Origin of the sequence: Dysgonomonas sp. 25, assembly GCF_010501075.1 — a bacterium.
Taxonomy (GTDB): domain Bacteria; phylum Bacteroidota; class Bacteroidia; order Bacteroidales; family Dysgonomonadaceae; genus Dysgonomonas.
In genome coordinates this window covers 57,672-115,342 of the sequence record NZ_QVMN01000009.1, presented here as the reverse complement: position 1 = coordinate 115,342, position 57,671 = coordinate 57,672, and the positions used below count along the sequence as shown (strand labels likewise).

Genomic DNA, 57,671 nt, shown 5'->3' with positions numbered 1-57,671 from the left:
AATACGTAAGTTTTGGGTGGTTGCCGACATGCTAAACAGTGGGGTGAATCTTTCTGCTAATATGACCAGTTTGGATGATAATCCTGATGTGAAACCATTCCTCGATTTCTATAACATGGCTACGGCTGCGTCCACTGTGACGCGGATAGTTACGTCTACCAAGGCTGCAAATGCCCTGGATATAAAAGGTGTGAAACTGGATGATGTAGACATCGATTTCGCTAAAAAATTGAATACATTCAACTCGAATGATTATGCGATAGATGGATTTACAGATGGGCAATTGTCTGTATTCAGACGTCATTTTGACAAACTGAATAAAGAAGCTGCGGCAAGAGGTACTCATACCAACATTGAAACTGCATCTAAGAAGGCATTGGAGAAGATTGATGCCCGATTGATGAGGAATGTAGACAAAGTTGCTTCAATTCCCTCTACTTTGAAGATTGAGAAAAACATTATACGAGGTTCTTCTACTGAATATTCTCTTGCAAAAAAGAAATTGAAGGAATATATTGATGGAGAAACATATAAAATCCAACAAATGAATTTACCGAAGGGAGAGCAAGATATAGCATTAAAAGAATTGCAACGTCGTAACAAAGCTTATATGGAAGGCAAGATTGGAAATATAAATTTGAGCAATTCAAAGATAAGAGTAAGTGGGGAAGATTTTACTGAGAAAAATATTTTCACTGCATATAAAGTAGATAAAGTTGGAGGAATCAATACCGTAGATTCTTGGTTAAGAAATGCCGATACCGAATATGTCATGCTATCAGAAATAGCCGATCAATTGGGTGCTGTAAAAGGAAAAGTATACCCTCATATTACAGGCGAGATAAAAATAGTGTCCGAATTACCTTATTGTGTATCTTGCCAAGGTGTAATTCAAGATTTCAGTGAGATGTTTCCAAATGTAAAAATTGTATTAATTGATAATTTAAAATATTAGAATATGAAAGTTAAACAAATTATGTATGCTCCATCAGCAACTAAACAATTTATCTATAAATTTAATAATGAAAATAATACTAATATAAGTAGTAGTTCTGAAATATTAGACGGAATTCCTTTTGTTACGGTTGATCTTAAGGAAACCCCCCCTGATTTAATATTTAAGTTTGCGTATACATTGGGTAGCTGGCAGAAAGCATTAGCTCAGAAAGGTGAGTTCTTTCTTCCACTGGAAGATTTCCCTTTTCCTCCAGAGGAGGTGTGAGTTTTAAAGTCAGAGCTGGAGTTGTAGGCATGCAAACAGAAGGTCTTTCTACACTGCAGGACTTTAACAAAGCAGGAACAATACTCGAAGGTGGCGGTTATCAATATCAATCAATAGAGTATTTAGGAGAGAATTATAATAAATACTTAGAACCAATAAAAGAAATACAAATAGAATTGAAGTAACATTATGATATCAGAATTTAAATTGATAACAGAGGAAGGGGATAATGCTTATATGGAAACTAATTTAGATAAATATGGGTCCAGAGAAAATATAAGAGCACTATACACAAGAGAACAATCGGAAGATGAAGTCTATAGAGTACTTGGAAATCAACATACAGGTTTAGCATGGCAATATCAAGGGGAAGAGATTATTTTACTAAATAATACATTTAGTCGTGTAGATGGTTTTCCTTCATTAGATATGCAATATGTAGTCGCTCTCTTTAATGGCAACAAAAAATACCCCAAGCCAACCAATCTTGTTGTTTACAATGGTGATGGCAGTATTCATTTAGATAATATTGCTCCTCCGGTACTTCTTAATTATCCAAAAGGTTCGCTGGCTGATTTCCTTCAAATTTTTTGGAAGTTTGATAAAGAAGATAATAAGTGGAAAAATGCTATAAGAATAGCAGTCAATAGAATGTGGATGGAGACCAGAGAATTCAATCCAGAAACAGGTGAATTCGGCAAAGCATTGAAAGATTCCACTAGACTTTAATAAGGCAGTAATAATATTCGAAGGTGGCGGTTATCAATATCAATCAATAGAGTATTTAGGAGAGAATTTAGTAGGTACTCATGCAGAAGTTCTAGCAACTAATGAGGTGATTCGGCAACTAAAGTTAGCAAACAAGTTTAATGGAATCCAAGATTTAAATAAAATACATGTATTAGTAAAAGGTAAAGTAAATAGTAGTCGTGGATTTGAAAACATGTGTCGTTGTCCACATTGTTTTCAACTATTAGGAGGAGTCAAAATGATTGGAAATAAATAGAAACTTAAAAAATGAATAAAGAAATCATAATCGAAGAACAGATTTTTAAGTTTGAATACATTAAGGAGCATAAAATATGGTATTTAGGGTACAATGAATTTGATTTTTTAAAAATTGGGCATGATGTTGATATTACAATCGAAGAAGCCGAACCAAATTGGATTAGAATTGAGCTCTTTTTAAATTTTATATTGAATGATATTATTCGTTTTAAGAAATTGATAGAATATTCTAATCTAAAATTGGAAGAATTGTTTAATGATATATTTGGAGGTATTGAAACAGGTGTAAATAATATTTTTTTTACTTTAAGTAATATTACTTATATAAAACAGCCCCAAAACACCGAATGTTTTGAGTATATTTTAGACTTCAATATTGGGTCTGAAACCAATCGTGATTTCTTTATGTATGAAACTTGGAATGCTCTTGTGAAAGATTACGAACTGGAGAATGTTTCAAAATCATAGTAAAACAGAATTTGAATAAAGATTTTTTACATATGTGTACTTGTCCACATCGTTTCTTTATAACTCAAGGTGCTGAATTTATAAATTTTAAATAGAATCATGAATATAAAATATTATCCATTAAAAATAAATAGGTCCTTTAAATGCTATAAAAACGAAAGATTAGAACTTTATCAAGAAAGTCCATTTACTGGCATAAAAGTAACTATTGATAATAACAGTATTCAAAAAGAAAAATACGTAGATGGTATCCTTAATGGAGAATCAATATATCATACTGATAATTATTGGAGTATATATTCATATATGTGTGGTATAAATATATTTAGCTATATAAATAAATATAATAAAGATGGAGAAAACATTTTTTCTTTTTCATACCATTATGATGAAATTGACATTGAAAGTTTATACTTGCAAAATGGGAAAAGAATAGATGGTGGAAAATATTCTATAGATTTGAAGTATTCTGACATTAATTATCCACAAATATTACAGAATAATATTGATGTCGTTAAATTTTATGAAGAAAATAGAGAATTTTATGAGTCAAAAGACATTATTATCTCTCATGCTAATGATATAATATCACCTTTAAAATCAAATGTTCTATCTAATAGGCGAAATGAAGAGAGAGTAGCAAAGACATTATTAGCTTATCTTATTGAAAATTCTAAAAAAGAAGGGCGCTATAATATGGAAGATGATTTAATTTTATTATATGTTGAACAAGAAAGACTTCGGGAAAAGGTAATAACAGAAAATAAACTTTCCAAAGATATAAAATATATTGCAGGAGTTGATGTTGCGTATCATGATCTTAGTCAGAAAATGGTAGGAGCAGCAGTTGTATTAGATGCTGAGACATTAAATGTTGTTGATTCTGCAGTTCATATGATGGAAGTGACTTTTCCTTATGTACCTGGGCTATTTTCATTTCGTGAAATTCCTCCAATTAAAGAAGCATATAAGAAATTAAAAATATTTCCCGATTTGATTGTTTGCGATGGGCAAGGAATAGCCCATCCTAAGAATATAGGCATGGCATCACATCTAGGTATTGAACTAGATATACCGACAATTGGATGTGCAAAAAAACATTTAGTTGGCTATTATGAAAAAGAAAAGTTGGGTAAAGAACGCGGTGATTGTGAAGACTTAATTTGGGATGATCGTATCGTAGGAAAAGCTTTGCGAACACAGAAGAATATCAATCCTCTTTTTATTTCAATTGGTCATAAAATTGATTTAGATACAGCTATACAATGGATATTAAAGCTTACCCCGCAGTACCGTCTTCCTGAGACAACTCGCCAGGCAGACCACTTAGTAAACCAATATCTAAAAGAATATGTAGATTATGATTTCTTTGGTGATGAAGATAGAATATTGTAACGACATTAATAAAAAGGTTAAAGAAGAAAACGGATAGAATTGAAGTAACATTATGATTGATGGGAAAGTAAACTTTTTAATTTACAAAGAAGATGACCTTAAAATTGGGTTTGAATTACTTGATAATGAAAATTATTTAGTAATGTTAGGGTCAAGGTATATAGAAGTGGAAAAAAAGATTCTTTATACATGTCTTTATTACCTCTTTTACAACTGAATATTTCATTGTTTAAATCTGTAATAGAAAGGAAAGGGTACGATTTTTTTCAAATTGTACCTGTTGAAAAAATATTATTAACGGCATTTAGTGATGGAGGTTCTTTCTTTTGGAAAGAAAAGGGATTGTTCTGGATTGAAAAATTAAAATATGCTTCACCTACAATTATTTCGATGCTAATAGAAAAATCTTCGACAGAATCGGAATTACCAAAAGATTTTAAATTTAAGATAAAAAAAGTGTTGAAAAATTTGACTTCAAAATAGAAAAGCAAAATAAAATTTGATGCTTAATCATTTTATAAAACAATTAATATAATAATGGAAAGTGAAGAATTAATTTTAGTTGAATTTACAAAATGACAGTAACAAATTTATTAGAAGAATTACTAGTTACAACGGATAATTCTTTCTTTTTGAATAAAATTACAACGAAAGCTATGAATTATGAAATAATAGACAATCCGGCTTATACAGATTGCGTAAAAATAGGAATATATTTAAATCCAGACTGTGAATGCCTTAGATTATTCTTTTCCAGCCTTGAAATTAATTATTTCACTAAATATATATATAGTGTAATTAATAGAGAATCTTTTGGAGGCAATGAATTTACTTTTTTACAATTTTATGATAAAATGTATTCAGAAGATAGGGAAGAACTGAATATGAGTAATGATGATATATATAATACAGCTTTATCCTGTGAATGTATTCTTAAAGAAAAGGATTTTGTTGAAATTTTTATAGATTATACTAAGAGGCTTCTGGAAGTGTATTCTGACTCTATGAATTTGAATAAAAATTGGGTAACCGATCTTAGGGATGGAATTAATAAACTAAAAGACAATTGAAAATATAAAAAATAGACACGGATAAAGTGATAAATATGGAACGATTAAGATATAATTTTTTTAATGGAGTACAATTATACAAAAATTTAGTAGATAAACTCTTTCAACCGGTAGATGGGAAGTTTGATATTTTCTCCAAAGCTTATATAGAAGTTAACGAAGTACGTCATACTCTATGGAAAGGAGGCAGTAAAGCACTAAGCACCTTCAGGGATTTTACAAAAGAACAATTAGAAGAAATTGCTGAGAAGTATGATCTAAAAGTAACACTAAGTGACTACAAAAATCCTTCAGATAATGATTACTATATATACTTAAACGGAAGTGCAACTATTCCATATATAATACAAACAGACGCATACGATATTCTTTATAGTATAGGTGGGAGTAGAGGCCCTGAGGACATATACATATATGGGGTATTTAAGAAATAAAACGATAATAAACGAACCGACGTGAGGCAAAGACGAACAATAAAATTACTACTTGTACTTCTATTAACGATAATAGGAGTCAATACTTACGCCCAAGATACGATTAGCGTTTCTGTCAAGGCAAACGTATCGAAAGACAAGATACAATTAAGGTGGGCAACGAATAGCCCCTCCGCGTGGTATTACACCAATAAACACGGTGTCATGATAGAACGCTATACCCTTATGCGTGGCGAAGGCATCTTGGACACCCCCGAAAAGGTAATATTAACCCCCTCCCCTTTAAAACCGCACCCGTTGGATGACTGGCAACACATCGCCCAAAAGGACAACTATGCCGCGATTATTGCCCAAGCATTATACGGCGACGACTTCGAAGTCTCCGGAGGCGAGAAAGACATCAGCCAGATAATAGCATTGTCGCAAGAACAAGAACAACGCTACGCCATGTCTCTGTTTGCCGCCGAGATGTCCTACGAAGCAGCCCTTTTTGCCGGCTGGGGATTCGAAGACAAAACAGCCATTCAAGGCGAGCGCTATCTTTACCGCGTTATCCCCGTCAGTCCCGATACCAAAAAGACAGTCGAGATGGGAAGCGCCTATGTAGGGCTTGACGATTACCGTGAACTGCCCCGCCCGTTAGAGCTCGATGCTATCTGGGGTAATGGGAGCGTAATGGTCACCTGGAACAGCCGCCTGTTGGAGCAATACTATACCGCTTATCACCTGGAGAAATCGGAAGACGGCAAAACCTACCGCCGTATCTCCAATACCCCGCTGACCAATATGATGGACGGCGACAGGATTTTCTATACCGATTCCATTACAAACGGAAAAACCTACTATTACCGGGTTCTCGGATTAACCTCTTTCGGCGAAGAAGGGCCTCTGTCCGATACTATTCAGGGCAAAGGCACGTCCAAACTTATCTATAACCCGAGCATACTGAAAGCTATTCCTGACGAAAACGGAAAAGTCCATGTCACTTGGGATTTCAACGAGCAGGGAAATAGCCATCTAACCTCTTTCGAGTTAAGGCGAGGCAATACCGACAAAGGGCCGTTTCAGCCCGTTGTATCCGGCATATCCCCCGAATCCCGGACGGCAGTCTATGAAAAGCCGATGCCCGAAAACTACCTTGTGATAGCTGCCATCCCCAAAGAAGGCGACGAAGTCGTCTCTTTCCCCTATATGCTAATCATGGAAGATACCATTCCGCCTGCTATCCCTGTGGGGCTGGAAGGCATTGTCGATACCGCAGGAGTAGTACACCTGAAATGGATAGCCAACACAGATGCCGATATCCTTGGTTACCGCATCTTCCGGGGACAAACCGAAGGTGAGGAACTGATACCACTGACCGATGTAGCCGTTATAACTAACGAATATAGCGATACGATTGATATCTATAACCTGAACGCCAAGGTCTACTATGCCGTAACAGCCTTGGATAAACGCTATAACCAGTCCGAGCTGTCTGAAATAGCCGTATTAGAGAAACCCGATATGATAAAACCGTCCGCTCCGTTTATTTCTAAGTTCGAATCCAGGGAAAGAGGCGTCCGCCTCGAATGGATACCCGGCAGAGAAGAACGTCTGCAAGGTTTTTATATTTACCGTGCAGAAAAGCTCGATAAAGAAAGCGTAACCATCCACGACATAAGAAACCCTTTGGCAACCACTTTTCTCGATTCCACTGTTGTGGGAGGGACTGATTACCTGTACACAATCGTATCGGTGAATAAAACAGGAATAACTTCCGACCTGTCGCCGGAGATAGCTATAAAATCTAAAGAAGCCGCTTCGGGAAATAAGATAGATAAATTCTCTGCCCGCAGGACTAATAACGGAATCTCCCTGAAATGGCAACATAAGATAACCGGCATCCGCTCGGTAAGTATCTACCGCAAAGAAGGAGAATCACCTTATATGCTTTGGAAAGAAGCCGAAAGCTGGGAACGTGAAATTACCGATACCACAGCCCGGCGGAATACCCCATACGAATATATGCTTGTTATCAAAACACGGACAGGTATACCAATAAAGGCAGAAACCAAAATAGATAAATAAACAGAATCCAACAATAAATAATACATATATACACCAGACCAACAAAAACTTAAACGACAATATGAGAAAACTATACTTGTTACTTATTACCTTAACAACCCTTTTGTTGCTACATGCCTGCTATAAAGAATCACGGTTGCTGGTCAATGCCGATTTTCAGGCGACCATTACAGAAGAAAATTATACCGCTCCGGTAAAAGTTACCTTCGAAAACAATACCACAGGCGCCGATTTCTATAAGTGGACATTCGAAGGCGGTTCACCCACCGAATCCACGGAGAAAACACCCACTTCGGTTACTTACAACCAAGCCGGGACTTATACCATTAAGCTTGAAGCGTGGAATAACCACGAGCGCGGCGAAAAAGAATTTACCTTCAGTGTCGATTCAGCCGTAAATATCGTATTCGATGCCGAGATTCTGGTAAATGACTTTGCTCCGGCTACCGTAAAGATTATTAATAATACCGAAGGGGCATCCACATTCAGCTGGACCTTTGAAGGAGGTAACCCGGCAACAAGTGACGAGCAATATCCGGGCAATATCCTTTTCAGTGAAGCAGGAGAACATACAATAAAACTACAGGTCGGCAACGGGCGTGAAACATTTGAACTGACAAAGACTATCACATTGGACAACCCCATAGCCGTGGACTTCGATATAGAACCCTCATTCGATGACTTCGACTACGAAGCGCCTTTTATAGCTAACCTGAAAAACAGGACTACAAGCGGGCTGACCTACCAATGGACAGCAAGTGGCGGAACGATTGCAGATGCGGTAGCCGAGAATACCACCATTACGATTCAGAATCCCGGCACCTATACCATTACCCTGCAAGGAAATAATGAAAAGGAGGCCAAAACGGCCAGTAAGGATATAACCATCAAAGCCAATACGAACCTCTACACAATGAAGGACGTGAAATTCGGCATCAAATCGGCCGCTTCCACTATTGGCTCATTCTACTCGCTGAAAAGCAGGGAAATTATCAGGCAATCGGATGTAACCGCAGAAAACGGCGCTGGTATCAATATCCTGTTTTATGGTATTAACCAAAGTTTTGAGAAATGTTATTTTACATCTCCGGATTTGGCGACAAATGCAGGCTTCTATGCTATCCCGAATGCCACGAGAACCTACTTTATTAATACCCTTGAATCGACAGCTGTAACCTTCTCGCCCAATACATTCGATACCATGACAAACGATATGCCGTTACGGAGCATCGATATCAAGGCTGCTGCCGGCACAACAACCTGGTTTATTGCCAACCCTGTTCCGCGTATCGTTCTCTTTGAGACGGCAGACGGACGGAAGGGAGCTATCAAGATAAAAGCCTTTGTCTCCGAACAGGGAGAATCCTATATATTAACCGATATTAAATTCCAGAAACAAAAAGTAAATTAAGAATCGGCTGACCCAGACTTACAATGATTAGAAAAATTACATTACTATTTATACTTACCCTGTTCACCGGACACCTTGCTGCACAGCAAGTCGATTTGGGAAAAATAGGCGATATAACCAAAAACAAGCCTATCACTATCCATGGCGGCTTATCGCTGGGGAATGTCTTTTACAGCGGCAACCAGTCGTCAGGAAGGCAGGACTGGACATATTACCTGAACGGAACAGTCAACCTGAATATCTACCAACAAATCAATATCCCGCTATCAGTCAACCTGACGAACTTGGGAAAAGACCTGTCTTACCCCTCCTTGCCCAACCGGCTGAGTATCCATCCCACTTACAAGTGGATAACAGGACACATCGGAGATGTGGCGATGAACTTCTCGAATTACACCCTGAGCGGGCATCAGTTTACCGGCGCAGGAGTAGACCTCACGCCCGAAGGTAAATTCAAAATAAGCGCTATGGGAGGGCGCCTATTGAAGAAGGTGAACTATGATTACGAGAACCCGTCCATCATGCCCAACTACCGGAGGATGGGTATGGGAGCAAAAGTGCAGTACGACGACCAGCGATTCTCGGTGGGGATGATATACTTTACCGCCAAAGATAAAGAAGAAGCAGGCATGTTCCATACGATGGACAGTTTAGGGATTACTCCTATGCAAAACAATGTGTTCAGTTGGAATGCCACGCTAAACCTTGTCAAGAATATGAGCTTCAGTGTGGAATATGCTATCAGCTTACTGACGCGTGATACCCGTTCACCGAGAGAAAGCTCCTGGTTCTTGGACGATATAACCTCCCGCAGAGCCTCTACCTCGGCCTATCATGCCGTCAATGCCCGCTTCAACTACCAGCTCAAAAAGAACACTATCGGTATCGGTTATGAACGTATAGACCCCAATTACAAAACCTTGGGGGCTTACTATTTCAACCACGATTATGAAAATATCACCTTGAACTTCGCCCGTCCGTTCCTCAAAGACGACAAGGCCAATGTTGCCGCCAGCCTTGGTATACAACGCGACGACCTGGACAATACCAAGGAAGAATCTTCCGACCGCTATGTGGCATCGCTTAACCTGAACTATAACCCGACGGAGGACTTGCAGACATCGCTAAACTTCTCGACTTTCCAAAGCTACCGCAATATCAAGTCGCAGTTTGACTATATCAACCAAACATCGCCGTATGACAATATGGATACGCTTCGCTTTACCCAGCTATCACAAAATATAGATGCTTCGGTGATGTACACTTTTAAGAGGACGGAGAAGCAGATGCAACGGGTCAATATGCTGGTTAGTTTTCAGGAATCGGCGGACAGGCAGGGAGGCATATCGCTGCCCGGCAATGTATCCCGCTTTTTGAATTCGGCTTTGGGTTACGGGATACAATTTATACCGCAAGGCATCAGCCTGACATCCTCGCTGAATGCTTCTTATAACTATAGCGGGACGATGGAATCCTATACTGTCGGCCCGATGGTGGGAGCTACGGCTTCTTTCCTGCAAAAGACCCTGACAACGGGCATGTCGGCATCCTACAATGTGAACATCGATTCGGGGGATATCCGGGCAAGGATATTTAATTACCGGGCAAATGCAGCATACAGGGTAAAGAAGCGTCATAGTTTTAATGCCAGCCTTGTGTGGCAGAACAGGGATATTGTAGATAAGAAGCATACGGATGCGATTACGACAACGATTGCTTATTCGTACAATTTTTAATATAACAGAGACAATGACTAAACAAAAGATACGCAGACTTAATTATACAACGGTTATGAAAAAGATAGGGTTATTAGTATTACTGGCAATATTGTTTGTTGGTAATGTGAAGGGGCAAACAAATGATGCATATTATGAGTTAACGATAGGTGGATATGTTGGAGATGGAGGTAAAAACTGTGGCTCTCAAAGGGGGTTGCAATGGATAGAATTGACATATCAAAACAATAGCACACCCCAAAGATTTTTTGATCCTGCAGTCTATGAAAACCGAAATCTAGTAACAACTCCTCAAAAATTTAGAGAGAATAACAAAATAACACATATTCGTTTTCATACAGTAAAGAGGCATGGGGAAGGGTTTAATCCTTGTTCAAGTACTCGAAAAAATGGAGATGTCCCTGTCAATAAATATTGTTTTTATAAAAACTATAATTTTTCGGAATTTGGTTCAAACGTTCCTGGTAATGCGACAATAACCATTAAACCTCATGTAATATTAGCACCCCCAGAAGAAACAGAGTTTAGCGATAAGGAGCCAATAGTAATTAACCCTATCTCCGGTATTAATTCTAATTTTTATAAATGGCAGTATTCTTATAACAATATCACATGGATAGATCTACCGCCAAAGTTTCAGAAAAAAAATTATTTAAATATAAAAGGCTCAGAATTTTTATCAGATTCTGATTATGGAAAAGCTATTCACATTCGGGTGTCGATGGATGCCTGTTCTGATACAACATCAGAATCGAACTCAATAGTATATAAATATATCCCATCCGCCCCTCATATCTTATCAGTCGATACTCTATTAGAAATTTGCCATGGAGACGATAATGCCCAATTAATATTGAACTTTGACCGAGCATTATACACAGGAGAAAAAGTCTATTTTGGAGAAGTAGAAACAGGATCAGATACATTAGTCCTTAAAGGTATAGAGTTAAATATTGACCCGGTAACCTTTAAATCAAATCCTATTATTAACCTTCCATCCGGAGCACATATAGTTGGTGTATATGGTACATATCAATATGGCGTGGGTGTTGGTGATACTACAAATACTTACAATCAGGGAGCTAACCACCGCTACACCATTACCATCCCCCAGCGGCCGAAAGTTTCTTATAAAGTATTCCAGGATTCTGTTCATTGTCATGGCGGAATAGACGGGCGCATAAAAATTAAAGCATCTGGCGGAACAGGCACCTATTATGCCGAATTATATGAACTAGGGCAGCGAGGAACCCTCTTCCGGACACCTGTGACATTTACCGATTCCGTTTATTATTTTACCGATTTGGCAAAAGGTGATTATGAAATCTACCTGAAAGACAGCAATGGCTGTGAACCCGACACCGCTTTTCTACCTGTTTCTGTATCAGAACCAGCCCGTGCGTTGCGTATTTTTGATGATGACTATCATGAACCCAAAGCTTTCGGTTATTCTGATGGAGAAGCATGGGCTTTTATCGATGGAGGTTCGGGCGCTTATTCCATTGTCTGGAAAGATTCTGTAAGTGGAACAGTACTGAAAACGGAAACATTGATTCGCCTGGATTCAATTTCCAGTGTGAAGTCTACTCTATTTAATATTCCTAAAGGTAAATATACGATTGAAGTGTATGACCAGAATTGGAATCCGGCATACTTGCTCAATCCGTCCAATAATCAAAATTATTGTGGTTGTCAGGCTTCAAAAACAATCGATGTCGATCAACCGCCTAAATTGTTAGTGGAAATCAAAGAACATCATTATGTCACCTGTAATGGCGATAACGATGGCGAACTTATAGCCAAGGTAACAGGCGGCCGCCCTCACCTTTTGCCCAAGAAACCATACGATTATGAATGGCGTAGGATAACGCCTGATAGTACAACTATTCTGGAAACATATACATCGGTAAACGATAGTATCCTGACTAATCTTTATTCAGGGCATTATATGATTTGCGTGACTGATAGCAATCATATACAGGCAACCTCGCGTATTTTCCACCTCGTACAACCCGAACCATTGGTTGTATCGACTAATGTAAGACAACATCTGCTTTGCGACGGATATAAGATAGGCGAGATAGAAGCCGTAGTAACCGGAGGAACTCCTCCCTATGAATATTTTTGGGAAACAGGTGACACTACCCACGTCGTTACAGGGTTAGGAAAAGGGATTTACTCTGTCTTTGTCCGTGATGCCCGCTACAAGGATAACCCGAGACACTATTGCAGCATGGAAGCATTCGGAGAAGTAACCTCTCCGAACGGAATGAATATCACTTCAACTATCAAAGAGCCTACATGCAGTGCATATGCCGATGGGGAAATCACATTAACCATTACTGGAGGCGTGACGCCATATACTTTCCTTTGGTCGGATGGAGCAACAACGCAAAACCGTACGGGGATTCCGGCGGGCGATTATACTATCACCATAACCGATGCCAACGGATGCAGTTTAACAGATTCTTATTCGCTTTATGAACCCGAACCGCTTGCAGTCGATTTAGGGAATGATATTACCCTTTGCAAAGACCGCAGTGTGACGCTCAATAGCTCGATAGGGCAGGATTCGATTACCTATCTCTGGACAAAAGATGGAAGCATTCTCTCTACCGATTCGGTATATACTATATCCGAGGCAGGGAACTACCGGATTACGATAACCAATCAGGATGGATGCTCCGCCTATGATGAGATTACCGTACGGCAATCGAATGACGAACTGACAGCAGACTTTGTGGTGGCGACAGAAATACCGAATAACAAAGAGGTATATGCTGTGAACATAACCAATATGGCTTACGACCGTATCGAATGGATAATGCCGGACGAAGCTACAATATCAGAGCAAACAGAGCATCAGATATATTTCTCTATTCCATATAACGGGCATTATACCATCGGGATGATAGGTTACAGGGGAGCTTGTCAGGACATACTCTACAAGACCATTGAAGTAAAAGATGCAAAAGATATTGACGATTACAAGGAAGTAGAACCATTTATCAAGAAGTTTATCGTTTATCCGAACCCGAATGACGGAAACTTCTCGGCAGAGATAGAGCTTTGTGAGCAGATGAATTATACCCTTTACTTGTATGATGGAAATGGTAATCTGATTGAGACGAAGAATGTGAGAAATACTAAGGGTACAACTACTCAATTCAATGCCTCGGGTAAAGGGGCAGGGGTATATCTGTTACGCTTTGCTTCGCAGAAAATGAACTCTACGTTTAAAGTGGTTATTAAGTAAGTTGAAATTTTAAGAAATATAAATATTGAACCTCCGTGTCCAATATTGGATCATTATTAAATTGGGCACATAGGACTGTCTCTCTGGTTTTCTATAAGAGAGGACAGTAGAAAAATGCCGGATCGTGAGATTCGGCATTTTTATCTCGTCCGAATTTTCTGCCGTCCACCGTCCTATCGATTATACAACGAAATATTATAACCATAGGTTATTATACGATCCATTTATCTTTCATTTCCCGAACAATGTCTTCGTCGTGCAGGTGGGTGTAGATGTCTTTGATATCATTTCCTTCGGCATGTCCCATTATGCGTTCGGCTATTCCGTCATGGATGCCTCTTCTTGCGGCTATGGTGCGGAAGGTGTGGCGGGCACGATGGAAAGTCATCGTCTTGTTGATATGCTGGTCTTTCATGATTTCTTTGAGGTAGCGGTTAGTTGGTTGATTGGTTAGCGGTGAGAATATCTTTTGGAAAGATTCTTTATCTTTATGTTCTTCTCCTTTTTTCGTTTTTATTGTGACTTCTCTTTCTAACAGTTGTTCTACTGTTTTGGATATTATAGGTATTTTATACATAACGTTTGTCTTTTTGCGTTCGTTGCATAGGAGGTAGTGGGTTGTAATGGTTGTTTCTTCTTTTTGATTTTCGTCTGATTTTGATTTTATCGTGACAGGTTTTAAGTCGCCGTAGGTTACATTGTCGAATTCAGCATAGGAAAGGGAGGTGTAGCAACTGAAGAGGAATTCTCTTAATACTTCTTTCTTGCCTCCTGTGTATGTGTTGTTATCATAGGCGTGTTGGAGTTTTTGGAGTTCTTCTTCGGTCAGGATATCGTTATTTTGGGCTTTGGTGATTTTCTTGATTTCAAATTTATCATAGGGGTTTTTCGCTATTTTTTCTTTGTCCACAGCTAGGCCTATCAAAAATTTAAAGTTGGCGTGTTTTTTATAGATGGTGGAGAGTTGGTTGCCTGTTTTGATTTCATGGTCATGGAAGCGTTGGATATAGTCGAGGGTTATTTCATCAAAGGTCAGGGCAGGTTTCCATTCTTTCATTTTGTTGATCAGGCTCTTATAGTTGTCTATGGTGCCTTTGGTGCGTGCGGATTGGATGAGTTCTATTTCGTTTTGGATAAAGGTGTAGAAGTCGGTATTGCCGTAGTGTTTGTCTTTCATTTGATGAATGAATTCGGCTACGGGGAGTGGTTTGAGGTAGTTGTCCAGGATAATGGTTTCGGCTTTGTGGGTTTGTTGTTTGATGAGTTGGTTGTAGTGCAGGTGATAGGGTTCGCTTGCTTTGATTTGTTTTTTGGTGTCGTTCCAGTGTTTGGGGTGTATGGATATGTTTAAACCTATAAACGTGGTACGTCTATAGGAGGTATAGCGAAGGCATAGTTGTTGTTTTCCTTCTTTTGTTTGATAGTTAGTACGTAATAGGATTTTTAGTGTTGCTTTCATTGTCAATTGCCTTTCTTTTAGTCTAACAATTATACAACAAAAACCTGTAATTTATGAAAGTTGCTTTTTTAGTCTTTCCACCACAGAAGACTTAATCGGCTGGTATTGTAGTGTTTCTTGAATTTATGGAATCTTATCTTCGATTCCTTTTTCTTCATCTGTAGTCCCAGGCAGTCCTGAAACCAATATTGTATCACATTAAATATGAGACAATTACATTACGTAATTATTTTGCACCCATACTTTTTCCTGTGAACTCGTTTTCTTCAATTCGCTTATTGAATAGTAGCATTCGCTTAACGGGATGCAAAGATAGAGATATTCTAATACAAAACAATACTTTGATTGATATTTTTTTTATTTTTGTTTGTAATATCTATTAAGTCCTAGTAGTTAATGTTTGTAAATTAGGACTTTAAGCCATGAATACAAAATTACTTTTTTTTTATTCGGAATTAATTAATAGTATTACAACCGACCCAATAAATAACAATGCTCATGAAAAATTAGAAAATTTCGTAAAAGATTTAATCGAATATTGCTCTAAGGAAGAGAATATTTTTGCAAGTTTTCGTTTCTTAAGAGAAATCAAATCGGATATTACTCTTAAGAAGAAGTTTTTATCAGGTAACAATAGCTATGAAATAGAATATTTAATAAATAAATTAATTGTCTATTTGGCAACTGAACTCGATGTTATCAGATATAAAATCTCAAATCCTAATTTGATAAATCTTGAATATTTAAAACCTGATATTCCTGAATTATTACACTGGACAGGCAAGAAGGTTGATTTAGTAGAGCTTGTATATGCAATAGCAAAGTCTATAAATGGAGGAAAAGCAAGTATGAGTAAAATATTCCGGTGTTTTGAATTTATATTTCAAATTAATCTTGGCAATTATTACGATATACTGGGAGAGATTAATTTACGGAAGTCAAACACAACCAGATACCTAGATTCATTACCAGAAAATATTTATTCGATTTTAAAATCATTAAACAATTGACTGAAGAATAGTATCTTATAAAAAAAACGTTCCCGATATCAGTACCGATATCGGGAATTTTTATTATTCAAATGAAACAACTTTGTAACCATGAAACATTAGAACAAATCATTATGGAACAAAAAAATTGTATTACGATCAAAGATGATGCCTTCAAAAGCATCATGAATAAATTGGAACGCATGGAAGAGTTTATGAAAGATTCGTTCGAAATTATTCAGAAGCTAAAAGGAAGTTTTTCAGAATTTGAAGATGAACCGTTAACTGAAAAAGCAGCAGCGCTTTTATTGGGAGTATCCGTAAGAACTCTACAAAGAATTCGAAAAAAAGAAGAAATTGAATATTTTCGAATCGGTGCTAAGGTCAGATATTATAAATCCCATATTTTATCTTATGGTAAAGATAAAATGAAAAATATGAAAAAGAATTAGAGAATTTATTATTAAGTTCCTTTAAACAGATATTATAATTAAACGCAATCCGTATGTTAGTAAATTCTGAGGATTTTGAAGGCTTCATGAAAATAATTATCTCCCGTTTCGATAAATTGGACAAAAGCATAGAACGTCTACTTAATCGCAAAGATGCTCTTAATGGCGATGAGCTGCTGGACAATCAGGATATGTGTCAGTTATTAGGTGTTACTAAAAGGACACTGCAAAGATACAGGCAAAAAGGCATTCTTACTTTCTATACGCTGGATAACAGAAAACCATATTATCTTAAATCTGAAATTCCGGAGTTTCTGATTGCGAATCGTCGAAAAAACAAGAAAGAATAAATCGGTTACTCTTTTGAGAATTAATACTTAAAAAAACAATTTTATAATAAATATTGACTACAAAAAGATATACACACCTCGCAAAAAACTCACTGCTCGATAAATAATTTTTCAAATTAGAACAGGAATAGAGATATTAAAAAATGTAATACCTTATTCCTGTTTGATTATTATTAAACTATCATACAAAATATTACCGTTATCTTAATCTATAAATTTAGCCATTTAACATAAGACCTTTCTCATTCAAAATAGCATGTTCAATAAATTCTTTTTCTTTAAAAAATTTACGAATAAAATGATTCAACTCATATGTATCTTTATATTTAGTTCGATAGACATATATTTTTCCATCTTTTACCAGAAATAAATTTACATTGTCGCTGTTTTTATCTTTAAAAATCCAACTTTCTATCATTAACAAATCAGGTTTTTCTTTAGATACATAATCCCATGCCCGATTCATATCCTTCTGAATTTTCTTAGAGTATTCAATTTTGCGTAAACCGGTATTCAGATCAAATAAAGTCAATGTACTCGTCTCATTGTTATAATACACGATTTTCGTTAAAACTGTATCAACTGTCAAAAAATCATATATATCTTTTTCAAAATTATAATTTGCTGCGTTTTTCATTTCAGGAGCAAGTACAATCACGGAATTTTCACTCGAAATTTCTGCCAAATATCCTTTGTTAATTATTGAGTCGATAGGATAACCTGAATCAATATAATGATCTTGATAAGTGTTTATCATTTTTGATTTTAAAGAATCAATTAGAACACTCTTGGATAAAGAGTTATAATAATGTTTTATATTAGAAATTTGAGCTATAGCATTACAACATAATATAGTCGCAATAGAGAATAAAATAATCTTTTTCATATAAACATATAAATTAGTCCCTAATTAATATAATAAGATTTTAGAATATTTCACCCTTGTTGCTGAAAACCGTTGCGGGGGTTATCTGAACTCCCCCGACGTTCATTGGAACCAGAACATCGGCAACTCTCTTTGAGAAGACGCTGTCCCCTGCTGCCCAGAAGTAGTCGCCCACAGTCAGCTTCCCTCGCGGGACGGGATTGCTGTATGTAAAAGAAGTCGGTTGGGGGTCAGGCACAGGTTTACCGTGAAATTCCCAAAAATTATCATGTATATATTTACTCGGTCCTGGACACTCGTCAACAGTTGCAATACGTTTATCTTCCGGACTTTTCGGATAAATCACATAATAATCAAATTCGTTGCTCATGGGTTTAATAGTTTTATTGTTTGTATTTTATTAATTGTCTGTCAAATTCCTATTGCTGCCAAATTTAACAAATATCTGCAAGGCAGCCATGATAATCTTTTAAAACCTTTGCACTTATTTAGTTCCGGCTTTGTCGGGGGCTTATATTCCCCGCCCTTTCTTTGGTGTGGGTGGGGCTGGCTTGATATGCGGTCTTATCGTCTGTCGTAGTTTGCTGAATTGCTCCCGGAACCAGTCGATGATGTTCTGCCCGTTGATAGATAATTTCAGCCTGTCGGAGTCTTTGCTCTCCTTAAATAGCTGTTTGATGGTGTCTATTGCCAGTCCGATACCTTTACATAGCTGCGCTATCCGTAAACGCTCCGGCATGCGGAAATACATCGAATAGCAAATTTATATCGTCCTGCGCCTTGTATGACTCATAATCCTGTTTGAGTTGCTCTATGCGGGTTTCGAGGTCTGATATTTCCTTTTCTTTCTGTTGGGCAAATATAAACCGATATAAATCTGAGAGAACCTACCTGCTTTAACTCTCCGGCAGGTAGGTTTAGGTTGTTTCTGCCATTAGATTACAGCTTCTTCTATTCTTATCTTTTTCTTCATCCGATTCAGTTTTTCAATTTTCTTTTTTATCCTTTCATATTGCTTATCATATACCTGTTTATGTTTGGAATATATTTCTGTTGTTTTTTCAGGAGAAATCAATTGAGCCATTTGCGTAACAATAAACTGTTTTTTGGAAGAAGCATTAAAGCTCATAAGTAACTGTTTAGTAATAAATAATCTGAGCAGGAAGCCTTTTTGCTCAGGCCGTATCCCTTGAATTATCGTTTTTTTATCCTCTTCATCCAATTTCTTTTTTTGTTCATCGGCTATACCGAACAGATAAAAGTATTTGGATTCTATATGTTCCAGTAATAAATACAAAAGGACTTCTTCCTCAAATGCGGATAATTGAGCAACGGGGATATCTATCGATTTCAGAATTGTAGCCGCATCTTTAGCTACTTTCGCTCGCATCTCTTCCTTGTTCTTTTCATCTTCTTTTTTCAGATCCTCAGCGGTTTCGCGTTTATCCTTCTCTTGAACAGGCACATAGCATATACGAGGGTTATTATCCCCTACTCGCAGGACTTTTTGAATTTCTCCTCTTGCTGCTTTTTCTTCAATATCCTGCATCTCTTCTTCATATTCATAGCATTTCACTTCAAAGTCACTCAATGCTTTTTTATATGCTTCTTCGCTCTTGTAGTATTCCTTCTGGGGTTGTTTCGGCGGTGTCGGTAATTCTTCGATCCTTGATGCTGTCTTCACCTCTACTCCGGACTCGCCCAACCGGTCTTTCATATCGGAAGGAATTGATTCTGCCGGTGTAACACACACTACGACAGCTACATCTTTTGCTGTTTCCTGTTTACAATATTCTATGGTATAAGCTTTTTGTTTTTCCTTCAGGCATTCAATATGAGTACATTTCCCTTTACAGTCGTCGAATAGCATACTTGTATCGGTATTGAAAGGGCAGGTTTTACATGCTGATTTATCGAATTTATAGGCACTAAGTTCCATTGTATAAAGGCGAATCATCCTGTCAGACAGCTCCTTTGTGCGTATATCTTTCCAGTTCATATGTCCTTCTGTCAGATAATGTTCATCATAAACACATTTTTGGATTGAACCGCTATATTTGGATAATTCAATACCGGAACTGATGGATAATTCTTTCATATCCATCAATACCCGGAACTCGGTTATCAGGTTTTGCAGCTTCAATCTGCTTCGGATATATTTTTCTGTCTTGCCGAATCTTACAATAAGCTCATCAATACCGGCTTCATTCTGTTCGATAAGATACTGAAAGGCATTCGATTCTTCGATAGCACTCAGATTCTCCCGCTCCAGATTTTCCGCCAAAGCCATCTCCATTACCTGGCGATCCGTGTAGTCCCCTACAATAGCCGGCATAGTATTTCCTCTTTTACCTATGGAATATAGGAATGAGCAAGCCCTGTACCGACGTTCTCCGCAGACAATTTCATACTTATCACCTTTAGGACGCAAGGTTATCGACTGTAACAGGCCGTTGGCCGCTATACTTTGGGAGAGTTCCCAGATAGCTTTTTCATCAAAATGCTTGCGGGGATTTAAAGGATTGGCTGCTATTCTGTCGAGTTCGATATATTGAATACCTGCCGGATTCAGATCTTTATCTTCAAAGGTTTCTATAATCGGGTGCTCATTTTGTATTTCCCTCGCACTTTGAATAACTATTTCAGATTTAGGATCAATGACAATATTGTCATTAGCTACAGGTTCCGGTTCCGATATTTCTTGCTCTTGTCCGATTGTTCCTTGTTGTTCCTTCCTTGCCTTCTTATAGGCTTCTGTCAAATCGAGAATAAGTATTTCAGAACTCCAGGTGGTATGATGGAAGCTTTCAGTCATACTTTCTTTATGAAGGATATTAAAACGTCCTATGTACTCCGCCAATCTTTTAGGCCTTGTCTTTGTCATATAATCTTTTGGTATCAGAACAATTGCTTTCCCTGTATCTGTTAGTGCTGATGAGAGCCATTTCAAAAAACTTGTCAGTTCTTTTCCCGAATAGGGAGGATTGGATACAATCAAATCGAAATGAAATTTACTTTCTATTTTTAGAAAATCATAAATATGGAAGACGGCATCCGGATACATGAGTTTACATATTTCAACCATTTCCCTGTCCTTATCAAAACCGATTACCTTTAGGTTATTTTCCAGCAGGTATTTAGTTAACTGGCCTGTCCCGCAACAGGCATCGAGAACGACATTATTATCCGGTATAAAATTATTCGTCAGCTCAACCAGCTGCCCGGCAGTCTTATCGGGAGTCAGGTATTGGTCGCTATGGACGCCAAAACGTTTTTGCCGTTCTATCATTGTTTGGTAAAGCCAGTTCTTCCCTGTATACTCGAATGGCAGCTCTCCATGTTGTTTATAATATTGGGTTATTTCCAGTACGGTACTCGGGTAACCGGGTTTCTTATTCTTAAAGTAAGAATTAGTCAGGGCAAATCTCTTACCTGTTATCTTTTTGAATGTTGTTTCCATTATTCTCTTTGTTTTTATTTATTATTTTTTTCCTGCTATTTTATCTGTCCATTTGCCGGATCGATAAATATGGTGTTCAACCGATTCGTTAGGCAATTCGTAGGTTACGACCTGTATATAGAGCGACGGATAGTTGATTTTATCCGTCATCTCCTGCATTTCCTTTATAGGGAATCCTCCTCTTGAGGCAAACTCCAGTTCACAATGCCCCCGATCCATATCGATAGTGTAACATTCGAACAATTCCTTTATATATCCGATGACTTGTTCCACAATGCTATCATCCGGACAATTAATTTCTGTGATATTGGTATGTATATTAGCCATAGTCGTTATTAATATTTACCTTTTTGATTATAGTTTAGTGATTTATATACCGGTAGATATGCTTTACACTCTCTATTTTATTCTTATTAAGGAATGAATGCCAGTAACGATATTTTCGGCTCCAACGGAAATTATGTACTCTGACATATTTACGTATATACCCCGGCGGCTTTACCTGAAAGCTAAGGCATAATCTTTTCTTTCGTCTGTGGATGGTCAGTTGCAAATAGTTTTTCTTTATACCTATTCGTTTATGGCGATAACTTTTTCGCACCATACATTTCAATTCCCTATACATATCAATTGACTACAACCAATTCATTTTCCTGTACAGGTATACGGCTCACAGGATGTTTACTATCCGAAACCGAAATCGGCTCATGCAAATTCTCTTCATCAAACGGATTAAAATTAATATGCAAACACATGTATTTGACTGCCTGCACAACATCGGTCAGTACATCCATCAGGAAAGTCGAATCTTTATGTAATTCTTCCAACCAACCCTTCAGATAAGTAATATGGTCTTTTCTGATACATGTTTCAATGCCCAAATAAAAAGCCATTAGTGCAGCAGATAATTCGGCAACCAGTTCTTCACGGGCATAGTTTTCGTCTCCGCACTTCAATCGGTTCAATCTATCCTTGTGACCTGTAGAATGGGTCATTTCATGAAGGGCTGTGCCGTAAAAGGATTCTCCGCTTTCAAACTGGGTTTTAAAGGGAAGAATTATCCGGTCATTGCCTGCCGAATAGTAAGCCCTGTTTGATAATTGAATTTGAATCGGGCATACCCACCGGCAATTATAGATGATTTCATCCAGTAGCGGATGATTGTACATCTCTTCGGCATTGAATTTAGGTTCAATGTAATGTTTTGCCTGTAATTCATTCCATTCATCCGGATATACTTCATTATAATTGGTCTGATCCAGATTAAAGACATCATAACATTTGGGTGTTGGAATCAGTGAATAAGATACCTTATCCATTTCATTCAATTTTTCATACTCGCTGATGGATATTAGCTCTTTCGTATTATAGTTATAATACATATAGGTGATATGGTAAACCGGGAATGAAACAGAGCCTTTGAGTATACGCACTCCTATCTTTTCGGCTTGCTTAAATGTCAGGAAGACCGGTGTACGATAATCTTTTGTTAAAGAAGAAAGCAGCAGCATAAAAGTATTGCCGCCACTGTAATATCGTCCGGAGAAATTTCGAGGCAGAAAATCTTTCCTCTTTACCGTGAGCCAGGGTTGCTCCCAATCGTCGGATATCTCCATAATACGTTTAATCATTAGGTTCGTGAATTTTTCAGCAGTCGCCAAAAGCCTTTTGTTTTTGATTTTCATATCGGAATATTTTATATCAATATTATGCACCTTGTCTTGGAGGAGGTGCTTTACCTCAAAGGCGCAAAAGTTTGCGTCCTTCAGGAAATACAAAGGCTTTCGATACAAATACTACCCGAAAGGGTGGAGATTTGCATCGAAACTTCTGTATAGCCTTTTATTTCCGATTAGAGACGCGAAATAACTTTGCCTTTGGGGTAAAGTATCTTGATATTACTTTAGTCCAAAATACCTGATAATCTACACCTTATATCATTATTATATACGATTCATCCGGGAGAATTCGGCGATATTTACCGGCCGCAATATCCAGGCGTTAGCCGGATTGCATCATGGGTAGCCCCTGTATTCAGAAAAATAGGTTTGGAAAACGTTTTTGAGGATAAAATACAGGGAAAGGCTACGCTTGAGGCAATGGGTATATAGGCTAGGTAAATAAAAATGCCGAATCTCACGATCAGGCATTTCCTTTCTGTCCTCTCTTATAGAAAACCATGAGAGACAGTCCTATGTGCCCAATTTAATAATGATCCAATATTGGACACGGAGGTTTATTTATCATTTAATAGATTGGCTTTTATTTTTTAGGAAATTACTTATAAGCCATCCAGTGACTAGATATATCATCCATTGGGACGATTTCTCCTTTTTGTTTATCTTTTAAGATTGTTGCGGAAAGGAATGTTTCTTGCTTTCAGCAACCGGGTTAATGTCCTGCAAGCAATTCCGGTTTTCTCCTCGATTTTCCGAACATAGGTATCTGTATCCCGGTACAGACGGATAGCTTCCTCTTCGGCCGCTATTCTTTGCTTTGTTTTAACCCTACAGCCACCACGTAGCGGTACTCCGCTTTTACGGATAGTATTGTAAAGATGAGAGTTATTTATACCTAACTTGATTTTGATATCCTGGTATGGAATGCCTTTTTGGTACATCTGTACCGCTTTTTCCAAAACCTTTTCATCCGGTTTTTCTTTTTTCACGAAAACTCTTGTCCTATGGGACGGAACCTTATTCTTTTTCAAAATCCAACGGATAGAAGGTATCGTGATATCTAACAATTCACTGATTTCCTTAGCTTCCTGACCTTGCCGGTACATACACACCACACTCTCTTCGACTTCCTTGTCTATTGACCTGTCCTGTTTCTTGAAAATATTCTTCCGTTTCAAGACACGGTACACGGTACATTTTCCCATGCTTAGGAGTTTGCTGATTTCTAAACATGTATAGCCATCCTGATACAGCTCGCCTACTAAATCATTCATTTTTGAGCGAAGAACTAAAGGAGCTGGTTCCTCCTTCTGCTGTTCCCTTAGAGACGCCACATAGTCTACGATTTCATATTCAGTCCATCTTTTCCGTTTTTCTGCCTGTGTATTATTTTGCATGATTATAATAGAAAATTTCAACATAATACTGATAGGAAAAAAATATTCGTTTTATCTTAACAAGCTCAGTTTTCTCCATTCTTTATTTTTTTTAATGCTACTATTATATACAAAGATACTTATTTTATATCCCATCCCAATTCCCCAATTTCATTCATGTTTGCGATAATCTTATTACCATGCTTCAATTTATTACCGACAATCATTCTCGAAATTGGGCGTCTGAGATATGTACGGATTGTACCCGCTACCTGACGCGCACCATATTTCGGAGTAAAGCCTTTTGAAGCAAGTGCCTTCCTTGTTTCTTCATCTATTTCCAATTCTATTCCCTGCTTTTTTAGAGCTTCTTCGAGGCTTTTGAGCTGGATATTAAATATCTTGAGCAACATAGTCTCGTTGATTGGGGAGAATGGTACTATTTCCGACAACCGGGCAAGGAACTCCGGACGAAAATATTGTCCCATCACCTCCATCAGTTGGGTTGTTGTAGGAGTCATTCCATTGTTTAGCTGCTCCGTGAGCCACTGGCTACCCACATTCGAAGTAAACAGTACGATAGCATTGGAAAAGTCACCCTCTTTGCCCAAGCGGTCGTGTAATTTTCCCTCATCCATAATTTGCAGGAAGATATCATAAACTGATGAATGAGCTTTTTCTATTTCGTCAAACAAAACTACGGCATAAGGCTGTTGGCGAATCTTATTGACAAGCAATCCTCCTTCTTCGTAACCGACATATCCCGGAGGTGCTCCGTAGAGCAAAGCTGCTGAATGTTCTTCTTTAAACTCGGACATATCGAAACGTATCATTGCTTTCTCATCATTAAACAGAACTTCCGCCAAGGATTTAGCCAATTCTGTTTTACCTGTTCCCGTAGGGCCTAACAAGAAAAATGAACCAATAGGCTGTCCTTGTTTATTAAGTCCGCTCCGTGATTCAAGGATAGCATCTACCAATGATTTTAAAGCGCCATCCTGTCCTACTACCCTCCTCCTTAATAAGTCTTCCATATTCAACAGGCGTTCTTTCTCTTGTGCCTGTACCTTACCAATCGGAATACCCGTTTTGCTGGAGATAATAGCAGCTACCTCGTGAACCTCAATGGTTTCTATCTTATCTTTGATAAATTCCCTAAGCGTATCCAATGCATTGTCAATATACTCAAAAAGGGTTTGGTAGTTATCTATTTCCTTTACGTCTGTTTCATCAGTTATCATACCCAACAATAGCGGACTGAGCTTATTTTGCATATTGAAGTATAGGAAGTGTAAATCTGCTAAACGTTCTTCTTCCGCTTTTTCAACATTTCCTTCAATCTCTGCTAATTGCTCTGTTAGCAACTGAATATCTTTTTTTGCTGTTTCGTTGACCATCTTAGCTGCCGAAAGGGTTCGGTCTATCAGGTCAATCGCAGAATCGGGAAGCTTGCGATCTTTGACGTAACGTTTGGCTAAACGGACACACTCTTCGACAGCCTCTTTCGATACTTTCAAATGATGAAATTCAGAATATCTTGGCAAAACAGATTGCATCATCAATACCGCCGATTGAATATCCGGCTCATTCACTTGCAATACTTCGAAACGGCGGCTAAACGCCTGATCAGGTTCGATCAGTTTGCGGTATTCATCAACTGTCGTAGCGCCTATTACGGTCAGGTCTCCTTTCGAGAGCTCCGGTTTCAATATATTGGCAGCTCCGCTGTTTCCTTGTTTGGGATCGAGCAAAACATGGATTTCATCAATAAAGAGAATGGCATTGTCAATATTGCGTATCTCCTTGATGATATTCTTGATACGGTCTTCTATCTCTCCTTTGTAGGTTGCTCCGGCAATCAAAGCCCCGAGGTCAAGCTCGTAAATCGTGGCTCCATCGAGATAAGAAGGTACGTTCTTATTGATTATGTCATGAGCCAACCCATCGACAAGGGCAGTCTTACCGACTCCCGAATCTCCGATAATCATGACATTCGGCTTGCTATGGCGACCAAGTATTTCCATCATCATGCGCGTTTCTTTATCGCGGCTGACGATGCTATGGATTTTTAGGTCTTCGGCAAGTGCCGTCTTATCAATGCAATATTTCAGCAAATTGACTAAAGGTGCTCCACTGCCCTCTTCCATCGGTATGGATGCAAATGTAGATGTATTGTTATTTACTCCGATCTTGGATATCGTTTCCTTATTACTGACATACAATTCAAAGATTTCGTTTTCCCTGATAGGAAAAGATTTTAATTGATCGATGGTGAAAGCCACATTCGGGCGTGCCATGGCTGTCAACACGCAAATCGGATTGATCTCCAGCAGTCCCAACTTTAAACGGACATTGTCTGACTCTTCGAACAGTTCCGGGATTTTTTCATCGGGAGTAATATCCGCTACTACGCCTGCCTTCGGGAAGTCGTCGATACGCATTTCTGCCCATTCGTTCAAGTATTCGATATCTTTATCCATGCTTTCAAGAAAGCTTCTAAGACCAATTTCCTTGTGTAATAAGGCTTTTAGCAGATGTGCCGCCGAATAGTTGGCATTATAATATTCGCGGGCTATCGATTGCGCTATGCGGATAGCGGTACGTACTGATTCGTTCAGATTGATAAAGTCCATAAGTTGTTTATATATTGCATTTTAGTACTATTATCTTTAATTTTTATTTACACTTTGTATCAGTGACAAAGAAAAACCATCTTCAAAAGTTATATCATTAGCTTCCATCACTTTTATAACATACCGATAATGAGGGGGAGATTGCTTTGATATCCGCATCTTCAAGTCATTAAGAACCCCTTTCTTTTTAAAATGGTCTGCATGTTGTATTTTAGGAGTTAGCTGTATTTCCATCACATTGATAATCCCTTCTTTATATCTAGGGCTCACCATTGCTTTACGCATAACATCTATATCACTGCAATATTTTCCGACCTCTATTTCACAAAAACTGATAATATTATATTTAGTCACAATTTTCCCTCTGGATATCAAATAAAAACGATTAATAGCCTTTAAGCTTTCTATATCATAAAATGTCCGGCCTTCGTTGACCTCTGTTAATAAAACGGCATCGGATTTATTTAACGCTGAAATTTTATTTGCCATCATTGCTGTTCCTTTAGATAAACCATTCAAACGCTCGGCAAGGGATGTCCAGTATTCAATTTTGACAGAGCCGGCATCTGGGTGCGGATTGATTCTTAAACGTGCAACCTCAGCATATTCATTCAGGCTATTAATATCTTGTTTATGATTTTCCTTATCAAGGATATCGGAAATAGAATTTAAAACAGATTGTATCTGCTCTTCATCAATATTTGGGAAAACAGATTTTTCATTTTGCAATGTATCAATAAAACGTTCCAGATAATCGTAAATACGGCTATCGTTAAGATCTTTTTTTCTGATAGGCTCTACAGAGTAGACACCCTTTTTCCCTATCGTGATAAATTCATCTTTTTCATAAGCAACCTGATGTGAATCTCTTATATCATATATTCCCAAAAACTCCTCTCCTGGTTCTGACGGAAGAGTTGTAATACCCGTAAAATCATCCAATAATAAACGGTGTTCATTATTTCGCCGATTTAGAACGGGGAAAGCATTTATTGCAACAAATATTTTCGCAATATCATCCTGTTGAAAGAAGGATGGAAATTTTATTGATATCCATATTCCCGAAGGGATTGAAGACGAAGCCTCTATATCCATTATTTCACGCAGCTCTGTAGGTAGGGTTATACCATCTTCATTCAAATAAAGCATATCTGATATAGTCCAATAGCGTTTTTTATAATAATCCAATACCTCCTGTTCTGTAGAATCAATATTTTTTAAGGAGTTTAAAGGCATCCCTGACTTTATTTGTAAACTTTTTCTTCCACAACTCCAACTGGCTTCTTTCAAGATTTCAAAATAATCATGATTATCATTCAAATGGGGAAAATCAAGATATAAACAAAAATCTTTCAATTTTTTGATATCCGAATGGTGTTCAAATTGTACCCATAGGGTATTATGACTTGCCTTTCCAGAAGTATGCATTATTGGTGTTTTATTCCCTGAATCATCACACATCCATAATGTCTGATCAAAAAATAAATGCTTTACAGACATGTTTAACAATGTTACATCTGAAACCGGAGTAAATGAGGGTGGCAGAATTACCTTATCTTTAAGATTATCTGGAATTTCTTTTAATAGGAATTCACTCTCCTTATGTAATTTGTATTGAGGGATTTCCGGTGTTATAAATAAAATACCATGCGCAGGACGCACATAATTGAGGTCTATAGGTGCTAGATTATGAACCAGTTTTTCTAATATAGTAGAATCTACATCCTCCAACCTGTTATCCAATAAGAATAACTCATTACATGTTTCTTCGATAATTAAGTGAACTAACGAGTTCAGGTTATTCATGTGTGGAATATCCCAAACCAGATTCGCATAGCGAATAATCTTATTTCGAATGGCTTCTCTACTTTTCATTCTGTATTCTACCTCCTGCTTTTTGTCTTTCTACTTATGGTAACAACTCCTTATCAACCCAGTAATATGCCTGTCCGTTAGATTCAAATTTCTCTGCTTCATCCAGCTTCTTTTTCATCTCTTTGAAATAGATAACCAGTTGCTCCAACTGCGAATCCGTCAGTCTTTTTTTCTTTTTCAAGTCTTTGACTGTATATCCCTTCAATTCTTCGCTGTATGCAGGGCAATGTGTAATATGTGTCTGAGCTTCAGCAAGAGTCAATTTTTTAAGGTGCTTGTTCTTCTGTTTACAAAGCTTGCAATATTGCATCTGTTTCATATACAGGTTATATAAATGCCTACGTATGATACCAGTATTGGCATATTTTCCTTTTTGCTCTTTTGCTTGGTTACCTATACTATCGGTTGGTAGTGTTTTTTCGGTAAAACGATCCTTTACTGATAGATAGTTTCGTTGATTCTGTTGTTCTATTTCTACGAAAATATCATCATCAGGACAATTACAAGGTTTCTTCGCCTTTTTTTTCTTTGCTTTTGCCAGATCGATATAATCAACCTCGTACTTAGACAGGGACTCAACAAATTCTTTTACTTCCTGCATTTCACTTTCATTAAGTAATAGCTTATAACCGATTGTTTGACGGAGTGAATCATCCAACATGATAGGCTGCGAGGATAAAGCCCAGCCCGGCAAATCGTTCTTGAAACCTGACACGATATTTTTCTTAGGCATGCGTTGAGCTTGTAAACCATGATGGATAACAAACAGGCTGTCAAAGCGGGTACGGTTATTTCCGGTAGCGGCAAAAGCCGAGCTCATATACTGTATCAGGCTGGTGTTATCTTCTTTTATCTGTTGAAGGATCGTATCGACATTATTTGTCAGCACATCTAACGAAAGGTTTTCTCCTTTTTGCGGAAAGAAAACAGCTCCTTGTGTAATACTGCTTTTGGGGAAATCCAAACGATAGCCGTTTTTTAATTCACCCACTTCGGTGAAATAATTATCATAGCGGAGTTGTTTGGGTGATACCAGAATATCACCTTTGGTTTTGAGCATTTTGTCGGAATAGGAAGTGATCATCGATTCGATATTCAGCACAAAATTGTTATAATTGTCTGCTTCGCCGGAATAAACCTGAAAGCCTATAACACGACAATTATTAGCTGCAAGTTTTTCTTTTATATCTTCTGTAATTTCCTCAGATGAAAAACCCGTTTCTCCAACTACAACAAGTAGGTTAGTGGATTCAGACTCATCTTTTACTAAATCAAAGGCCTTATTAATGTTTCCCCATGCACGGCTGACATTGATTGGCCTGAGTTCTTTCTTTCGGTTTGCCTTATCTGACAAGTAATTAATCAACTGGGAGTAGTCGGAGTTTAATTCTTTAAAAACAGGATTAAAAGAACGGGGCTGAGTGTCAAAATCCATTACACATCCAAATCGGTAAAGATAATCATCACTCTTGTTTTCGAACAGGGGTTGAAGGTTTTGAAGGGCATTGACAATCTGAGGGAAATGGCTTATCGTATGTTGTTTGCCATCCAGAATAAAGACAATGTTGATATGTTTGAGTTTCTTAGAAATAGAGCGAAATTTGCGGTAACTGATATGTCCGCCATTAACATTAAAAATATAATTAAGATTGTAATCCAGCATTGGAATGTTCAATACTGTTTTGAAGGCACTGAATCTCCCTTTCTCCCCATAAGAATAAACGGGGTTGTATTTAGCGCTTTTATACTTTTCACTGATAACATCCTGCAAATCTTCCATTTCTTCATTGGGTAGGATTGTCAGTCCTTCCCGCAATTTCAACTGCAACTTATATTCGGGAATACTTTTCCGGTCGATATAAAGCACCTGTCCGGCATCCTGCAACAAACCGTTATCTATCCAACCCATTATATCTTCGTCGGCAGTTTCGGGCGCCAGTTCTGCTTTTTTTGCAATAAGTGTTTTTGTCCGGTCTTCGGATTGTTTCAGGGGATATACAAGGGTGTAAACAGAGGTATTGCCAGCCTGTTCTTCCATCTTCAGGTCTTTATACAATTTGATGGAATCATTTTCAAAATATTTTTCAGGTTCACCAAACATTGTGGTGTCTGAAAATGCGACCAGCTGCTTGTTTTTACGTCCTGTAGATATATCAGTTACGGATTGATAGTTTAGTAAGAGGTTGGATTTATGAATCCAGCCATAATATTCCGCTTTTTTATAGTCTAACTTTCCATTTTTAAGAATATCGGGCGTGTATTTTATTAGTTTCAAATATTCGGACTTTCCTTTCTTTCCGATAACAAGGAATGGCTCTAAATAACCTGTATCCTTTGCTTTGATCTTTCCTCCTGCGTTATTATAAGTGACGTTGTTAGCCCTGTCGGAATAGACGATCCAAGGTTTCTTGTTTATATCAGTTTTGGGAGCTTTGATTTCTCCTCCGCAATAATTCATCGAATATTCTCTCGGGACTTTTTTCACACGGGTAAACATGTGTACCGGGCCACAGGATGTCACGATAAACAAAATTGCAATTAGTATCAATGTATTATTAAGGAAGCTTCTCATTACCGGTTGGATTGTTAGTTAAACTCTGGGATATTAATTGTCATATTGTACGACGATCAGTTTCTGAATACAGGCATCATTCAATGGATCGAGTTCGATGATTACATTATCTATGGTAGTCTTTTTCCGACCGATAATCTTTAATCCCTGACAATAGGAATAGAAATCATTTTTCTTATTATTGTTGACAACAACAAGGGTATTGGGATTATTACACAGGTAGGTAGAAAGTACATAATTGTAATTCTTATTGAATGGCTTTTGATCTATAATATTTTGCAATTTCTCTTTTATATCGTTACCGATAAGCGATTCCACGTCAGTAGATTCATCCTCTGTATATTGTGGTAATATTTCGATCTGGTGACGAACCGGATATTGCGTTTCTTCGGTCGAAAGCAAGACTTCATAATTGCCCGGAAGTTCGTATTTATAGATAGCGGATTTTTCACGCGAGTCGACAATACCTGTTTCGCCGAATTCCCAACGCCATTCTTTGGAAGGGCCTTCACCCCTGAAAATGATGTATTCTCCCTGCATTGCCGTTTTAGGGGCTTCAATATGTACCAACTGTTCTTCTTCGTCGTTCTGTTTTGCCCGCACATTAATGACAAATTTCTTTTCTTGTTTATTGTCTACTTTAAGGCGTATCTGATAACGCCCTGTTTCGGCAAAAGTATATTTGCCTTGTTGTGAGGTGGATTCGTCTCCGTTGCCAAATTCCCATAACCACGCATTAGCTCCTTTTGTACTGTCGTTGTAAATTATAGGCTGTCCGATTTCAATATCCAACGGACTGACTGATGCTGCAATCTCCCGCGTGGTAAATAAACTACGGATGACAAATGCCAGAATGATACACAGTGCAATAACACCGATAACAACAAAAACTCTATAATTATTTAATTTCCCCATAACAGGTTATGTTAGTTTTTCGTATTTTTCAAATCTTCTTTTTTCTTCTGCAAACCAATTTCACATTGTTCGAGATTTTTGCGGAAATTGGCTATATTCTGCTGTTTGCTCCACAATTCTTTACGGTCGTCGAACCACTTGCTGTAAAAACCGGAGGTCTGCTGGAAGATTTTATAGCGTCCGTCGTGGCTGTTTTTTTCATAAATACGCTTCAAATCGTTCAGGTAGTATTTGATATCGTTCTCTTCGTAACTGGCATTGATACCGGGATTAAATGCTATGATCTTTTGGTAAATGGAGTCTATAATAACCATTTCCTCGCTTTGTATATCCTGAAAACTGCGGATACGTTCCATCTTGGAAATGGCAAATTCCTTGCGAGCTGTACTTTTGTCATCCGACCTGTAATAAAACATGCACATACAACAGATAGCTGTTGTCACAATAAACATCAGGCTGACATAGACAAAGCCGATTATCTTTTCCCTACGGTTCTGGGTACTTTTCTTTTTATTTCCGTGCATATCTTTATTTATTAACGGTGATTCCCCCGATAGTAAGCCTGCGGGTGGTTTGCTTGTTATCTTCCATACATTTCACCAGGTCGGCTTTTACCAAGTCTTCTTCCGAGCGGGCGGTACGGATAGAGTCCTTAACAGCCAAGAAAGTATTGACTTGGCTCATCAACCGTTTGTGCAGACGCACATCCGAGTTAGCCATCCCCTCAAGGGAGTTGAGAATCTCTTGCTTACGTTTGCTGACACTGTTCGATAGCAGGGCATCATTCAGATTGGTATTGAACTTGGTCGTGTAATTGTACAGGGAATCGATGCGGGATGACAGTTCGATTTGCTGTACGTAAATCCGGTCGTATTCTTCTGTTTTATTGACTATTCGTTCAACTTCAGTCCGTGATGTCTGGAGAAAGCTCCAATAGACTAATACTCCGATAGCGACACAAGCCACCAGGTAGCCGGCAAAACGGAAATAGCCTTCATAAATTTCTTTACTGTTCTGAGCACGCATATTATTTATCTTTTATTTTATTAAATCAAGGCCTTATCCTTTCTGTACTCCCTTTGAGAGTATAAATCCGGCGTTCTGATGTATTCCTCCTTTGAAGAGGTACTACAGATGTTGCCACATGCTTTACAATCTCTCCTTCTTCGGCTTCACTTGACAGGTAGAGTATGAAATAATTATAGCCATAATTATCATCTACATAGATTATGAAATCAATATTATCATCCCCATCAAGATCGCCTATTAACCGAAATTTGACTATTATGTCTCCCGATTCATCCATTGATTTAAAAATACATTGCTTTCTGTCTCCCTGTTCTATGGTTATGCTATGACTACTACCCATAGTATCATTAAAGCGGTATTCGTAATTGTGAATGAATTCTCTTTTTATCTGATAAGTCTTCTCTTTATACAAAAATTCAAATTCTTTTCGTACTCCGTCCTCTGTACGTTGGTTAAAACTCAAATCTTCAAATTCATGATTGTATTGCTTAAAGCCCTTAAAATGAAAGACAACGTCGTCAAAATCGTTAACTGGTATTTCTTTATCAAAAACGGGAATAGAGTAATAGTCTAAACTATCAATCCTCTCTTTTTTCGGACACAAAAATTTCACAGAATCAAGTATATATATATTATCTGATAAATTATCGCAGTAATCAGAACTTACCCGATAGAGCATTAAACCGGACTCATCTCTCGAGAAAGGGAATATCTGGGAAAAAGCTGTTCCGACTCCAATTTCATATCCGTTATAAGAATAATCTATATTCCCAAATCTAAATAGGAAGTATTCTTTATTTTCAGAATCAGTAATATTATCCGTATTCTTATTTTGGCACGATGCAAACAGTGCGACTTGTAATATTAATAAAAATAGTATAAACTGTTTCATAATTATTTGACTACCTATATCAATCAAGACCTTTGATTACTGGTTGATCAATACCTCGAACTTGAGGTATTACACATGTTGCCACATGCCTGACCAATTCTTCTGCCTCTGCTTCGCTTGACAGATAGAGCAGATAATAGATGAATCCCTTCCCTTGCTCATTATCCCAATTCTCAACTCTCAATATAAAATCCCCCTCCCCATCGTCATCATAATCTCCTGATATATATATATATATATGATTCCTATTCAATTTATCAAGGGTTCTGAAGAAGCACTGTTTTTTGTCTCCCACCTGCATAAACAGGCTAATATCGCAGATATATCTGGGGTTTTCCTCATCTTGTCTGTAGTCGGAAGTCAGAATAAATTCCTGTTCTTTATCCGAATACACTATTTTTTTATTGTCAATCAAACTTTCTGGTGCTGTATCTTGATCATAATAGAAAGGATCTATTTTTCGATTGTAATTCTTCAAGCCCTTGAATTGGAAAATTACATCTTTTATATTATCTATACCTAAGTCTTTATCGAAAGTAGGGATATAAGTATAATGACGGCTACTATCTTTGGCTGTTTTGGAATATTTTTTCACTGCTCCTTCCAATTTGACAAAATCAAGCCAATAGTCTCCAAAACCTGCGTAATATAACAAAAGTCCAGAATCGCCGACGTTAAGTGGAAAAATATTAGTTTCCAATCCTGTCCCCGGAATAATTTCGTAATCTTTATACGAATAGGTCTTCTCGTCTAAGTGGAATGTATAGGGAATATCGTTCGTCGCACTTTTATTCTGACAAGAGCTAAATAATGATATATGTAATACCAATAATAATATAATCTGTTTCATAATTATTTCCCTCCCATTATTTGTCTTTGTTCTTCCAATATCGGATTGGTTTCGGTAGGTTCTGCTTCCGGTATGATTAATGTTTCTTTCCATTTCTTTGCTTCCTTTTCACGTTCTTTCCGTTTCTTTTCCAGTTCTTTCTCCATTTTCTCCAGTTCTTTTGGCGTAATATCTTTGTCTTCTTCCTTTGCTACCTGCAGGCAGATTTCTTCTTCCGTACCATAATAGACAGCTTGGTCGTTGATATAGAAACCACCTATACCGTCCTGCATAGCTTTATTATACCCTTCATAGCGGGTTTTCGCCTGATAAGTATATAAACCACCCATTGTTGTTGCTTTATACTCACTCTCATTTGCAATAATCCGTTCTGAAATGGCCATATATTTGTTTGTTTTTTCGTCCGATGGCCACACAGATACGCCATCGTTCGATATCAACCTGATATACAGGATATAACGACATTTTCCAAATAATAGGCTTTTATCATGTTCATTCTCATCGAATATTTCTATTAGTTTACTTTTAAAGTCAATTTCGCATTCTTTATACGCCATTCCCTTGATATTGGTAGGAGCAGAAAACGCATACCGAAAATCCGGCTGAAAGTCTCTTATTGCCCCAAGTTCGACTTCCTTCGCCACAGCAAGGCAGGTTTCCTTATCTCCCGAGAAACCACGCGGGTAGAGTATCATCTTCAGTTCCAAGCGGGTATCGGGTATCGCATCCATATACCGAAGGTCAATTATATGAGGAGCCATATAGTAATATGTTTTATCTTCGGGATTTAAGGTCTTATTTAACCATTTATTGAGAATTGGAAGATATGATTTTGCTTTTTCAGGAAGTCTTAGTCTCACCGACAGGTTAACCATCATATTTATCATCCATCGGTACATTTCGGGGAAGTCGCTGAGGTCTATCTTACCCTTGTCCTTGTTGTAGTTCAGCTCGTCACGGTCGTAAGGCAAGGCGAGTGTCTTGCGGTTATCGACGAGGAACTTCTTATAGCTGTAATGCGACACCTGCTCTATATTGGGGTATTCGATCCGTTTAGAGAATACAACATTATGCAAAAACTGCTCGAAAGGATCCCAGCTAAATAAATAATTCATGATCAGCATAAAAATTCCAACAATGAGTGCAAATATATTAAACATTGCCGACACAAGAAAAACAGCACCCATTATTGCAACTCCTGCTACCATCACCCCCAGCACAATAAAGCCCATGGCTATATTAGCGAGCCCAAGAGTGGTATTTCCGTTTTTCATATAGGTGAATCCGTCCCATATCATCATGAGGGAGTCGTAGACAAGCATACCTATACCAAAGGCTTTGGTCACGGTAAGCCCCTTGCGCAAGAGCCATGTCGCCCGCCCCTTGCTGATACCCAGTTTGGAGTATGCTCTGCGGGAGATACGGGTGTTGTCGAGCGATTTGCCTTCGAGATACGTTGTACGCATTTCGGCACAGATACGTGCAAGGCCTTTGAAATCATCCATCGAGAACTCCTCCGCATCAGAGAAATATTTGTGGAGGGTCGTAGCAATGACTAAAGCCGTATTGCAAATATTCATCACATCGGATATTTGCCCCATGATATCGAAAAATTGCTGCTTTTGAGCACTGTTTTTGACCATTTTCTTGTATTCGAGAGTTTGCTCCAGATTGCTACGATTGATATTGGAGATATCGTAAGTACCAACAATCTTAGTCTTGTTTTTGCCTCCGTTATTGCTTTTACGCGTTTCTCTGATATTGCCTCCTGTCTGCCTGATCAATTCTACGGCTTTGGTGAGATCTTCGGCGGAAAACTCGTCTATTTTGGCGTAATTTTTACACGAATACCTCAATTTTCGGCAGGCTTTGCGCACATTATCTTCGAAATGGCGTATATCATTTTCACTAGCTAATCGCATCATAGATTTACGGTTGACATATGTCAATAGTTCCATATATCCGATAGTAGCAGAGCAAACCATACTCGATAAAGAGCTAAATCTTTCGATATCTCCAAGAGCATTTATAACCTCTACTTTGGAAATCAGTTTCGCATGTACAGCCGCTTGGGCTACCTTTTCGTCAACACCCAAGTATCCAAGTTGGTCGGGCACTGTTTCCTCCATCGTAAGAGCTTCCTTGAGAAAATTTTCCCATTCGTTTTCCGTATCAGCCAGTTCGGGCTGGATAAAGAGTTCTATTTCCCAAGGGAGTTTTGCCAGTATTTTGAGGTGGCTCTGGCATCTTTCCTGCCCGATCGTATATCCATCGGAATTGTTGTAATAATCGACCAACGCATTCTGATAGTAAGCCGACCGTAACATTGTAGCCAGTGATTCGCGAAGCCCTTCTATTTTTTTGCGAAGTTTTTCACGAGCATCATAAGCCAATACTTTTTTGATCTTATCAGGCGATATGCGTTTGATGTATTTTTTCATATCATCATATCGGTCTTCCATCTTTTCGTATGCCTTATCCACTTCCTTGCTCAGGTCTTTTTCCGTTATGTCGTTTTTTTCGCGCTTAATATCTTCCCTTATATTTAGTTTGATATGTTCTTTCTTTGGCTCAGGGTCGGCAAATTTCATCAGTTTTTCGTTGAACAAAATATTATTAAGCACCAATGCACTATCGAACAATGCCTTGTACTGGTCAGGATTTTCGCCCGCAGTATGTTTCTCAAAGTATTCTTTATACACATCGAAACCTTTATTTGCCATCTCGCGATATTTGAAGTCAACAGAATGAGAATTGTTGAGCGAAGCAATAAGGCCACTGAGGATCAGGTGCTCTTTTTCAAGCATATCGGCAATATCATCGGCTGCACCAAACGGATCATTTAACGCAAACGAATACATGACGTTATCATTAGTTGTTGGCGTTACTCCATAGGTATAATAATATCCGGGGTTATCAATATCATCCAATATTTTTGTTTCTTTCTTTTGTTCGTTATCAGATAGAGGGTTATTTCCAAGCCAATCGGCAACATCTATTTTCTGAAATCTTTTCTTTATAGCAGATTTATCGGCCATCATATTCAGTACTTGCTTCCGGCTCCATTGCGTTTCCGAATAGGCAATCCAAACGACATCATCTTCTTTGAATTCTATAAACGTTTTACCTTGCTTTATCGGCTCTCTAGGTGTCGTATCCTCCGGACTGAAAGATTCCCAGACGATAGGGCAAAATAAGGTTGTCCCTTCGGTAGATATATAATATTCGCGCCAATGGTTATCCCGGTTTTCAAATAATATATATAAAAATCCACCACCCGAGCCGAAAGAGAATGCTCCATAGATAAAATTAGCTATGGCTGGAGCCGAAGCGGGTAATTTTTCATCCGTTTTATCAAGAGTGTAACTCAAGCCACAACGGCTAAAGGTAAACGGAATGCCTTTTATCGGTTCGTCACTATCGTCGACGATTGAGGAGTCTGTCGATGCAGATTCCTTTTCAATAGTAAGTACAGACGTGCCTCCCACCGCAGGCATTTCCGGAGAAGTGACCTTGTTAGATACTGTATATTGAAGTAAAACGCTTTTATCACTCATAGCACAAATATTTTTTGTTACTCTTATCAAATAATTTTATCAGAATCTGCAGCTCAGTTTCTTTAGGTTTAGGTTTCCATTTAGCAGTTTTCGATCCATCTATCGAGAATGAGATTTTCCCCTCGATACATTTTTCTTTTACGGTATGGATTTTTTTCTGTTTATCTCCAGTTTGGGAGTAAACCTCAAGAAGCAAATCATTAGCATTCAATCCTTCTAATGTGGCATCTACCTTTATGCTATTACCAGGATTCAATTCTCCTGTAACGGAAGACGAGATATTCAAAATACGAGGAGGACAATCGCCAGATATACATATAGTGTCTGTCGTGATCGTTTTCTTCTTTTTCTTGATACTTATATATGAGGCTTTCAAGTGATAGGAATAAGAACCACTGGTCAAATTATCTATCGTAACTGTATAATTCTCATCCGATTTCTTGGTAATTCTCGATTTTATATCTTTCTTATTCTGAGAGATCAATACCCATTCTATAGTATCATCCAATATATCGCTATGATCTATATCGGGTATCGCGAAAACATTTTCCTGACCTGCTATTAAAACGACTGCCTTCTTTGAAACAGACTTAACTTCTCCCTGCAGATGTTGAATCTTCAATCCCATATCAATTTATTTAGATATAATACCATTGTGAGTATGCTCTGTCTGAAGCATTTCATTCATGTCAACCATTGGGTTTAGCTGTCCTTGAACATCTTCATCTGTATTTTCGAAGTTCTGCTGACACAGTTCGGCTATCTGTCCATGATGAATTATCTCAATACATGGAGTTCCGGCAATAGCACATACAGCTTTACTGCTTTCTAAGATAATGTTTCCACCATTGCTTAGGGTTACCTCTTCATAATAATCCTGCCATTCGGTAATTACTGGCTTACATGGAGGTGGAGGGCTCCCCAGTTTAGGGCATGTTCCGAAACAATTCATTTCAAGCGTCGCCCCGCCAATTTCCATTGTAGTTACAATCAACTTTTTAGACCCTTGCGAATCATTAGCGTACTCCTTATTATGAGATAAGACTTTTATCTTATCGGGAGCACTACCAAACTGACATTTACATGTTGCGCCTTGTACAACTATAGCCTTTTTACTCATAACCTTATTTTTTTATTTTGACTATATGTATATCAATTATCTTTTGATATTCCAAATCAAGTTTTGTATTAAGTTTAATTTCTTCTATTGTATTAAATTCCGGTTCAATAATATAAAGGGCATCATATTCTCCTTTTAAAGGAGATTCTGATGGATATCGATTGTACTCCAATTTATTTTCCAGATCATCAATAGATCTCGTATCAGAAACTTCTCCTTTTATTATTATATTTATATGACCGTTTCGATCCAAATCTTTATGGATTGTTTGTTGTACCGAATATTCGATACCTTCCGTATCAAGAATAAATGGCACATTTATAATATTATTAATTGAATATCCTGATGTATAAGTTTGATATATATCATTAAAATATGCATGGAGAAACCAATCGTTTCGTAAGCTATTTAATAAGGCATCCTCATCTTTTAAAACTTTCTCATTTAGAGATATGTACTTTTCAACAATCTCACCCTCATTATAATTTAAAATTTCTTCTTTTGTTTTATCCCAACGTTTTTGTATTTCTTCAACATTATTAATATCTATAATTCCGTCTTTACGTGTAACTGCTAACTCCAGAGGGTATAATACTGATGCAACTTTTATAGCTAATTCATCGGCTACAAGATCCGGTTTCTGTTTATTTATCTTATAGGTTTCATATAACTTATTTATTTCAAGAAGAAAGACATCTTCTTGTTTCTCAATCCATTTTATTGAAACATGGTATTCTATTTTATTTTCTTTTGGTCCATTTATTAGAAGAAGAGTCACTTTATAAGCAAAAGTTTCGGGGTAGAATTTCATTAACAATGTATTACCATAACCAAATGATACTTGTTGAGATATAGCAACCACTTTAGAAATACTTTCTTCTACCACATTAAGTTCTTTTACTCTATCCCATAATTCAGGTAATAAATAAATTTCTTCCAGATATTCAGGTAAATTATCTTTTATAACATCATCCAGACGACACATATTATTATGGTATCTTTTCCAGATTTCTTCAGCTATACCAAATAATTCTGTAATTACAGTTATAGTATCGGTTTTCTTTACCCTGTATTTTGGATGCGGAGCTTTCATCTTATATCTTTTAATTGTCGAACGTTTTTTCTTACTCTTTTTTATCCTCATCTTATAAAAAATTAAATAGAATCAAAATATGGATCAATATTTTCTACTTATTTTTGTAAATCCTGAGAATTTCTATATCACAAACTTTAATATATTTTTACTGTAAAATATTTACCATAATCAGTATACATTTGCTTAAAGAACAGTATATCTGAATGATTATACAGCTCATAAATATAATAATTGTTACTTTTCCTTGATTTATAATCAATGTCTGAAGAATAGTCAAAGAAGTTTTGCAAAATATTTACATTTATATTTTCAAAATCTGCTTTTATTTTTTTTCGTTCTATATTATTTACAGAGTCAGTTATTATACGAAAATCTATTTTTTTTTGAGGAAAGCTTACTCTTATACGTTCATAACATAAAGCCGAAGAATCCGGTCTGGAAAAAAAGAAGTAAGGATTCTTTCTATTCGACTCATTAATGTAATCTATTCCATCTTCAAAAGATACATCATTCTCATTCCCAACTATAACTAATGTACCGGGATGTTCATTTGAGAAATCAAACAAATATTTAATATAAGAATATTCATCTCTGAATTCAGGATATACATAATATGTACAATTATATACATCTTGCAAATGATAGATATGCGGTTCTTTATTCGACCTATTATAAAGTGTATTTCGAATAGCAAAAGCTATCGCAATAAGACAAATAACAACAAATAAGGAAATAATAATCTTTTTCATCTAGTCGCTTGTCCATTTATCGTTAAAATATTCTCCGATTTATAGATTATTTCAGTTTCGAATGGTCGATATTTATTTCCTGAACCAAAATAATGCTGTAACATAAAGAATGCATTAAGAGAAGGAATATATCCTTTTAAATATTTCGTTTTCTGTAACTGAAATTCTGAATGTGCTGCATTTGATGTCTGTTCAAAGAGGGCTTGCTTTCCGAACCAGTTTTGTTTCTCTCTCTTTTCTGCAAAAATTTCATCAAAAGATTTACCTTGATAAATGTCTCCCCAATCAGAACCATACCAGTCTCCTATATACATTCTTGTTTCTACTTTATATGTATTATTAGTTATTTCCCTTATATCCAAGTCTACTTTTATAGTTTGCGTTCCTCCCATTAAACCATAAAATTCGTGTTTACCTTCTCGTACAGAACGAACGTACATTTCTCCTATTTTTGAAAAATTGGGAGTGATAGTCCATTTTTTATCTCTAAATAGTTTTTCTATAGCTGTCTTTTCTATCGTTTTAATATCATGCTTCTCCAATATCTCTTTTATTATCTCCAAATAATTATTGAAATACTGTTTGAAAACCTGGTTAAAAGCTAAATCTTTTGATATTCGAGTATTTTCATCAAAACTTATTTTTTTTCCTCCTCCAGTATAAAAGTTTTCTATTATAAGATCAGCTGTATCCTCTTTTAATACATCTCTTGTACCCAAGTTTAATGCGCCTTTACCTTCGTACAACAATCGAACATTTTCTTCCGTTTCTTTTTTTAATCGGTCTATTGTATCAGCACCTAATACTCCTGCCATATCATGGCTGCTATATACATCACGCCGGTTCTTCTGTATACCGGAGATAGAATCATCATTTATTTGTAACTGTCCCCATTTCTTTGTCCCCTTATATTGAAAACCTTTAGCACCAGCACCTAAGAGAAGACTTACTTTATCGGACGGAGAGTCCAAATATGCATATAGCAGCATATGTTCATAAGTAAGTTCTCTTGCATATATGTAGCAATTTTGAGTAGAATCAAATACCCCTCTTCCTTGAAACGAAAAAAGCTCTTCTTTTATCTCCACAATTTTGTCTTTTTCCAACTTTCCCCATTTTGCCTTCGGAGGAGCGAAAGTAATTTGATCCGGAGATATTGTATCTGTATAAGCTTTAAATATGTACTTATGACCTGCAACAGGATTCTCTACCTTATCTCCTTGTTGATCAAAAGGTCCCTCCAGTTTCACAATTAATAATTTCTTTTTCTCAGGAGGTGGCGTATATGTTCCAAATTGAATCGATGTCATAATATCACTCTTTGTTGGCTTGTAAAACAATTTTCTTATTACAATTCAATGATAGGTTCTCTTTTGTAGATTCGATATAATCATTTCTAGCATTTTTTGAAGGCTCGTTCATTTATAGACATAAATAACCATTCTTTGACCCTCTATTGAATCTTTTGAACTATTCATTAATTTATTATAATCACAAATCTTCACCATTATTTTTTGTTTTTCGTACACGACGAAACCTCTTATAGTATCAACAGTATTATGTTTATCAATAATAATATTTTCGTCTCTTCTTAACTCCACACAATAATTTTTCATTTTTTCATCAAATCTTAAATATCCTTCTTTATCAACTAAAGCATATAATATAAAACCTTCAGAGCCACTTTTATAAAAATATTCGGCACAACCATCTACATTATAGAATGTCCTATTTTCCATTACTCCTTTCACATCGTTAATTTCTATTATTATATTTTCAGAATAATTACCATCAACAAAAATCATAATTTCGACTCTTTCTACTATTTCTTTAATATTTGCCTGATTTAGTAATAGCTCTTTCTTTATTGATTTATTCTGAACACAACTAGAAAAAAGAATTATATTAAAAAATATGTAAATAAAATACTTCATCAAGGTAAGCATAAGTTATTTTTTCACCTTCTTCATTAACCCAATAGCCCTCAATTATTTCTGTTTTTTTTCTTCAGCTTCCTCATTCTTGGGAGGCGTATATGTTCCAAATTGAATCAATGTCATAATATTACTCTTTATTACCTTGTGAAATACTCTTTACATTATTTTCTTTTCAAGCTTTAGTCTTACGAAAAAAAATAAATTTAAAAAAGAAAAACAATATGAATCCTATCAGTATATTTATAAAAAAAGAAATTGGATTTGTTCCATATTGATGTGTACTTTCTACTTCAAGTCTGTAATAAAAAATAGGATAACCTAATGAAAATTTATAATTGGCTGTTATCATATTGAATAAAAATGAAGTAACCAAATATCCTCCAAAAGTGATAAAATACATCAATATATATACAGTTATTTTTTTATAGTTAAATTTTCCCATGTTTCCTTCTCTTTTAAATAATCTCCTCCTTCATCATACTCTCCTCTTGTATAATAATAAACTGGAAGTATTTTTCCATCGGCAACTGTTCTTAAATATACTTTACTACCCCAAACATTAAGAATAGTTTGATCAAATTCTTTTGTGGAATAACTCCCTCCAGCACCACCTGCTAATCCTCCTGAATGCAATACCATTGGCTGCAATGATAAAAATGTTTCTGCCCAAGGTAAACTATTACAACCGTAAAATGCAGCAACACTAGCATCTTTATCAAAATTAAAATTAATATCTTTCCACGCTTTTTTTTGAAGCTGTCCTTTATCAAAAGGATCACCTGTTTCTTGGAACAAGTCAAGAGTATTTGCTTCATCATAATTCCCTACAGGTCCATTCGCAGAGCCACAATGTCCAAATACACTAAATTCATATGTTTTTCCGTAGCCTTCTTTTTGAGCTTTCTTTACTTCTGACTCAACAATTTTCTTTAAATTTCCTAGATTACCATCTGTTATATAAATTAACTTGTCTTTGGGATATTTTTCCTCAATTTCAGCTTTTCGTGTTTTTGCCGAATCATAAATGTCACTCCCTCCATCTAAATTTAATACAATTCTAACTCCTCCTTTTTCCTCTTTTACTACTTCTTCTTGTGGTGGCGTATATGTTCCAAATTGAATCGATGTCATAATATCACTCTTTGTTGCCTTGTGAAACAATTTTCTTATTGCAATTCAATGATAAATTCTCTTTCGTAGACTCTATATTTACACTCTCTGCATACTTTATCAAGCTACCAGAATTAGAGGTATATTTATCATTCATCTTAATAATAAGATTTTTTGCACGTTTATTTATTGCCATAACTAATTATTTTAGAACAGATTACTTTTTTCCGCACTATTTAATAAGACTGTTTTCCCACTTTGTAATGTCATATTCTCTTTAGAGCTAAAAACTGTAACTTGCTGCGCGACTTCATTAGATGCCTTAGAATTTCTCTTATAATCTTTCTCTATCATCTCAGTTTTATTATCAGCCGTTTCTGTAATATCCCTGCTTGCCGTCTGATTAATATCTCCACCCGCAGTTTCATCAATATTCTGTCCAGCATCTACCGATATATTTTCACCTGCAGTCACCGAAATATTTTTACCCACAGTAACATCCATATTCTCACCCACAATAATAGTCATATTCTTTGGCGCATTAACAGCAATATTACCATCGCCATCCATATCCCAAGTATTACCACTGGGATCTTCGATATGTAAAGATTTTTGATCGTCATTGAAGACGATTTTTATACCACTGCGTGTAATAATACTCTTTTCCGCATTATTGGCTCCGCCTCCCGTTCCATTCTTTCCGTGAAACATCGATCCCATTACATATGGCAGATTAGGGTCTCCAAACTCAAAACCAACCATTACCTGATCTCCCTGTTCAGGGACGAAGACCATTCCTCTATTTGTTTCGACCGCATCGCTCGATCCGGCACTTGGTGTCATTACCCTAAGCCATACTTCGCTCGCCCGATCTTGTGCAAACGGGAACTCCACTCTTACGCGTCCTTGCCCCTGCGGATCATCATTACGAATAACTGTTGCCCTGATGGATTCCGCAATAGGAGCTTTCACTCCGGCAGTAGGTAAGAATTTAAGGTCTGCTGGTATTCCTTCAAATTCGCAATTATAAGTAAAACGGCCATTTACAGTATGCTTTACCTTGGTTATGCGATATGTTCCTAAATCACTTGCATCCGGCATATTGGAAGGCATCTCGATTGTCAATAAACGTCCTATACGGGGAGCACATGTTTTAGCCTCTCCCTGTATATATACTGTTTGTGATGCATTACTTACTTTTTCATGGCCAACCAATTCTGTCAAAGCCCCTATATCATCTACAGATATACTTAACGGTGCTACAATAGGGCGTTTCTCTGTTAACTCCCGGCTTCTTTCCGCAGCAGATTTTACATATTCATCAGCATCATCAATACGCTCGGGAGCATCTTGACTGATAGTATCATCATTTTCCGGCAAATATTGATAACGTTTAAAATTATTGGCCAATAGTTTCGAACCAAACCTGAAACTTGTAATTTCCTTATCATATGTAACCTTAATAGGTTCCCACTCCCTATGCGTACCAAATACAAGATCCATTCCTGTATAATACAACGTTTCACCCGTGATAGAGGATAAACGTCGCAAGAAATCCCAATCACTTTCCTGGTACTGCATCAAGAAACGTAACTGACCATTATAAACAGGGTTGTTAACACAAGGTAGCCGGTCTTTTTTATTGATAATTCCCTCTGTGACTTCTTCAAATACACGTTGAAGGGTCATATCACAAAATATATCGTAGCGTTCCCCTCTCTCCAACAAGATCGTCGGGCTGTTTCCTGATAATACCAAATAGCCATGCTTACCTTCATTTCCCCAATGGTGGACATCGCTGATAATCCCTCTGAAAACATAAGCATTCGCATTATCATCACCTTGTTGTATCTCTATATCCAAAAAACGTCCTATTAATTTCATATGTTCCAACGGATTTCGCATAAAATCATGCTTCATCCTGTCATAATCCATTACAACCGTGAAGGTATGATGTTCCGAAAAAGACTGCTCGAGTGTGAGGTTTTCATAATCGACCTGATTTCCTTCAATATATACAAAAGCACTTGTTTTTATCTTTTCATCCTGTGAATATCCTGCTGCCATATCGTTTTAGTTTATAAAGTTTATAATTTTGTATTTATTCCCAAATATGCAGTATGCCCTTTTCCTGATAACCTGAATTTGGCATGGGTATCGAACAACTTATAATTTATATTTTTGTTCCTGTCAAAAGGTATAAGCATATCTATCAATCTTGTCAATATTTGCTTGTTGGAACCGTTTGATTGGAATGATTTCATTTCTTCCGTACTTACCGGTCCGATAGTAATATCCAAATCCGGATTACTACTTTCAACAGATCTGCCCAATACAAAGTTAACGCCCAGCTGACATTGACCTAATCCGTTTTTTTCTCCTGGTGAAAGTTTAAGCCTTGATTTTTGCCCCTCCCGGATACTTACAGGACAACCGAGAATAATACCCATTGCTGTTGCCATTTGGAAATAACTTTGTAATATTTCCGGTATGGATGGAACTATTCTGATAAATAACAAAGCCTGTTTAAGAGTCATATATTGCAAAATATGCCACTGTTCTTTGAATATCTCACGCAAATTATCGTGAATATGGGCTTTATCAAATTTCAATTCATATAACTGTGCATCAACAAGTACCTGATCTATTGCGATCTCAAAGGGTTGAAAAAAATGACGGGCTTGATTCTCCTCATCTCGCTGGCTTCTGATCTTCGAAATAATATCTTCTGCATCACGCTGATGCATACCACTTTCGGGCTGATGAAAGATACCTTCCGGCAATGAATCATATATGCCAGATCTGTTCGTATAAACATACAGATATTCCAATAGATCATAGTTCGAGTAGATATATCCAATCTTATGAATATCTTTCGAAACATTACGCTTATTTCCGCGTTGGCGTACAATTACAGTTCTCTCTTCATCCTGTCCGTTTTCAACCAACCCTGCAACAATAGCCTCAGTCTTGAAATCCGTATCAAGTGTATTGAGACTTTCTATTGTATGTACCTTATTTGTTTTCATCATTGTAATTTTAAAATCAATCTAAAATTGTCCAACCACCTTTGGCGGAAGATGTCGTACTTTGATGTACCCTTTCGGAGACGATAATATTTTCTTTATGTTGTCCGATATATTCAAGTGTACTTAGTTTCATCCATAATTCAGATATTATTCGTAGGAAACTCTCTACTTGCAACATTACAGAACGAATACCATGGTGTTCATAGATAATACTCAGTGTGCCGGAAAGTAGTTCTTCAAACGAGCCGGGAGTTATATCACTCCATTCATAAAAGTATTTCAGCAACTCCTCTTTTTCTGTTTTATTGATATAGTTTAAACTGGAAAAACAAATATGAGATAATGTAGAAAAATAATTAACGATTTCAACCGGTGCAGCATCTTTTCCCATATTTCTGTATCGAAAATAGATGGAAGCAATATATGACATCATATTCTCGCACACAGAACAAATATGATTAGCGATTGGTGAATTCTGTGTCCGATTACGAACTTTGGCAATAATTAGCTTGGATGCACGCTCGATATCATTCAGATAACTTCCAAAACACTCGTAGTAATGCAATAGTTCAGAGTGGCTACTGATACAAGTACATGGAGGAATGTAATTTGTATCCACTTCAAAATGTTCTCCCCGCTGACGGATGCGCCCAATAACCAAATGGTAAAAACCGAGCTGCTCATTGTTGTTCTTTCCTTGTGGTACAATAGAAATCTGATAATACTCACTTACATCCGGATGACGGGGAGGAATTTCTTCATTAGGAATACCTGTTGGAATCCGTTTATAAGGATCAACCGTCAGTATCACATCCCAATATTGTACATCAGAGCCCCCTTTTTCATTGTTATCTCTATCCAGCGAATGAGTGTAAAGCAGATAATTATCCTGAGGTGGATTGTATGAAATACGGCATCCTTCGGAAGTTATTGCATTACACCGCCAAAGACGAATTTCGACTTTTCCTGTAACACGTTCACTAATATCAAATTCTGATGAATCATATAGCTTATTTGGAGATGGTAAAAGACCATAGTTATAACTTGTCAAATATGTCTGTTGCATATCACAAAGGCGATCTATAAAATAATTTTCTGTCTGCTCCAGATGTGCTGTATTCACATCCATCGCCTCTGTCCAGTTTACCAACCGATATTCATGTTTTTTTTCTTGCATTATATTTGATTATTATTGGTTTACAAATTCTTTTTCAAAGAATATTCTTCATATTTAGTACGTTTTCCGATAATCACATTCCGTTCTTTTATCTTATTCTTTGCAAAAGATAATTCAGGGTCTATATACTTTCGACGCCCTAAGATTGTACTGCTTGTATAAAATATCCAACCATAAGAATTCTCGTAATCTGTATATATAATAGGATTTTGCGGTGATTTTTTATTATAGTTATCAATAAAGACTTTAAACCAGATTCCAAAAGGGATCTCTTCTGATGCTTTCGCCTTGATATTGAGGGGTTTTATATCTGACACTTCTTTTGTAAGTTCCAATTCGACAACAATTATCCTGTTCTGATCGAATGTTTCTATGTCAACTCCCGGCTTTTCTTTTAGGTAAGACCATATTTTATATATTTCCAAAGGTATTTCCATAAAACTCCGGTATGCTTTCCGAAAAAGAGTCGGAAAGATAAAAGGTATCAGGCATGTACAAGCCCATAAGCCATATTGAAGTTCATTACACAGATTAAATATCAATGAGAAAAGTGCTGCTGCGACAAACATGGTGATAAATACAATAAGAAACTCAACATAGTAAGGCTTATCATTTACTTCTTTTAATACTTTAGGCAGAAGTTTTAGATTATACCATCCCAAAAACAAATATATTAACTGTAATAAGATATAGAAATGGGGCATAAACCAATAATCAATAAAGCCAAATACACCGGGTACGGCTAGTACTATACAGGAAAGTAAGAAATAGAATATGACTTTTTTATTGCTTAAAAGCTGATTTTTTTTTGCAACAAACATCATTACAATTCCTAATACAATACCAATGACAGGTAATAAAATGTAAGTCAGTATAAATTCTGTGGCGACTAGTTCCATATTTTTACTTTATAAATAATTTCTTAATCCCATCATATTATAAATATCCTGTAACGAAAGGTAGCTGGCGAATGTGCCTGTAATAATTCTTTCAAAAATTGCCTTTCATCCGCACTTATACTTTCTAAATGGGAGTCTGTTATTTGTATATAAACATCTGTTGTCTGTAAAAAATCGTTTGTTTTGTCAGGGTTTTCCTCATATCCATTCTTTATTTCAATACCTTTAATAGCTTCAGGTAATTCTTTCTTACAAAAAGAAATAATATCCGATTCTGTTACAATTAGCGAGCTTTTTGTCAAAGATTTTTTATATTGCGCTGTTTTTATGTCAGCTATAGAAGATGAATGCCCCTTTGTCACAGGTAAAAGTGAGTAAATACTACCCGGGAGTACTGTATTATCTGAATCAGAGTAAAAAACAGCTCCAGCTCTCATTCCATTGGCTATCTCATAGTTTATTATCCAATATTCTAAAAAATATATTTCCTGCTCTGAATTTTGGTCGACAAGGATGTAGTTTTCTATGTTATAATTTCCGTTTATATTTCGGGCTGTTTCCTTTAAATTTCTCAGAACTTTACCCATTTTAAGGCGAACCTGTTTCAGATCGCTTTTTATATCTTTACGATTACGAAAAAATGACGAGGACTCTCCACTCAGCTTGTGAATAGCATTGAAGAGGAATTCCCCGGCATCCCTACTGTTGAAACGCTCAAATCCTCCGTGACGAAGCGAATATAAATGAAATATACTGTTTTCGGATTCTTCAATAGGAATATCATAATACTGATGTCCAAGAGAATCTGTCAATGAACAAATCGACAAAAAAGATTCATTGGCTCCTGTACGTAATGGAATAACCGGAAATACTTCGTTTACCTCACATGTTTGATTAATAAGCTCTTTACATGTAACAGGAAATGTGTTGATGCTAATTTGTAAAGATTCAATTATATCTACAGGCAAACTTGCCGGACAATTTACCGATATCCAGAGAAGCGGTTTCGGTATATTTTCATACAGCGTATCATCAAATTTTTCTTTCAAGTAATCTGGTAATATTTCTGTTTTATCTGTTACCGGAAAATTATTATTTATAGATAAATAATGAGGATCATACAATGTTTTTATCTTTCTGTTTATTCTGTTTGAGTTATCAAAGGATGAGTAGAATTCCAGAACCTTATTTTCATGTATATTTTCCATCACACTAATACCTCTTTGTAATTGTAATTCTTGCCCTTTAATCTTCCAATCAGCCTGCACAAATTCTCTCAAAAAAGTATCCTTCCCCTGTGTAGCTGATAGGTTAAGGTAAAATGATAAACCCTCCAAGTTAGTTATGGTATGGTCCAATTCCATTCCAAACCAAAATGTATTATCAGGAAAGGAACTTTTCGATTTACTGCGAGCTAATAGTTTTTTTGTCCCATATGCTTCTATGGAATAGAATTGTCCCTTATAAACAAAGTATTTTATGTCTCCCTGATAGATAGATGTATTACATACGGGATAGAACGATAAACGGCGACGTTTCCCATCATAAGTACGGTCGCTATAAAACGGCATTCGGGTTGTTATAGGGAAAGAGGATTGGGATGGACTCGCATGCAATATCGTATGGGAAGGAAAAGAAGTGTGCTCTATATCTGATACCAATGTAGAAGAAAGTTTGTCAAGAATACGGTCTTCCATCCTTTCTATTTCCCCTGATAACCGATAGATTTCTTCACACAAAGACTCCAGAAAAAGATTACTGACAGGATCAATAGTGTCGGTTTGACCCAGCCCATAGTATCCGGCAGCAAAATGCCATATGCGATCCTTTATCGCTTGCTTATTTTTATATGTTTCTGACATAATTATCTATTCTGTTGCTAATGGCCCCAAATACAACGCGTATTTAAACTCGCAACGATTATTTGTTGAAACAATCAGGCTATTAACCAGTACAGTTACTTTCTTTTTTATTGCTGTTGTTTTCATCAGCTTATCTTCTCTGGCAACCTCTTCTATATGAATAGTTACAGATATATCTTTTAGTCTCGGCTCAAATTTTGTAATTGCTTCTTTTATATAGCTTTTAAAATCGCTTTCCCATCTTTCACGGGATACGACCCGCTCAAAGTCCATGTCCCAGATATGGCAACCATAGTTCTTATCAAACTTATGTTCTCCCGGACAAGTCGTTAAAAGTAATTCTACATGTTGGTCGATGGATTCAACTTCACTACACATTTGAGGCTCGGCTCCATTCTCTCCTAACAGGGCTTCAAATCGGATAGGCAGTTTATAACAGGTTTTATCCATGAGTATATTTCTTTTTAATGTTTACGCGAAACAGAGTTCAACGGGCTGCTGTCAAAACGGCTGACCCTGCGTTTAGGTTTGATCGGAGACCAGTTGCTTCTTCTTACCTGCGCTCCGTCGTTTATTATTTTCCTGAACTGTTCCAATGTATTATAATTGGTTACTTTCAGATAATATATATTATCTTCAAACGTCCCTTTCAAACGGCATTCGTATATAACAACCAGATAGTTATATATTTTATATTTATTGTTATACTTTGATGTTTGCCCGGTATCCAAAGGATACATATCAAGCAAGCATAATCCTATTTGAAGTTCTGTTTTGGTTATTTCGTCCTTTTTATATTCTTCCGGTTGCTTTATTACAAAGCATCCTTTATTTGTTAATCCATTGGAATATACATCTATTTTCTGCACCGTTCCCCAACCTTCAACATCTCCTGTATGCCAGATATCAAGTTTCAGATAAAGGTAGAAATCGGATAATGTATACATGGTATGAATTAAGAATTACAAATGATGAATGATAAATTAATAACTGGTCACTGATTATAACGTTTCCACTTATTCTCAAAAACCTCTTTATCTATCTGAAGATGGCGAGGTGAAATAACAAACGTTGTCAATACTCCTGATCCCCCAGGTGACATCACTTGCTGGAAGCTGATGCAATAGGCATCTTTAAATGACATTTGCATCAAAGCCCCTTCGGTAATTTTTTCTTCATTTGCCAAGAAGCGGATTTCACCGCCCTGTTTTTCAAGGGTATTCATCATCCACGCAAATAATTCTTCTTTCGGTTCTTCACTGATAGTAAGCATCAGCAAACCTCCATAAGTATCTCCATCCGGTTTGTTTTTATCATTTATATCCTGCCTGAAATCCAGATCAAATTCTTCGAGGATATAGGTATGCCCTCTATGGATAAAATGGACAACCATAGCCGGTTCTTTTTTTCCGGCATATAGCTTTCCTTTTCGTATCCTTGAGAAGAATCCTTTCAGCATTGTATCGTTTTGGTTTGTTCGGATTAATGAAAACGGTTTTTGTACTCCATTTGCCCAACTATTATACGCTGAGCATTGATTGTCAGAAGCAAAGTCACGTTACGGTTTGCATCCTCACTGGGTTCGTAATGCATCCGAAAACTAATACAGCGTGCTTCTTCGAAATAGATCTTACCCATCGATTCTTCATATCCATCATGTATGGCTATTTCACCATTGCATTTCCGATACCCGTCAAAAACCCATGATAATAGCTCGGGAGTAGGAAGCATAGGTAAAGCAACACGAATATTTCCGCCTAATACGTCTGTCCGCACTTCACCTTCTTTGGTTATCCCTTTGTTAAAAGAATAATCGCAATGAAGGACATCATAATTCTCAAAATATAAATTTTGTGTATTATCCTTGCTTGGTTTTCTCAGACGCAATGTTGCTTTACCATCCATTTCCTCTTTTGTTATATTACAATTTGTCGATATGCTAATTAGCTCCGCCGAACGTTGTTTTGATAATTAATATACTAATTTGCTAATTTTCAAATATGCTAATTAAAAAATCGAACTTGTCCACTCTTCATTATTGTTGTTCCACATCCGTATTCCAGGTATTCTCCTCTTCACCTTTTGTTCCGTCCAGTTTAATAACAAAACTCTTAGCAGGGAAGAACGGAGTGATATGGATATCCAGATAGATACGGTCTTTTTGATTCGGATCACGCATAAAGCGAACAATCTTGAACTTCTCGATCAAACGGTCAGGGCCTTGCACGCCATCCAGGAATTTAATAATTTGTGCGCGTAAGTCTTTTTCTGTCTTAGTACTCCAATTTTCAAATGCACGACGATTCAAGAAGTCAAACAAAACTTTCATAATATAGTCGAATACACGCACAACCGAATATGTTTGTAATCCAAGATTATCTCCATTGAATAGTGTTTTTCCTGAGAAAGCCATCACTTTTCCATATTCATTGACCATCGGTATCAATCCCATCTTATCAAGTTGTGAAATTTCACTTTTCTTCAATGGGAATGCAACACTTTCTACTTCATTGATACCTCCGTATTTCTTACCGGCTGTAATCTGAGACATTAGTGTGCTATATACTTTCCCGGCTAATGCTGCGGCTGGCGATACATGAAGGTCCTGTTCTTCACCGAGTTCATTATATTTTCCACGTCCGATAAGCCAGTTACAAGCCATACTGGTATTGGCTTTGAATGCATCGGCACTTGCCAGATTGGCCGTATAGAACATTTCCACAACATCATCAGGTTGATCCAAGTCCATAAAGTCGGTATACAAAAATGCTTTATTGTCGTAAGCAATCTTAGACCACTTATCCAATACTTTTGCACTTCCCAAATAGCCCGGAATAACCAATAGAGAATAGTTTTCTCTTAAATCCAGTTTATCATAATTTTGCTTCAATTCATTTGCTACATGATCGATAAAACGTGAATTGTCTAAATCAGTTATTTGTTCCGGAGATGCGTTAACAATAGAGATATTCTTTAGTTTTTCCTCTTCTGTATTCTTATAAAAAAGCATTACATTACGATATGATTTTTCCAAGTCATATACAGCTTCGACAGCCTTCAACTGGTTATCTTTTAACAGCTCTGATGCTTTTTCCGCACTTTCTTTGGATTTATCCAACATCTCAGAAACACTACCTGATGAAGATAGTAGCTCAATCCAAAGGTTGATATTACTCTTTAGTGCTTCTCTTGATGCCTTCTTATCGTTATCGTTTAAAAATGCTTTCTTTCGGGCTGCCCGTTCCGGGTTCATCGAGGCAATACCTTCTACCGACGATTCAAGGAAACTAAAGCCTCCGAACTTAGCCAGTTTATTGACTGCTTCATTTAACTGTGCTTTTTCGGCTCCTTTCGCGGATTTGGATTTCTCAACTACTGCTGATTGTTCTTTTACTTCTGCCATTTTATTCTCTTGTTGTTTTGTTATTCTGCTTCGTTTAATTCCACCAGTATTTGCTGTAGAGCTTCAATCATAGCTTCTTTGCTCTCGGCATTTTCTAAAGCCCGTTGCAAGACTTTATTGGAACGTAATTGCTTAACAAGGTTTTCAAAAAAGTTTTTTTCTGTACTGATTCCTTTTAAAAATTGACTTTGTTCTGTCATATTTTTTACTGAAAAATCACCGACTGTATTGAAGTGGAATTTTTCGGTTACAGGCTGTCCTTCCGCATTTTCAAATTCAACTTCTTTCTCCGGCTTGTAATGGGCAAAGACTTGTTCGATAGTAGTTAAACCCTTTACCACTTCCGGATTGACAGGCTCTTCGGCTGTCAGTTTCTCGATTAGCAAGGTTTTGTTTTCAGGAATAGCAGCAATCGCCTCCGATACATCGGGTTTGACCTCGTTCCCGCCTATTTCATAATTGTTTATCATTGAATTATTTATTTAGATTTAATAAAAAATAGTTATCTTTGAAACGTGTTCGGATATATTAAAAGAAAACCGGTTGGTACTTTTATAGCATCAACACTTCTTTTATCCGGATGTTAACAAGAAAGCAGGGCGGAGAGATTCTCAAGATCTTTGCTGGAACCGGAGAAATCCACTCCGCATCTGCTTCATTTTTAATTTGCCGGCCAGTTTTGTTCGATCTGAGCTCCTCCCATCTTAAGAACCTGAGCTGAAACTGTAAACTTCAAAGACATAGGTCTTGAACCGACTACATCGATCGATTCTTCGAATGCGATGATATAACCGTTTTCAAAAGTAAGCTCTTTCATTTTAGCTTCCTCATCACCTTTTTTGAACACGACGCTCCCTGACACAGGCTTATAAGACGATGCCATTGCTTCCAATATTGACGTATCTTCTGTCGATTCGACATGGATTGTCACTTCTCCGCCGTAAATGTCAGACGATGGACGGCCTTTTGAATCTCTGTCTCTTTTTAGGGAATAGCTGCAATCAAGTACGTCGAACTCTTTGCCTCCAAAATTTAATGTCGCTGTAAACGCCATAGGTTGTAAAATTTTAATTGTTAATAATATAATAGTTATATAAAGTGCTTACAGACACAAATACAATAAGAATTTGATTTTTTAGTTTTGTAAAACAATTTCTAATCTGTTTATGTTATATGTATGCACATTTATTTTAAGCCCTTTGGTATTAATATATTAATAGCTCAAGTAATTTTGGGAATTTACATCCATATTTACAAAAATATTTAGATCAAAAAATATTTGATAATTGAATGTGTAATCCCGTATATTTCCAGTGATAAAGTATCCTCTTTTGGGTACAAACCTCCAAAAGCAAAGGAAAGTAAAATTTTGTTGTCAGCATCCGATTTTTAATAGTTTTTTCTTAAATATTTTTAATAAACAGTTAATATACAGATTATCAAACACAAACATTAACAATTCATTCTTCAAAAGAAATTCATACAGTATTTTCTCTATAAAAACAATACCCAACATGCAAAACACAGTTTTTATTTTTAACATATGCTCATTATTAGATATTTACATTTTCAAAATATAGTTTTTTTTTACTTATATAAACATTATAGCAACCGGTTTATAAATATTTACAGATAATATAATGAAGGGAAACAATTAAATTTAAAACTAACAATCAGCAGTTTACAAAAAAAGCATCTTAATTCCTTCCCTAATAGATATTTTTATTAAAAAAATAAGAATAAAGAATATGTCTCTTGTCATCAGGATGAATTTTAGTATGTTTTTTTGTCTCAGGATATGGTAATCTATTCCATTCTTCTTGTGATACTCCAACTTGTATCTCGTAGTAGCACCAAACAATAAAACTATTATCCCATACTCCCTGAAATATCGTTCCCTTGTACAATTTCATAAATTCATCAAGTTCCTCCTGATTGCGAAAAGCCAGTCCGCTACCGGAATATAAATAACCGTCTTTTTTCCAATTTTCCTCTGAATGCTTATCTAAACGAATCCTCCGCCACTCTTTAGTTGAAAATTTTCCATACAAAGCATTCGGCTGAATATATTCCCAAACACTGACCTCTGCCTTAAAATGAACAGCTCCGCCTCCGCAAGCCCCATTCCAACCCCAATCACAGAACTCTTTCTCCTCCTTCCCCACATATTTCAAAGCTTTGGGTGGAATATGCAGCCATCCGCCGCCACTGGTATTACACCTTATTCCATTTTTATCACCGCTCG

Annotated in this window: 54 protein-coding genes (2 of these 54 cut by a window edge); 16 read left to right on the top strand and 38 right to left on the bottom strand. The window is 36.8% G+C overall.

Features of this window, described 5'->3' with window-relative positions:
- The 13 genes from D0T66_RS16255 to D0T66_RS13950 all read left to right on the top strand — a co-directional run.
- A protein-coding gene (locus D0T66_RS16255; protein WP_221412232.1) for a deaminase domain-containing protein crosses the window boundary here: on the top strand, positions 1-955 show its 3' portion. The gene continues 1,301 nt to the left of window position 1, outside the view; 955 of the gene's 2,256 nt are visible here — the last part of the coding sequence; the start codon falls outside the window, past its left edge; its stop codon occupies positions 953-955.
- A 3-nt stretch (positions 956-958) separates the two neighbouring features.
- Positions 959-1,222 (top strand): hypothetical protein, encoded by a 264-nt coding sequence (locus D0T66_RS14005; protein WP_163357932.1) that lies wholly within the window; start codon positions 959-961, stop codon positions 1,220-1,222.
- On the top strand, positions 1,219-1,407 hold the full coding sequence (locus D0T66_RS14000; protein ID WP_163357931.1) for a hypothetical protein: 189 nt from the start codon (positions 1,219-1,221) through the stop codon (positions 1,405-1,407). Before D0T66_RS14005 ends, D0T66_RS14000 begins: the two co-directional genes overlap by 4 nt.
- 4 nt (positions 1,408-1,411) lie before the next feature.
- Positions 1,412-1,951 (top strand): hypothetical protein, encoded by a 540-nt coding sequence (locus tag D0T66_RS13995; RefSeq protein ID WP_163357930.1) that lies wholly within the window; start codon positions 1,412-1,414, stop codon positions 1,949-1,951.
- Between the two features lie 288 nt (positions 1,952-2,239).
- Positions 2,240-2,698 carry a hypothetical protein gene (locus D0T66_RS13990; protein WP_163357929.1) on the top strand — a complete coding sequence of 153 codons (459 nt, stop codon included), beginning with the start codon at positions 2,240-2,242 and terminating at the stop codon, positions 2,696-2,698.
- Between the two features lie 99 nt (positions 2,699-2,797).
- Positions 2,798-4,093, top strand: a complete 1,296-nt coding sequence (nfi, locus tag D0T66_RS16250; RefSeq protein ID WP_221412231.1) for a deoxyribonuclease V — start codon at positions 2,798-2,800, stop codon at positions 4,091-4,093.
- Between the two features lie 189 nt (positions 4,094-4,282).
- A complete protein-coding gene (locus D0T66_RS13980) occupies positions 4,283-4,576 on the top strand; it encodes a hypothetical protein (protein ID WP_163357928.1) in 294 nt (97 codons plus the stop codon).
- Positions 4,577-4,668: 92 nt separating this feature from the next.
- Positions 4,669-5,163: a hypothetical protein gene (locus D0T66_RS13975; protein WP_163357927.1), complete on the top strand. Its 495-nt coding sequence runs from the start codon at positions 4,669-4,671 to the stop codon at positions 5,161-5,163.
- A 35-nt stretch (positions 5,164-5,198) separates the two neighbouring features.
- Positions 5,199-5,597, top strand: a complete 399-nt coding sequence (locus tag D0T66_RS13970) for a hypothetical protein (RefSeq protein ID WP_163357926.1) — start codon at positions 5,199-5,201, stop codon at positions 5,595-5,597.
- A 204-nt stretch (positions 5,598-5,801) separates the two neighbouring features.
- Positions 5,802-7,667, top strand: a complete 1,866-nt coding sequence (locus tag D0T66_RS13965; protein ID WP_163357925.1) for a fibronectin type III domain-containing protein — start codon at positions 5,802-5,804, stop codon at positions 7,665-7,667.
- Between the two features lie 61 nt (positions 7,668-7,728).
- Positions 7,729-9,078, top strand: a complete 1,350-nt coding sequence (locus tag D0T66_RS13960; RefSeq protein WP_163357924.1) for a PKD domain-containing protein — start codon at positions 7,729-7,731, stop codon at positions 9,076-9,078.
- A gap of 23 nt (positions 9,079-9,101) precedes the next feature.
- Positions 9,102-10,814 (top strand): hypothetical protein, encoded by a 1,713-nt coding sequence (locus D0T66_RS13955; protein WP_163357923.1) that lies wholly within the window; start codon positions 9,102-9,104, stop codon positions 10,812-10,814.
- 721 nt (positions 10,815-11,535) lie between these two features.
- On the top strand, positions 11,536-14,070 hold the full coding sequence (locus D0T66_RS13950) for a T9SS type A sorting domain-containing protein (protein WP_163357922.1): 2,535 nt from the start codon (positions 11,536-11,538) through the stop codon (positions 14,068-14,070).
- A 211-nt stretch (positions 14,071-14,281) separates the two neighbouring features.
- On the opposite strand, the gene D0T66_RS13945 is transcribed toward D0T66_RS13950, so the two are convergent.
- Positions 14,282-15,529 (bottom strand): site-specific integrase, encoded by a 1,248-nt coding sequence (locus tag D0T66_RS13945; protein ID WP_163357921.1) that lies wholly within the window; start codon positions 15,527-15,529, stop codon positions 14,282-14,284.
- Positions 15,530-15,951: 422 nt separating this feature from the next.
- Here D0T66_RS13945 and D0T66_RS13940 point away from each other — a divergent pair, with 422 nt between their 5' ends.
- The 3 genes from D0T66_RS13940 to D0T66_RS13930 all read left to right on the top strand — a co-directional run bounded on the left by D0T66_RS13940 (position 15,952) and on the right by D0T66_RS13930 (position 17,320).
- Positions 15,952-16,539 carry an RteC domain-containing protein gene (locus tag D0T66_RS13940; protein ID WP_163357920.1) on the top strand — a complete coding sequence of 196 codons (588 nt, stop codon included), beginning with the start codon at positions 15,952-15,954 and terminating at the stop codon, positions 16,537-16,539.
- A 113-nt stretch (positions 16,540-16,652) separates the two neighbouring features.
- Positions 16,653-16,970, top strand: coding sequence for a helix-turn-helix domain-containing protein (locus D0T66_RS13935; RefSeq protein WP_163357919.1), 318 nt, complete (start codon positions 16,653-16,655; stop codon positions 16,968-16,970).
- Between the two features lie 53 nt (positions 16,971-17,023).
- Positions 17,024-17,320 (top strand): helix-turn-helix domain-containing protein, encoded by a 297-nt coding sequence (locus D0T66_RS13930; RefSeq protein ID WP_163357918.1) that lies wholly within the window; start codon positions 17,024-17,026, stop codon positions 17,318-17,320.
- A 217-nt stretch (positions 17,321-17,537) separates the two neighbouring features.
- On the opposite strand, the gene D0T66_RS13925 is transcribed toward D0T66_RS13930, so the two are convergent.
- The 37 genes from D0T66_RS13925 to D0T66_RS13745 all read right to left on the bottom strand — a co-directional run.
- Positions 17,538-18,206, bottom strand: a complete 669-nt coding sequence (locus D0T66_RS13925) for a hypothetical protein (protein WP_163357917.1) — start codon at positions 18,204-18,206, stop codon at positions 17,538-17,540.
- Between the two features lie 40 nt (positions 18,207-18,246).
- On the bottom strand, positions 18,247-18,576 hold the full coding sequence (locus D0T66_RS13920; protein WP_163357916.1) for a hypothetical protein: 330 nt from the start codon (positions 18,574-18,576) through the stop codon (positions 18,247-18,249).
- A 141-nt stretch (positions 18,577-18,717) separates the two neighbouring features.
- On the bottom strand, positions 18,718-18,957 hold the full coding sequence (locus tag D0T66_RS13915) for a hypothetical protein (RefSeq protein ID WP_185154847.1): 240 nt from the start codon (positions 18,955-18,957) through the stop codon (positions 18,718-18,720).
- Between the two features lie 183 nt (positions 18,958-19,140).
- A complete protein-coding gene (locus D0T66_RS13910) occupies positions 19,141-21,666 on the bottom strand; it encodes a ParB/RepB/Spo0J family partition protein (protein ID WP_163357915.1) in 2,526 nt (841 codons plus the stop codon).
- A 21-nt stretch (positions 21,667-21,687) separates the two neighbouring features.
- The gene (locus tag D0T66_RS13905; RefSeq protein ID WP_163357914.1) at positions 21,688-21,993 is read right to left on the bottom strand and encodes a hypothetical protein; all 306 of its coding nucleotides are present in this window, start codon (positions 21,991-21,993) and stop codon (positions 21,688-21,690) included.
- A gap of 299 nt (positions 21,994-22,292) precedes the next feature.
- Positions 22,293-23,351: an ArdC family protein gene (locus tag D0T66_RS13900; RefSeq protein WP_163357913.1), complete on the bottom strand. Its 1,059-nt coding sequence runs from the start codon at positions 23,349-23,351 to the stop codon at positions 22,293-22,295.
- A 653-nt stretch (positions 23,352-24,004) separates the two neighbouring features.
- Positions 24,005-24,742, bottom strand: a complete 738-nt coding sequence (locus tag D0T66_RS13895; RefSeq protein ID WP_163357912.1) for an IS630 transposase-related protein — start codon at positions 24,740-24,742, stop codon at positions 24,005-24,007.
- 119 nt (positions 24,743-24,861) lie between these two features.
- A complete protein-coding gene (locus D0T66_RS13890; protein WP_163357911.1) occupies positions 24,862-27,354 on the bottom strand; it encodes an ATP-dependent Clp protease ATP-binding subunit in 2,493 nt (830 codons plus the stop codon).
- Between the two features lie 36 nt (positions 27,355-27,390).
- Positions 27,391-29,229, bottom strand: a complete 1,839-nt coding sequence (locus tag D0T66_RS13885) for a hypothetical protein (protein ID WP_163357910.1) — start codon at positions 29,227-29,229, stop codon at positions 27,391-27,393.
- A 34-nt stretch (positions 29,230-29,263) separates the two neighbouring features.
- Positions 29,264-31,801: a type VI secretion system protein TssR domain-containing protein gene (gene tssR, locus D0T66_RS13880; protein WP_163357909.1), complete on the bottom strand. Its 2,538-nt coding sequence runs from the start codon at positions 31,799-31,801 to the stop codon at positions 29,264-29,266.
- Positions 31,802-31,834: 33 nt separating this feature from the next.
- Positions 31,835-32,716: a PKD domain-containing protein gene (locus D0T66_RS13875; RefSeq protein WP_163357908.1), complete on the bottom strand. Its 882-nt coding sequence runs from the start codon at positions 32,714-32,716 to the stop codon at positions 31,835-31,837.
- A gap of 11 nt (positions 32,717-32,727) precedes the next feature.
- On the bottom strand, positions 32,728-33,240 hold the full coding sequence (locus D0T66_RS13870) for a type VI secretion system transmembrane protein TssO (protein WP_163357907.1): 513 nt from the start codon (positions 33,238-33,240) through the stop codon (positions 32,728-32,730).
- A gap of 4 nt (positions 33,241-33,244) precedes the next feature.
- Positions 33,245-33,742, bottom strand: a complete 498-nt coding sequence (tssO, locus tag D0T66_RS13865; RefSeq protein ID WP_163357906.1) for a type VI secretion system TssO — start codon at positions 33,740-33,742, stop codon at positions 33,245-33,247.
- Between the two features lie 25 nt (positions 33,743-33,767).
- Positions 33,768-34,637: a hypothetical protein gene (locus tag D0T66_RS13860; RefSeq protein ID WP_163357905.1), complete on the bottom strand. Its 870-nt coding sequence runs from the start codon at positions 34,635-34,637 to the stop codon at positions 33,768-33,770.
- A 19-nt stretch (positions 34,638-34,656) separates the two neighbouring features.
- Complete coding sequence (locus tag D0T66_RS13855) at positions 34,657-35,487, bottom strand: hypothetical protein (RefSeq protein ID WP_163357904.1); 831 nt, start codon at positions 35,485-35,487, stop codon at positions 34,657-34,659.
- Positions 35,488-35,489: 2 nt separating this feature from the next.
- Positions 35,490-39,044 carry a toxin VasX gene (locus D0T66_RS13850; protein WP_163357903.1) on the bottom strand — a complete coding sequence of 1,185 codons (3,555 nt, stop codon included), beginning with the start codon at positions 39,042-39,044 and terminating at the stop codon, positions 35,490-35,492.
- Positions 39,037-39,672: a hypothetical protein gene (locus tag D0T66_RS13845; RefSeq protein WP_163357902.1), complete on the bottom strand. Its 636-nt coding sequence runs from the start codon at positions 39,670-39,672 to the stop codon at positions 39,037-39,039. Before D0T66_RS13845 ends, D0T66_RS13850 begins: the two co-directional genes overlap by 8 nt.
- Positions 39,673-39,678: 6 nt before the next feature.
- The gene (locus tag D0T66_RS13840) at positions 39,679-40,164 is read right to left on the bottom strand and encodes a DUF4280 domain-containing protein (RefSeq protein WP_163357901.1); all 486 of its coding nucleotides are present in this window, start codon (positions 40,162-40,164) and stop codon (positions 39,679-39,681) included.
- Positions 40,165-40,168: 4 nt separating this feature from the next.
- On the bottom strand, positions 40,169-41,257 hold the full coding sequence (locus D0T66_RS13835; RefSeq protein ID WP_163357900.1) for a hypothetical protein: 1,089 nt from the start codon (positions 41,255-41,257) through the stop codon (positions 40,169-40,171).
- Between the two features lie 137 nt (positions 41,258-41,394).
- Positions 41,395-42,009, bottom strand: a complete 615-nt coding sequence (locus D0T66_RS13830; protein WP_163357899.1) for a hypothetical protein — start codon at positions 42,007-42,009, stop codon at positions 41,395-41,397.
- On the bottom strand, positions 42,006-43,319 hold the full coding sequence (locus tag D0T66_RS13825; protein ID WP_163357898.1) for a hypothetical protein: 1,314 nt from the start codon (positions 43,317-43,319) through the stop codon (positions 42,006-42,008). Before D0T66_RS13825 ends, D0T66_RS13830 begins: the two co-directional genes overlap by 4 nt.
- Positions 43,320-43,427: 108 nt before the next feature.
- The gene (locus tag D0T66_RS13820; protein WP_163357897.1) at positions 43,428-43,946 is read right to left on the bottom strand and encodes a hypothetical protein; all 519 of its coding nucleotides are present in this window, start codon (positions 43,944-43,946) and stop codon (positions 43,428-43,430) included.
- Between the two features lie 414 nt (positions 43,947-44,360).
- Complete coding sequence (locus D0T66_RS13815; protein ID WP_163357896.1) at positions 44,361-45,077, bottom strand: hypothetical protein; 717 nt, start codon at positions 45,075-45,077, stop codon at positions 44,361-44,363.
- 4 nt (positions 45,078-45,081) lie between these two features.
- Positions 45,082-45,252 (bottom strand): hypothetical protein, encoded by a 171-nt coding sequence (locus D0T66_RS13810; protein WP_163357895.1) that lies wholly within the window; start codon positions 45,250-45,252, stop codon positions 45,082-45,084.
- An 11-nt stretch (positions 45,253-45,263) separates the two neighbouring features.
- The gene (locus tag D0T66_RS13805) at positions 45,264-47,123 is read right to left on the bottom strand and encodes a type VI secretion system Vgr family protein (RefSeq protein ID WP_163357894.1); all 1,860 of its coding nucleotides are present in this window, start codon (positions 47,121-47,123) and stop codon (positions 45,264-45,266) included.
- Positions 47,124-47,143: 20 nt separating this feature from the next.
- Positions 47,144-48,088: a type VI secretion system baseplate subunit TssG gene (locus D0T66_RS13800; RefSeq protein WP_221412230.1), complete on the bottom strand. Its 945-nt coding sequence runs from the start codon at positions 48,086-48,088 to the stop codon at positions 47,144-47,146.
- 13 nt (positions 48,089-48,101) lie between these two features.
- Positions 48,102-49,262 (bottom strand): type VI secretion system membrane-associated complex protein TssK, encoded by a 1,161-nt coding sequence (locus tag D0T66_RS13795; RefSeq protein WP_163357892.1) that lies wholly within the window; start codon positions 49,260-49,262, stop codon positions 48,102-48,104.
- 20 nt (positions 49,263-49,282) lie between these two features.
- Positions 49,283-50,161: a TssN family type VI secretion system protein gene (locus D0T66_RS13790; RefSeq protein ID WP_163357891.1), complete on the bottom strand. Its 879-nt coding sequence runs from the start codon at positions 50,159-50,161 to the stop codon at positions 49,283-49,285.
- A 32-nt stretch (positions 50,162-50,193) separates the two neighbouring features.
- Positions 50,194-52,023 carry a hypothetical protein gene (locus D0T66_RS13785; protein WP_163357890.1) on the bottom strand — a complete coding sequence of 610 codons (1,830 nt, stop codon included), beginning with the start codon at positions 52,021-52,023 and terminating at the stop codon, positions 50,194-50,196.
- Positions 52,024-52,029: 6 nt separating this feature from the next.
- Positions 52,030-52,473 carry a GPW/gp25 family protein gene (locus tag D0T66_RS13780; protein ID WP_163357889.1) on the bottom strand — a complete coding sequence of 148 codons (444 nt, stop codon included), beginning with the start codon at positions 52,471-52,473 and terminating at the stop codon, positions 52,030-52,032.
- Between the two features lie 14 nt (positions 52,474-52,487).
- Positions 52,488-52,970 carry a hypothetical protein gene (locus D0T66_RS13775; RefSeq protein ID WP_163357888.1) on the bottom strand — a complete coding sequence of 161 codons (483 nt, stop codon included), beginning with the start codon at positions 52,968-52,970 and terminating at the stop codon, positions 52,488-52,490.
- A 47-nt stretch (positions 52,971-53,017) separates the two neighbouring features.
- Positions 53,018-53,482, bottom strand: a complete 465-nt coding sequence (tssD, locus tag D0T66_RS13770) for a type VI secretion system tube protein TssD (protein ID WP_163357887.1) — start codon at positions 53,480-53,482, stop codon at positions 53,018-53,020.
- 23 nt (positions 53,483-53,505) lie between these two features.
- Complete coding sequence (gene tssD / locus D0T66_RS13765; RefSeq protein ID WP_163357886.1) at positions 53,506-53,928, bottom strand: type VI secretion system tube protein TssD; 423 nt, start codon at positions 53,926-53,928, stop codon at positions 53,506-53,508.
- 130 nt (positions 53,929-54,058) lie between these two features.
- The gene (locus tag D0T66_RS13760; protein ID WP_163357885.1) at positions 54,059-55,426 is read right to left on the bottom strand and encodes a DUF5458 family protein; all 1,368 of its coding nucleotides are present in this window, start codon (positions 55,424-55,426) and stop codon (positions 54,059-54,061) included.
- Between the two features lie 20 nt (positions 55,427-55,446).
- Positions 55,447-55,896 (bottom strand): hypothetical protein, encoded by a 450-nt coding sequence (locus D0T66_RS13755; RefSeq protein ID WP_163357884.1) that lies wholly within the window; start codon positions 55,894-55,896, stop codon positions 55,447-55,449.
- A gap of 191 nt (positions 55,897-56,087) precedes the next feature.
- Complete coding sequence (tssD, locus tag D0T66_RS13750) at positions 56,088-56,480, bottom strand: type VI secretion system tube protein TssD (protein WP_163357883.1); 393 nt, start codon at positions 56,478-56,480, stop codon at positions 56,088-56,090.
- 655 nt (positions 56,481-57,135) lie between these two features.
- Positions 57,136-57,671, bottom strand: partial view of a DUF4121 family protein gene (locus D0T66_RS13745; RefSeq protein ID WP_163357882.1) — the 3' portion only. It continues 517 nt past the right edge of the window; the window shows 536 of its 1,053 coding nt (coding positions 518-1,053); the start codon falls outside the window, past its right edge; it ends in the stop codon at positions 57,136-57,138.

Excerpts from the sequence above, each read along its gene's own strand:
- D0T66_RS13955 (WP_163357923.1), top strand. The coding sequence starts at position 9,102 with ATGATTAGAAAAATTACATTACTATTTATACTTACCCTGTTCACCGGA.
- D0T66_RS13910 (WP_163357915.1), bottom strand. The coding sequence starts at position 21,666 with ATGGAAACAACATTCAAAAAGATAACAGGTAAGAGATTTGCCCTGACT.
- D0T66_RS13980 (WP_163357928.1), top strand. The coding sequence starts at position 4,283 with ATGTCTTTATTACCTCTTTTACAACTGAATATTTCATTGTTTAAATCT.
- D0T66_RS13900 (WP_163357913.1), bottom strand. The coding sequence starts at position 23,351 with ATGAAAATCAAAAACAAAAGGCTTTTGGCGACTGCTGAAAAATTCACG.
- D0T66_RS13825 (WP_163357898.1), bottom strand. The coding sequence starts at position 43,319 with ATGACATCGATTCAATTTGGAACATATACGCCACCTCCTGAGAAAAAG.
- D0T66_RS13950 (WP_163357922.1), top strand. The coding sequence starts at position 11,536 with ATGGATGCCTGTTCTGATACAACATCAGAATCGAACTCAATAGTATAT.
- D0T66_RS13860 (WP_163357905.1), bottom strand. The coding sequence starts at position 34,637 with ATGAAACAGTTTATACTATTTTTATTAATATTACAAGTCGCACTGTTT.
- D0T66_RS13785 (WP_163357890.1), bottom strand. The coding sequence starts at position 52,023 with ATGTCAGAAACATATAAAAATAAGCAAGCGATAAAGGATCGCATATGG.
- D0T66_RS13915 (WP_185154847.1), bottom strand. The coding sequence starts at position 18,957 with ATGTATTTCCGCATGCCGGAGCGTTTACGGATAGCGCAGCTATGTAAA.
- D0T66_RS13930 (WP_163357918.1), top strand. The coding sequence starts at position 17,024 with ATGTTAGTAAATTCTGAGGATTTTGAAGGCTTCATGAAAATAATTATC.
- D0T66_RS13850 (WP_163357903.1), bottom strand. The coding sequence starts at position 39,044 with ATGAGTGATAAAAGCGTTTTACTTCAATATACAGTATCTAACAAGGTC.
- D0T66_RS13810 (WP_163357895.1), bottom strand. The coding sequence starts at position 45,252 with ATGGCAATAAATAAACGTGCAAAAAATCTTATTATTAAGATGAATGAT.
- D0T66_RS13895 (WP_163357912.1), bottom strand. The coding sequence starts at position 24,742 with ATGCAAAATAATACACAGGCAGAAAAACGGAAAAGATGGACTGAATAT.
- D0T66_RS13815 (WP_163357896.1), bottom strand. The coding sequence starts at position 45,077 with ATGACATCGATTCAATTTGGAACATATACGCCACCACAAGAAGAAGTA.
- D0T66_RS13760 (WP_163357885.1), bottom strand. The coding sequence starts at position 55,426 with ATGGCAGAAGTAAAAGAACAATCAGCAGTAGTTGAGAAATCCAAATCC.
- D0T66_RS13755 (WP_163357884.1), bottom strand. The coding sequence starts at position 55,896 with ATGATAAACAATTATGAAATAGGCGGGAACGAGGTCAAACCCGATGTA.
- D0T66_RS13940 (WP_163357920.1), top strand. The coding sequence starts at position 15,952 with ATGAATACAAAATTACTTTTTTTTTATTCGGAATTAATTAATAGTATT.
- D0T66_RS13835 (WP_163357900.1), bottom strand. The coding sequence starts at position 41,257 with ATGAAAGCTCCGCATCCAAAATACAGGGTAAAGAAAACCGATACTATA.
- D0T66_RS13970 (WP_163357926.1), top strand. The coding sequence starts at position 5,199 with ATGGAACGATTAAGATATAATTTTTTTAATGGAGTACAATTATACAAA.
- D0T66_RS13920 (WP_163357916.1), bottom strand. The coding sequence starts at position 18,576 with ATGAGCAACGAATTTGATTATTATGTGATTTATCCGAAAAGTCCGGAA.
- tssD (WP_163357887.1), bottom strand. The coding sequence starts at position 53,482 with ATGCTGAAAGGATTCTTCTCAAGGATACGAAAAGGAAAGCTATATGCC.
- D0T66_RS13965 (WP_163357925.1), top strand. The coding sequence starts at position 5,802 with ATGATAGAACGCTATACCCTTATGCGTGGCGAAGGCATCTTGGACACC.
- D0T66_RS13945 (WP_163357921.1), bottom strand. The coding sequence starts at position 15,529 with ATGAAAGCAACACTAAAAATCCTATTACGTACTAACTATCAAACAAAA.
- D0T66_RS14005 (WP_163357932.1), top strand. The coding sequence starts at position 959 with ATGAAAGTTAAACAAATTATGTATGCTCCATCAGCAACTAAACAATTT.
- D0T66_RS13790 (WP_163357891.1), bottom strand. The coding sequence starts at position 50,161 with ATGGAACTAGTCGCCACAGAATTTATACTGACTTACATTTTATTACCT.
- D0T66_RS13960 (WP_163357924.1), top strand. The coding sequence starts at position 7,729 with ATGAGAAAACTATACTTGTTACTTATTACCTTAACAACCCTTTTGTTG.
- D0T66_RS13830 (WP_163357899.1), bottom strand. The coding sequence starts at position 42,009 with ATGAAAAAGATTATTATTTCCTTATTTGTTGTTATTTGTCTTATTGCG.
- D0T66_RS13885 (WP_163357910.1), bottom strand. The coding sequence starts at position 29,229 with ATGAAAAGTAGAGAAGCCATTCGAAATAAGATTATTCGCTATGCGAAT.
- D0T66_RS13800 (WP_221412230.1), bottom strand. The coding sequence starts at position 48,088 with ATGATGAAAACAAATAAGGTACATACAATAGAAAGTCTCAATACACTT.
- D0T66_RS13990 (WP_163357929.1), top strand. The coding sequence starts at position 2,240 with ATGAATAAAGAAATCATAATCGAAGAACAGATTTTTAAGTTTGAATAC.
- D0T66_RS13870 (WP_163357907.1), bottom strand. The coding sequence starts at position 33,240 with ATGCACGGAAATAAAAAGAAAAGTACCCAGAACCGTAGGGAAAAGATA.
- D0T66_RS13840 (WP_163357901.1), bottom strand. The coding sequence starts at position 40,164 with ATGAGTAAAAAGGCTATAGTTGTACAAGGCGCAACATGTAAATGTCAG.
- tssD (WP_163357886.1), bottom strand. The coding sequence starts at position 53,928 with ATGGATGGTAAAGCAACATTGCGTCTGAGAAAACCAAGCAAGGATAAT.
- tssR (WP_163357909.1), bottom strand. The coding sequence starts at position 31,801 with ATGAGAAGCTTCCTTAATAATACATTGATACTAATTGCAATTTTGTTT.
- D0T66_RS13855 (WP_163357904.1), bottom strand. The coding sequence starts at position 35,487 with ATGAAACAGATTATATTATTATTGGTATTACATATATCATTATTTAGC.
- D0T66_RS13935 (WP_163357919.1), top strand. The coding sequence starts at position 16,653 with ATGGAACAAAAAAATTGTATTACGATCAAAGATGATGCCTTCAAAAGC.
- tssD (WP_163357883.1), bottom strand. The coding sequence starts at position 56,480 with ATGGCGTTTACAGCGACATTAAATTTTGGAGGCAAAGAGTTCGACGTA.
- D0T66_RS13890 (WP_163357911.1), bottom strand. The coding sequence starts at position 27,354 with ATGGACTTTATCAATCTGAACGAATCAGTACGTACCGCTATCCGCATA.
- D0T66_RS13795 (WP_163357892.1), bottom strand. The coding sequence starts at position 49,262 with ATGCAAGAAAAAAAACATGAATATCGGTTGGTAAACTGGACAGAGGCG.
- nfi (WP_221412231.1), top strand. The coding sequence starts at position 2,798 with ATGAATATAAAATATTATCCATTAAAAATAAATAGGTCCTTTAAATGC.
- D0T66_RS13995 (WP_163357930.1), top strand. The coding sequence starts at position 1,412 with ATGATATCAGAATTTAAATTGATAACAGAGGAAGGGGATAATGCTTAT.
- D0T66_RS13975 (WP_163357927.1), top strand. The coding sequence starts at position 4,669 with ATGACAGTAACAAATTTATTAGAAGAATTACTAGTTACAACGGATAAT.
- D0T66_RS13905 (WP_163357914.1), bottom strand. The coding sequence starts at position 21,993 with ATGGCTAATATACATACCAATATCACAGAAATTAATTGTCCGGATGAT.
- D0T66_RS13845 (WP_163357902.1), bottom strand. The coding sequence starts at position 39,672 with ATGGGATTGAAGATTCAACATCTGCAGGGAGAAGTTAAGTCTGTTTCA.
- D0T66_RS13925 (WP_163357917.1), bottom strand. The coding sequence starts at position 18,206 with ATGAAAAAGATTATTTTATTCTCTATTGCGACTATATTATGTTGTAAT.
- D0T66_RS13875 (WP_163357908.1), bottom strand. The coding sequence starts at position 32,716 with ATGGGGAAATTAAATAATTATAGAGTTTTTGTTGTTATCGGTGTTATT.
- D0T66_RS13780 (WP_163357889.1), bottom strand. The coding sequence starts at position 52,473 with ATGGATAAAACCTGTTATAAACTGCCTATCCGATTTGAAGCCCTGTTA.
- tssO (WP_163357906.1), bottom strand. The coding sequence starts at position 33,742 with ATGCGTGCTCAGAACAGTAAAGAAATTTATGAAGGCTATTTCCGTTTT.
- D0T66_RS13775 (WP_163357888.1), bottom strand. The coding sequence starts at position 52,970 with ATGTATACATTATCCGATTTCTACCTTTATCTGAAACTTGATATCTGG.
- D0T66_RS13805 (WP_163357894.1), bottom strand. The coding sequence starts at position 47,123 with ATGGCAGCAGGATATTCACAGGATGAAAAGATAAAAACAAGTGCTTTT.